The organism is Marinobacter lacisalsi (assembly GCF_042651045.1).
In the GTDB taxonomy this organism is placed as follows: Bacteria; Pseudomonadota; Gammaproteobacteria; order Pseudomonadales; family Oleiphilaceae; genus Marinobacter; species Marinobacter lacisalsi.
Genome location: NZ_JBHSDI010000055.1, coordinates 1 through 53368, shown reverse-complemented (window position 1 = coordinate 53368; position 53368 = coordinate 1). Strand labels below are relative to the sequence as shown.

Here is a 53368-nt window from a genome sequence, read left to right as displayed (position 1 = left end):
GGGTGCTGAGCGAGTTGCCATCAGCGGCGACCGATAAGGATCTGGATGGCCTGTTGCCGTGGAATCAGGATGAGGCTATGCCGGTGTAGTTAGTGGACCGCTTACCTCTATTTCGTGGACTCTATCCTCTATTGCGGCAGCGGCCCGGCGGCTGGTTGCGCACAGTTGAACTCGCCCAATGCCATGATCTCATCTCGCTGGGCAGCGAACTCCCGGTATGGCAGCAAAATCATTGCACATGAGCTTGGCCACACATTTGGACTGAGACACAGAAGGCTGGGTGGCAACCTGATGAACCCACTTCTACTACCCGGGACCGACCTTTTTGCTTTCGAGGGCCAGCAAATGCTCAGGAGCTCGTTGCTGCAGTGGGATAAAAGTGAGTATTTCATGGAGATAAATCCAATAGCGGTGGTAGCAGAGCCAACCCTGGTACCAGAGCCCCGAAGCCTCCTCCTTGGGACGGTGTTGGCAATGGGTTTGCTGGTAAGGAAATTCCGTTTTGCGCGCGGGTCGCGATCCCGCGTTGCCGTCACGGGCAAGGACCCGGCTTTCGGATAGTGCGGTTCGCATTGAGAACGTCACTATCGAAAACCCATAGCCTCCTGGCCACGAAAAGGCTCGCCCCAACGAAGACCAGGACGGGCCGATTCTCGAAACCATTCAGGCCAGACCTATTCCTTTTTGTAGATCACCGTTACTGTGCCTTTCATCTTGTTTTTACCGATTTCATAATCGGGATTAAGTGTTGCTAAATTATGTGCTGCCATACCAATCGCCGAGAACAGCCCTGTTACTTGGGTGACGCCTGTAGGTACAGCCATGCCCGCTATTGCAGCACTCCTATATTCTGTATAGACCCTGCACCGAAGACCTGTCTTTTCTATCGCTCCTTCGATTTTGTTTACTGTGAAGGATATATCTTTAACCGCAACCACCTGGAACGATTTTTTGTTCGATACGAGGTCGGATACCTTGCTTTCAGTTAATTCGTCAGAGGTGAATTTATAAATATCTATATCGGTCATCATTTTCTCCATGCACTGTTGTGCCTTATATTTATAGGCGCGACTAAAAGGCCTAATAGCGTATTAAACCGTATGCTGGACTTACCCCTCCAGCATACTGAGCCCTCTAGCTGTTGCCCTTCGTTAAGAATCAACGTAGGTTAACCAGATACCTCTCTACCGATTTGAAAACCGGAACTGACGAATTTTTCAGTTTGGATTCTGGTATTCCAAAAATAAATCTGCTCAGATTTTCATCCCTGCTTATAAATCCCTGACAAATGAAAGGTCATCCTGCGTCCCATCGTGAAGTGTCATAAACAGCGTGAAGTACCCTTCGTCATCAAACAGTTGACGTAGAGCCCAGGAAACCCGCTCTCCATTATTCAACTTCACACCAAGTGTAACGATATCATTATCCAGATCGACGGACTGCACAGTAACCGGTATTCGCGTTCCGTTAATGCTCAATGTTTTTGGTTGTCCGATCAAATCAACCGTAATCATTGCTCCATCCGAATCACCACGCCAAACACCGCTAACGTCAGAAAGCGTCTGACGCTCTGTTTCCTCGATATAGGCAGGACTCAAGGTTGATATACCTACCAATAAAATAAATGCGACTAATGGGAACCCGATCGCGCCCGCCGGCTTTGCAAGAAAGCCAGGCAAGCCGCTCCATATCTTTTCATCATGCATGACTTTACGAAAATAGTCATAGTTCGCCAGCTGTCCACAAATTACTGCTGATGGTATCCAATAGAGAACGGCGGGAAGTGCTACCCCGATAACGGCTTCGACGAGTGTCAGAAAAGCAGCCAGAACCCACATCGCCCCAAGGATTATCGCGCCTTTCACCCACATTGCTTTGAAGAAGTAGTAAAATGAACCGAACAGGAATCCCCAGATATTAAAAGAAACCTTGCTCTTTTCCTTGAAGCCAAGCGCCTTGTACTCTTCAGATCCCATGGCCTTGTAGATAAACTCTTCGTCCGCACCGATCCTGCGGAGAATATCAAACTTCTGCTTCCAGGCTTCGCTTACATTTTTCGTGATTTTTTCATCGATAGAACCAGTTTCAGTCATTCGGGTGCTCCATTTATTTATACTCGTCAGATTTCTTTTATTGGCACGGGATAGGCGCTCCTGACACTGGCACCAAGGCTCGCACTCATTCCCTTGACGCCATTGCTAGCTCGCTGGAATTGAAGACAATAGATTATCTTTTTCTGATCTGAATTCAGTGGAACTCAATAGTTTTTCTTTCGAATCATTAAACTCCTGGTCTGACAAAGCTCCTAAAGCACGCAGCTTTTCGAGCCTTTCAAGCAAATCCAGCAATGGCGTTTGTGAAGGTGCCGGCGATGATGTCTGCGAGGCACTCTTCTCGCCCAACTCCTTAATCCACCTATTTGCCAGACTTGCCATAACCTTGACAGTTGACTTATGGCAGTTGTCAATGACGAGCATCCTGCTTCCCAAATCAACAGATATTTTACCGAACATGAAACCTTGTGATCCCGATACAGCCTGCACTCGGTCATGCCGAATACTTTGGCTGTCAACCGAGCTTGTCAGCATTGCAGCGTCAAGAAACAAAAATCTGTCACTGGTAAGTACGACGAGCCATGTATTGGTACCAAAATCGAACGAATTCGAGGTATCGGTCTGGTCCATCATTCCAGATGTTAACGCAAACACCACTTCATTTGGCTCCAGATATTCAGGCAAGGCTTTAAGCTCTTTTTTGGTTCCAAATGAGTCAAGCTCAATTTCGTTTAGCTTGCATATGGATTTCCAATCTCTTTCTCGGGTGTATTCAGCGTAGCTTTCGTAATTGTCCATTGTTTCCTCGCTATCTATGAAGAATAACGCCAAGCTTGCGAAAATTTTGGATCCGCGAAGCGCGTTGAGAAAATTGCCCGGCGAGAGCGCTCAAGCACTTTGCCGATCAGGTGATAGGGTTTGCGATCAGGAACGAGGCGGGGCGACACGTTAGCAATATCCTCGGGTACCCGGCCTTTGGGCCGTGCTGACTGGGTCGCGGCGACGAAGAGAAAGGGGGGAGCAAGGTTCCAAAGCTTTTCCCGTGGCGACTGCAGGGTGACGGCGAAGCCCATTTTGCTGTCCAAGTTAGCTTTATTACTATTAGTTCACTTCACTCTAGAGCATGTCGTTAGAACTTTCTGAAAAACATTGTAAAACGGCAATCGATTTAAAGCTTTAGCACCACAAAAAAACCCGCCCCAGCAAAGCCAGGACGGGCCAAAACCTCTAAACCGGTTTTCCCAGGCGATCAACCCACCATCAGGTAACCCCCCACGGCAGCCAGGCCAGCCCCAACCCCGCGCGCCACACGGTTGTCGGCCTTCATCAGCAGCGCCCCCAACCCACGCCCGGCAAACGTAATCCCCAGCGTCGCAATGGAGAACCCGGCCAGGTAGGCCGCCAGCATGGCGCCCGAAGGCATTTCCGTACCATGGGCATAGCCATGGAACACCATGAACGCCACAACCAGCGTACCACCCACAGCAGTAGGCAGCTTGGCCATGGCAGCGATAAGGATGCCGGCGACCATGACGGACAGGACAATACCCGTCTCAACGCCCGGCAGGGCAATTCCGGCGAAGGCAATACCAGCGCCCAGGATCATGCCGCCCACAACAAACAGCGGGGTGGCCTTTTTCATCAAGTCGCCCTGGCGGACACTCCAGAAGCCGATGGCGGCCATGGCCAGCAGGTGGTCCAGGCCGAGCATGGGGTGCAACAGGCCGCTGGTGAAGCCGCCGGTGCCGTGGCCGGTGTGGGCGGCGGCTGTGGAGGCTGTCAGCAGCAGTGCGGCGAAGGTGAGCAGTTTGGTGGTCAGTTTCATGTCGTCACTCCTGATCAGTTTGAATTCGTTGTCTTGCCTGGTATCAGGCGGAAGCGCTTAGCTTTTCCGGGCGCCGTTCGGGCAGCATGCCCTTCTCCAGGATGAAGCTGATGATGGTTTCCAGCCCTACCCCGTCGTACAGGTTGGTGAAGACGAAGGGGCGTTCACCGCGCATTTTTTTGCTGTCCCGGTCCATGACGTCGAGGGAGGCGTGCACCTGCTCCGCGATGTCGATCTTGTTGATGATGAGCATGTCGGATTTGGTGATGCCGGGGCCGCCCTTGCGGGGGATTTTGTCGCCGGCGGAGACGTCGATGACGTACAGGGTCAGGTCGCTGAGTTCGGGGCTGAAGGTGGCGCTGAGGTTGTCGCCGCCGGATTCGACCAGGACGAGTTCGAGGTCCGGGTGGCGGCTCTGGAGGTCGTCGATGGCCGCCAGGTTCATGGAGGCGTCCTCGCGGATGGCGGTGTGGGGGCAGCCGCCGGTTTCGACGCCCAGGATGCGGTCTGCGGCAAGCGCCTCGTGTTTGAGGAGGAAGTCGGCGTCTTCCCTTGTGTAGATGTCGTTGGTGACTACGGCGATGTTGTAGTGGTCCCGCAGGGCCAGGCACAGCTGGCGCAGCAGTGCGGTTTTGCCGGAGCCTACTGGGCCCCCTACTCCTACTCTCAGGCAGTGTTTCATTTTGATGCTCCTAATGCGGTGTTCTTGTCTGGGTTTCGGAGGCTGCTTTTCGGGTTCCGGGGTGGGCTGCGGGCCGAGATCCCTTTCCGGGACACGCCGTTAATACGTCCATGTAGGCTCGGAAAAAACATCCCTGTTTTTTACGGTCCCGGAAAGGGATCTCGGCCCACTGCCTTCGGACTTTGGTGCAGCTCTCCTCTTTTCTTAACTCCGGAATAATCGGGAGTACTGTGTTTCATGTAAGGCACTGGCCAGCGCCAGGCCCGGCAATATCGGTCCGAGTTCTTCGTCGGTTCTTGCCAATGCCTCGTCTACCGCCACTACCAGTTGTGGTCGTAGCTGTTCGGTCAGTCGCTGGGCAGCCGTATGGCCCAGGGGTAGTGCTTTGCAGGCGACCGCCAGCTGGTTTTCCAGCCAGGACCAGGCGAAGCCGAGCATTGTCTGGCGTACCGGGACGTGCCGTTTGTGCGCCGCCCAGGCGAACAGGGTGACGTAGCCGGGGGTGGCCGGCAGCAGGTTGCTGCTCGGGGCCAGGTCCAGGCTTTTGAGCAGCGTCAGCAGTGCCGCGCCCAGGCGGGTGTCTTCGTCCACCAGTTCGGCGGTTTCCCGGGTGGCGTGGAGCCACTGGTTCCAGTGGGCGACCGCTTGCGCATCGCCTTCTGCCCAGGCGGTCTGCAGGCGGTTCAGCAGCGGCAGTTCGCAGCGGCTGAGGCCGTCTTCCAGTACGCCTTCAATCCATTCGCCCAGTTCCTGTTCGTTGTTGACCCAGCCCAGTTCGAAGGCGCTTTCCAGGCCCTGGGACCAGGCGAAGGCGCCGATGGGCAACGCCGGGCTGACCAGTTGCATCAGGCCCAGCAGGGCCAGGTCGGCCTGTGGGTCGGTGTCAGTGCGCATGGCTATGGCCGTGTTCATGGCTGTGGTCGTGGTTATGGCCGTGACTGTGACCATGGCTTTGGCCGTCGCGGCCGGCTTTGTCGTAGGCGCCGGGTTCGGGGTCGAAGGGTGCCTGGTGGTGTTCCAGTGTCGCGCCCAGGCGTTCGGCCAGTTCTTCGAGCACGTGGTCTGGCGGAAAGCGGACCCAGCCGGCGCCGTCGCTTTCGACGCCGATGGCCAGTTGCACGTGGCGGTTGCCCAGGTGGTAGCAGAGCCTGGCCAGGGGCAGGCCTGCGTCGATGTGAGCGGTTACTACCGGCTCGTCCGCTGCTTTTATGCGGATGATCTCGCCGGTGTTGGCCTGCAGGCAGTCGCCGCTGCGAAGGACCGGGCCCCGGTCGAGGAACAGGCCGACGTCGTGGCCGGTGTCGGTGGTGGCCCGCAGGCGGCCGCGGATGCGCAGTTCCAGCGGCAGGGTCAGGGTGTCGTGGATTTCCGCCTGCTCCATGGGTTCGATGCGTTGTGTCAGTTCCAGCATGTGGTCAGTCCTCAGAACAGGTGGTAGCGCTGGGCCAGGGGCAGTTCGGTGGCCGGTTCGCAGGTGAGCAGTTCGCCGTCGGCATGCACTTCGTAGGTTTGCGGGTCTACGGTCAGGTGCGGGCAGGCGTCGTTGAGTTTGAGGTCGCCCTTGCGCACGTTGCGGACGTTTTTGCAGGCGGAGAGCGTGCTGCGCAGGCCCAGTTCCTTGCCGATGCCGGCGTCAAAAGCGGCCTGGCTGACGAAGCTGAGCCGGGTCTGGCTGGCGGCACGGCCGAAGGCGCCGAACATGGGGCGGTAGTGGACTGGCTGCGGCGTGGGAATCGACGCGTTCGGGTCGCCCATGGGTGCGGCCGCAATCATGCCACCCTTGATGATGGTGGACGGTTTGGTGCCGAAGAACGCTGGCTTCCACAGCACCAGGTCCGCCAGTTTGCCCACTTCGATGGAGCCCACGTCGTGGCCGATGCCGTGGGTGATGGCCGGGTTGATGGTGTACTTGGCGATGTAGCGTTTGGCGCGGAAGTTGTCGGTGCCCCGCTCTTCGTCTTCCGGCAGCAGGCCGCGCTGGACTTTCATTTTGTGGGCGGTCTGCCAGGTGCGGCATACCACTTCGCCTACCCGACCCATGGCCTGGGAGTCGGAGGCGATCATGGAGATCACGCCCATGTCCTGGAGGATGTCTTCTGCGGCGATGGTCTCACGGCGTATGCGGCTGTCGGCGAAGGCCACGTCTTCCGGGATGTTGGGGTCCAGGTGGTGGCAGACCATGAGCATGTCCAGGTGCTCGTCGATGGTGTTGACGGTGTAGGGCCGTGTGGGGTTGGTGGACGACGGCAGTACGTAGTCTTTGGAGCACGCGGTGATGATGTCTGGCGCGTGGCCACCGCCGGCCCCTTCGGTGTGGTAAGTGTGGATGCAGCGTTCCTTGAAGGCGGCCAGGGTGTCTTCCACAAAGCCGGACTCGTTGAGGGTGTCGGTGTGGATGGCGATCTGGACGTCGTACTTGTCGGCCACGGTCAGGCAGTTGTCGATGGACGCGGGGGTGGTGCCCCAGTCTTCGTGGAGTTTGAGGCCCATGGCGCCGTACTTGAGTTGCAGCTCCAGGGACTCGGGCAGGCTGGCGTTGCCTTTGCCGAGGAAGCCGATGTTCATGGGCATGTCGTCGACGGCCTGGAGCATTTTGCCGATGTGCCAGGGGCCGGGGGTGCAGGTGGTGGCGTTGGTGCCGGTAGCCGGGCCGGTGCCGCCGCCGAGCATGGTGGTGATGCCGCTCATCAGCGCTTCGTCGATCTGCTGGGGGCAGATAAAGTGGATGTGGGCGTCGATGCCGCCGGCGGTGAGGATTTTGCCTTCACCGGCGATGATTTCGGTGCCCGGGCCGATGACGATCTGTACGTCCGGCTGGGTGTCGGGGTTGCCGGCTTTGCCGATGGCGGCGATTCGGCCCTGCTGGATGCCGACGTCGGCTTTGACGATGCCCCACCAATCGAGTATCAGGGCGTTGGTGATGACGGTGTCCATGACGGTGTGGTCGGCCCGCTGGCTCTGGCCCATGCCATCACGGATGACTTTACCGCCGCCGAATTTCACTTCGTCGCCGTAGTGGGTGGCGTCGCTTTCCACTTCGATCCACAGTTCGGTGTCGCCCAGGCGGACGCGGTCCCCGGTGGTGGGGCCGTACATGTCGGCGTAGGCCTGTCTACTGATTTTCATGTTGTTGCCTCGCTTTCTGGATTCCGGGGGGAGGAGCCGATCGGGTAAGGCTTTCCGGGACACGCCGTAGATACGTCCCTGTAGGCTCTTCGAAAACGTCCCTGTTTTCGAAGGTCCCGGAAAGCCTTACCCGACCGTCTGCCCTGAATTTGGTTGCAGGCCTCAAAGCTTTCCCATGACTTCTGCTCGAAAGCCGTAGATCTCTCGTCCACCCGAATACGGGATCAGCGTAACTTCGCGGGTCTGGCCGGGTTCGAATCGGATCGCCGTACCAGCCGCCACGTCGAGGCGATAGCCTTTAGCCTTGGCTCGATCAAACCGGAGCGCCGGGTTGGTTTCGGCGAAGTGGTAGTGGGAGCCGACCTGGATCGGGCGGTCGCCGGTGTTGGCCACTTCGACGGTGATGCGCTCGCGGCCGGCGCAGAGTTCGATGTCGCCGTCCTGGATGTGGTATTCGCCGGGAATCATCTGCATCTCCTTAAACGATCGGGTTGTGGACCGTTACGAGTTTTGTTCCGTCCGGGAACGTTGCCTCTACCTGCACTTCGTCCACCATTTCCGCCACACCTTCCATGACGTCTTCACGGGTGAGCACTTCGCGGCCGGCGCTCATCATGTCGGCGACGCTGCGGCCTTCACGGGCGCCTTCCATGATTTCGGCGCTGATCAGGGCGACGGCTTCCGGGTAGTTGAGTTTCAGGCCCTTGGCCTTGCGCCGTTCCGCCAGCAGGGCGGCGGTGAACAGCAGTAGCTTGTCTTTGTCTCTGGGTGTCAGTTCCATCGTTTTGCTCCGATGTGTCCGGCGTTCGTTGTTTACCCCCTCTCCCCTGGAGGGAGAGGGTTGGGGAGAGGGGGGAGAGCCCCACTCCGGAGTTGGCTACCTTGGGCGCCTTTGGCGCCTCCCCCTCTCCCCGGCCCTCTCCCTCGTTGGGGAGAGGGAGTGTTTGCTCGTCCCTCTGCTTCGTCTCGTCTTGATCCCAGGCTGGCGGCCTCTTTGCTCCCTCTCCCTTGAGGGGAGAGGGCTGGGGTGAGGGTGGAGTCGGCAACTCTGTAGTCCGATCTCGGCGCCCTGCGGGCGCTCCCCCTCACCCTGGCCCATTATTCACACCTTCGGTGCTCACCCTTCGGGCCAGCCTTCGGCTGTTCTGCGCTTCGCTTGTCCCGCGTTGGGGAGAGGGGACGGTATTTCAGGCTCTCTGCTAGCCGGCTCGCTCTGCTGCAGGCTCGCGACTTTTTGCTCCCTCTCCCTTGAGGGGAGAGGGGATGATGTTTCAGACTCTCTACCTCGACCGCTAGCTGCTACGTCAGCCAGATCCTCGGTATATGGGCCGGCTGGCCGGTCAGTCTTGGTCTCAGTATTTCCCAGGCCTGTTGGCAGATGGCCCAGGCTTCGTTGCGTTCATTGCCCAGGTAGCGCAGCAGAAGGACACCTCCACGGCGGGTTACCGCCCAGCGGGGGTTGTCCGGCAGCTTGGCTCGCAGCTGCTCGATGGCGGCGGCTTCATCTTCCAGGCCCACGGTCCACAGGGTGGCCTGTACGGTGTGGCCGCCCTGCCCCCATTTGCCTTTGAAGCGGCGGTGTTTGGGGTCCAGGGTCTGGCGTTCCTGCCATACGGGTACGCCGCCACGGGTGAGCTGGAAGCGTTGCTCCAGCTGGCCGGTGGCGAAGGGCAGTTCGCTGGCCGGGCGACCCAGGGCGAGCACTTCCCAGCCGATGCACTGGCTGCGGCTGCCCATGTCAATGGTGGTGGTCTGGGTGCCCCGGGAGCCGTCGAAGGCGAGGGTTTCCTGGGGCAGGTATTCCAGGGTGCCGCCGTCTTCCACAGTCAGGTGCACGTGTTGCGCCCAGGCAACGCCGTGGCTGTCGGCCTTGTAGAGTTTGGCGGCGGCCGGGGTGGTCAGCAGGGCGTGGGCACCGGTGCCAACCGTGGCGTTGATCTGCAACGCGTCGCCGCTGACCAGTCCGCCTGGCGGGTGCAGCAGGTAGACGTGGCAGCAGCCATGGCGGCCTTCCGGGTAGAAGGGTCGCTGCACCCGCAATGGTCCTTGGTGCCGGGCCGTGGCCATGCGGGTGACCGGGCGGCCGTTCTGTTGCCGGCCTTCGAAGCCCAGGGTCAGGCTGGCGGCCCAGTGGCGGCCCTGGTCGAAGCGGTGGCCGGAGTTGGCGACCTCCGGTAGCGGCTGGTAGATGGTCATACCGTCAGGTATTGCTTGATGAGTGCATCGGACAGCTCGGCAATCTCGCCCCCGGCCATGCGGCGGCCCCGGTCGATGATGGCGAAGCGGTCGGCGAATTTGCGGGCGAAGGGGAGCTTCTGCTCCACCAGCAGCACGGTCAGGCCGTCTTCGGCGATCAGCCGGCGAATGACTTCGCCGATCTGGGTGACGATGTTGGGCTGGATGCCCTCCCCCGGTTCGTCCAGGATCAGCAGCCGGGGCTCAAGGACCAGGGCGCGGCCGATGGCCAGTTGTTGTTGCTGGCCGCCGGAGAGGTCGCCGCCGCGGCGGTTTTTCATTTCCTTGAGTACCGGGAACAGTTCGTAGACGCGCTCGGGGATGGCTTTCTGGCCATCACCCCGGGCTGCCAGGCCGGTGCGCAGGTTCTCTTCCACGGTAAGCAGCGGGAAGATCTGGCGCCCCTGGGGCACGTAGCCGATGCCCAGGCGGGCGCGCTGCTCCAGCGGCTGTTTGGTGAGTTCCACGTCGTCGGCAAAGCGGATACTGCCGTCAGCCACGGTTTCCTCGCCCATGACGCATTTCATCAGGGTGGTCTTGCCCACGCCGTTGCGGCCCATGACGCAGGTGCATTGCCCCTGCGGCACATCCAGATTCAGGTCCCAGAGGGTGTGGCTTTCGCCGTAAAACTGGTTCAGTTTCTCAATCTGCAACATCAGGCTTCCTCCCCCAGGTACACCTTGATCACTTCCGGGTCATTGGAGACCTGGTCCATGGTGCCTTCCGCCAGCACACTGCCCTGGTGCAGCACGGTGACCTTGCGGGCGATGGAGCGAACAAAGCCCATGTCGTGTTCCACTACCACCACGGACTGCTTGCCCGCCAGGCTGGTGAGCAGCTCGGCGGTGCGCTCCATTTCCTGTTCGGTCATGCCGGCCACGGGTTCGTCCACCAGCAGCAGCCGGGGCTTCTGGGCCAGCAGCATGCCGATTTCCAGCCACTGCTTCTGGCCATGGGAGAGGATGCCGGCGGGGCGGTCCCGCAGATCCTGCAGATGGATGGTTTCCAGCACTTCGTCGATACGCTCGCGATGCTCCGGCTTCAGGGTGGCGGTCAGTGTGGGGAACACCCGCTTGTCAGCCGCCATGGCCAGTTCCAGGTTCTCGAACACGGTCAGGGCTTCGAACACCGTGGGCTTCTGGAACTTGCGGCCGATGCCCAGGCTGGCGATTTCCGGCTCGCTCATGGTGAGCAGGTTATGGCGGCTGCCGAACCAGACGGAACCCGTATCAGGCGTGGTCTTGCCGGTAATGATATCCATCATGGTGGTCTTGCCGGCGCCGTTCGGGCCGATGATGCAGCGCAGCTCGCCGTCGTCGATGGTGAGGTTGAGGTTGTTGATGGCCCTGAAGCCGTCAAAGCTGACGTTGACGTCTTCCAGGTACAGGATCGGGCCGTGGCGGACGTCCACCGGGGAATCGGTGGGCGTCAGGAAGTTGAAGACCCGGTCCCGGGCGGCCAGTTCGGTCATGATGCTCATGCGGTGGCCTCCGCGGTGGTAGTGGATTCAGTCGGGCCGTCGCCGCCATCCCTGGACTTGCGGCGCTTTTTCAGCAGGCCGGCGATGCCCTGGGGCAGGAACACGGTGACCAGCACGAACAGGGCACCCAGGGCGAACAGCCAGGCGTCCGGCATTACGCCGGTGAATACGGTCTTGGCGTAGTTCACCAGGATGGCGCCGATCACCGCACCGTAGAGGGTGGCGCGGCCGCCCAGGGCTACCCACACCACGATCTCGATGGAGAAGATGGGGGAGAATTCGCTGGGGTTGATGATGCCCACCTGGGGCACGTAGAGCGCGCCGGCGACGCCCGCCAGCATGGCGGACACCACGAACACGAACAGCTGCACCCGCTCGACCCGGTAACCGAGGAATCGTGTGCGGGCCTCGGCGTCACGACAGGCCACGCTGACCCGCCCCAGCTTGCTGGTGACGATGCCCCGGCACACCACATAGCCGATGGCCAGGGCGATGCCGGTGGCAATGAACAGCCCCAGTCGGGTGGCGTCGGTGCGCAGGTTGAAGCCGAGGATGTCCTTGAAGTCGGTCAGGCCGTTGTTGCCGCCAAAGCCCATCTCGTTGCGGAAGAAGGCCAGCATCAGGGCGAATGTCAGCGCCTGGGTGATGATGGACAGGTAGACGCCGGTCACCCGGGAGCGGAAGGCCAGCCAGCCGAACACCAGCGCCAGGGCACCGGGCGCCAGCAGCACCATGGCAAAGGCGAACCAGGCCATGTCGAAGCCGTGCCAGTACCAGGGCAGCTCCTGCCAGTTCAGGAACACCATGAAGTCCGGCAGGATGGGGTCACCGTAGGTGCCCCGGTCGCCGATCTGGCGCATCAGGTACATGCCCATGGCGTAACCGCCGAGGGCGAAGAAGGCACCATGGCCCAGGCTGAGAATACCCAGGTAGCCCCACACCAGGTCCACGGCCACCGCCAGCAGCGCATAACACAGGTACTTGCCCAACAGGGTGACGGTATAGGCCGAGACGTGCAGTGGGTTGCCTTCCGGCAGCGCCAGGTGCAGTACGGTTACCACAATCAGGGCAAGGAACAGGATGCCCAGGAACAATTGCGTCGAGCGTTCCTGCAAGGGTCTAGTAAGCCACATAACGTATCCCTTCAATCGTTTGTTCTGGTCCACTGCGGGTGACGGTATTGTTGATACAGGACACGTCTAACCCTCCGCGGCCCGGCCTTTCTGGGGGAACAGTCCCCGCGGCCGCTTCTGGATGAACAGGATGATGAACACCAGCACGATGATCTTGGCCAGCACGGCACCCGCCCAGGGTTCCAGCAGCTGGTTGATGGTGCCCAGGGTCAGGCCGGCCACCAGGGTGCCCCAGAGATTGCCGACACCGCCGAAGACCACCACCATGAAGGAATCGATGATGTAGTTCTGGCCCAGGTTGGGGCCCACGTTGGTGAGCTGTGACAGGGCCACGCCCGCCAGCCCGGCCACACCGGAGCCCAGGGCGAAGGTCATGATGTCGACACGGGTGGCCTTGATGCCCATGGAACGGGCCATGGCCCGGTTCTGGGTGACGGCGCGCACTTCCAGCCCCAGGCGGGTGCGGCGCATGATCAGCATCAGGGCGGCAAACACCACCAGGGCGAAACCCAGCACGTACAGGCGGTTGAGGGTCAGCGACAGGGCGTCGTTGATGACCAGCGAGCCGCTCATCCACTCCGGCGTGACCACGGTGCGGTTCAGGGGCGAGATCACGGTACGCACCAGTTGCTGCAGGATCAGGCTGACCCCGAAGGTGGCCAGCAGGGTTTCCAGGGGCCGCCCCTTGAGGAACTGGATAACGCTGCGCTCGATGGCAATGCCTGCCAGCGCCGCCACCAGGAAGCCGGCGGGAATGGACAGGATCAGCGCCAGGCCCGGCTGGCCCGGCAGCAGTTGCTGCATGCCCCAGGTGGTGTAGGCACCCAGCATGATCAGCTCGCCATGGGCCATGTTGATCACGCCCATAACGCCAAAGGTGATGGCCAAGCCGATGGCGGCGAGCACCAGCACGGAGCCCAGGGACAGGCCGAAGTAGAGCGTCTCGGCGGCCCGGTTCAGTTTCAGTTTCTGTTCGATGGAGGCCAGCGCCTTTTCAGCCGCTGCCCGGAAGGCGGGGTCGTCCGAGGCGACAGCACTGTTGAGTGCGGCCCGGGCCCGCGGGTGCAGGCTGCCGGAGAGTACCTCGACGGCTTCCACACTGCCCTGCTCTTCCACCTGATAGATGGCGACGGCCTGCTCCAGGCGGCTGCGGACCGCAGCGTTGGGCTCTTCTTCAATGCGGGCAGTGACATCGTCGATCACCGCGTCGTCCACCTTGCCCATCAGATCCAGGGCGGCGGTTTCACGAACGTCGACGTTGTCGGAATACAGGTCGAGCATGGCCAGTACACCGGCCAACTGACGACGTACCGCGTTGTTGATGGCAATCCGGTCCAGGTCCCGACGGGACATTTCCCCCAGGTCTTCTCCGGTCAGGGCGTCGGCCACTTCCCAGTCGCGACCGCGGTTGTTCAGCACAATCACGATCTGGCCGGTGTCTTTTACCTGACTCAAGCGATTGTTGCCGTAGGCTTCCAACCAGGCGCGGGCGCGTTCATGGCCGCTGGTGGCGATGGCCTTGATGGCCGCTTCGGTATCCCGGGGCGAGGCGTCGGACAGCTGCTCCAGCAGTGCCTCTGGGGTCTGGTCCTGCTGGGCCGAGGCGATGCCCACGGGCGTGATCAGCAAGACCATAAGGAAGAAGGTGAGCCCTCGGAGGATGCTCATGGTGTCGTCCTGTCTGGTGTCTGGATGGATTGAGATCAGGGGGTCATACCGGGGCGGCTGCACCGCCCCGGCGGGTCACTTATTCGGCAGCCGCGGCCTGCTCACCGGCAGACGCGCCACACTTGCCTTCCTTGACGTTGAAGTTGCCGCAGCGCATCGGGGCGCGCCAGTCGGCAATCAGGTCACGGGAACCCGGCAGGAAGTCTGACCAGGCATCACCAGCCACCGTGGCCGGGGTTTTCCAGACCACAGAGAACTGGCCGTTGTCCTGGATCTCACCAATCAGTACCGGTTTGGTGATGTGGTGGTTGGGCATCATGGTGGCGTAGCCACCGGTCAGGTTGGGAACGGTGACACCGATGATGGCGTCCTTGACCGCGTCCACGTCGGTGGTTTCAGCCTTCTTGACCGCCTGCACCCACATGTTGAAGCCGATGTAGTGGGCTTCCATCGGGTCGTTGGTGACCGCTTCCTCGTCACCGGTGTACTCGATCCACTGGTCGATGAAGTCGTAGTTGGCGTCGGAATCCACGCTCATGAAGTAGTTCCAGGCGGCCAGGTGACCCACCAGCGGTCCGGTGTCGATACCGGACAGTTCCTGCTCACCCACGGAGAAGGCGACAACCGGAATATCGGTGGACGAGATGCCCTGGTTGCCCAGCTCACGGTAGAAGGGCACATTGGCATCACCGTTGATGGTGGAAACCACGGCGGTTTTCTTGCCGGCGGAACCGAAGGTCTTGATGTCAGACACAATGTTCTGCCAGTCGGAGTGGCCGAACGGAGTGTAGTTGATCATGATGTCTTCTTTCGCCACACCCTGATCCATCAGGTAGGTTTCCAGGATCTTGTTGGTGGTGCGCGGGTAGACGTAGTCGGTGCCCGCCAGTACCCAGCGCTCGACACCGATTTCGTTCATCAGGTAATCCACCGCCGGGATGGCCTGCTGGTTGGGCGCGGCGCCGGTGTAGAAGACGTTCTCGGAAGACTCTTCACCTTCGTACTGGACCGGGTAGAACAGCAGGCCGTTCAGCTCTTCAACCACCGGCAGTACCGACTTACGGGACACAGAGGTCCAGTTGCCGAAGATGACGTCCACTTTTTCCTGAGCCAGCAGCTCACGGGCCTTTTCCGCAAACAGGGGCCAGTTGGAGGCGGGGTCAACCACCACGGCTTCCAGCTCACGGCCCAGCAGGCCGCCTTCGGCATTCTGCTTCTCGATCAGCATTTCCACGGTGTCTTTCAGGGCGGTCTCGCTGATCGCCATGGTGCCGGACAGGGAGTGGAGCACACCTACCTTGATGGGATCTTCCTCGGCATGGACGACAGTCGCGCCGGCACCCAGTACCGCAGCCGCTACAACGCTGGCCAGTTGTTTCTTGAATGTTGTCACGTGCATATCCTCGCAGTTTCAGTTGTTTGTGCGCTTCTTTGGCGCGGGGCGGATTTCATCCATCCGCCTTGTGCACTGAGATTTGCAAGTGATATGCCAGCAATGACAATTATTACTTTTTCTCTCTAAAACAATGGCCTGTAAATCAGGTGGGCCATCTGGGCGTTTTTCCTGGCACGATTATAGTGCGCCACCTCCAGGCCATCGCACCAGATTCGTTCGGTCATCCGGCCCAATGTTCTTATTTGGTGCGCCCGGGTGGCCAGCTCCTCATTACCGTGCCCACTTTTAAGTCGCTGGCCGGTTCGCCGGCCGGACGGCCCCAAAAACCCGGGCACACCGCCCTTTTTTGCGTGTTAACCGGAACTAGTGATCCATTCACTCTGTCATTCTGTAAATGACTAAAATTGACAACTAAAAGCCGAGGTTGCCAGAGCGTCATGCTGTTAGCGGTCTTGTCGGGGTTCCTGCTTGCGGTTCTGACACCACTTCTTCATCGCCTGTCCGGGCACGCGCTGGGGTGGGTGCTGGCGCTTTTGCCCGCCAGCCTGGCGATCTACTTTGGCTCTCTTGTTCCCCTGGTCAGCGACGGCGGCTCGTTGGTTGTGGAATACCCCTGGCTGCCGGGACTAGACATCACCCTGGATTTCCTGGTGGATGGTCTGTCACTGGTCTTTGCCCTGCTGATCAGTGTCATCGGTACTTTTGTGCTGATCTATGCCGGCGCCTATCTGCGGGGCCACCCCTACCTGGGGCGTTTCTTCGTCATCATTCTGGCCTTCATGGCCTCCATGCTTGGCCTGGTGCTGTCAGACAACCTGCTGACCCTGTTCGTGTTCTGGGAACTGACCAGTATTACCTCCTATTTGCTGATTGGCTTTGACCACGACCGCGCCGATGCCCGCAAGAGCGCCCTGCAGGGCCTTTTCGTTACCACGGCCGGCAGCCTGGCGCTGATGGCGGGGCTGATCCTGCTGGCCATGATGACCGGCAGTTACTCCCTCAGCGACATACTGGCCTCCAGCGACCCGCTCCATGAGCATGCGCTTTACGCGGGTATGGTGGTCTGCATCCTGGCCGGGGCACTGACCAAGTCAGCCCAGGTGCCGTTCCATTTCTGGCTTCCCAATGCGATGGCGGCGCCGACCCCGGTTTCCGCCTACCTGCACTCGGCCACCATGGTGAAGGCCGGCATCTACCTGATGGCCCGTCTCAATCCGGCCCTGGGGGAAGGGGCGCTGTGGGGCACGCTGCTGATGGGCTTTGGCGCCGCCACCATGATCGTGGGCGCCTGGTTCGCCTTCACCAGCACCGGCATCAAGAAGGTGCTGGCCTATTCCACGGTGATGACCCTGGGTACCCTGACCATGCTGATCGGAGTGGGTACGGAACTGGCGCTAACGGCCTTCATCGGGGTGCTGGTGGCCCACTCCCTGTACAAGGGCGCGCTGTTCATGGTTGCCGGCATAGTGGACCACGCCACTGGCACCAAGGACCTGCGGGAGCTGGGCGGGCTGCGCAGGCGGATGCCGGCGACCACGGCGTTCGCCCTGCTCGCCGCCATGTCCATGGCCGGGTTGCCACCGCTGTTCGGGTTTATTGCCAAGGAGCTGACGCTGGAGGCGGTGCTGACGACGCCTTTGTGGTCGGCGTTTCTGACCCTGGCGGTTGTGCTTGCCTTTATGCTGGTGGTCGGCGTCGCCGCCCTGGTGTCGGTAAAGCCCTTCTTCGGTGCGGTGACGGCGACCCCCAGGACACCCCATGAGGCCCCCATCGCCATGCTGGCGGGGCCGGTGGCGCTGTCGTTGGCAGCGCTGGCTTTTGGCCTGGCGCCCCACCTGCCGGAAACCGCCATCCTGCAGGCCGCGATGGGTGCTGTTGCCGGCGCGCCTGTGGATTCCTACCTGGCCCTCTGGCACGGCATCAATGTGCCCCTGGTGCTATCGGTGGTGAGCCTGGTGACCGGTGTTGTGCTTTACCGCCTGTGGCCGCGAATCCAGCCTGACCTGAACGCGATCAATACCGCGGCGGCCCGCTATGGCCCCGAGGCGACCTATTTCCGGTTCATGGAGGGCATCAGTGCGCTTGCCAGCTGGCAGACCCGGCGCCTGCAGAACGGCGTGCTGGGGCATTACCTGCTGGTGCTGGTTGCCGTCACCTTTGGGCTGACGGGGCTGACCCTGGTGCTGCGGCATGAGATTTCCCTTGGTTTCAACCTGTCCGGCAGTCGTTTCTACGAGTGGGGCATCGCGGCGTTGCTGGTGGCGTCCGCCGTCTTCGCCAGCCGTACCCGTTCGCGCCTTGGCTCCGTGGCTTCCCTGGGGGTGCTGGGGTTTTCGGTCGCCCTGGTGTTCATTCTTTTCAGCGCTCCGGACCTGGGTATTACCCAGCTGCTGGTGGAGACCCTGACCGTGGTCCTGCTGGTACTTGTGCTGTTCAGACTGCCGGAATTCGTCAGCCTTTCCTCGCGCTTTGAGCGGTTCCGGGACCTGACCATAGCCATCCTGGCCGGGGTGGTGGTAACCCTGCTGATGCTGGCCGGACTGGAGACCCGCTACTTCGAGTCGATTTCCGCCTACTACAGCGAGAATGCGGCACCGTTGGCCCAGGGTCGCAATATCGTCAACGTGATACTGGTGGACTTCCGCGCCCTGGATACCCTGGGTGAGATCTTTGTACTCGCCCTGGCAGCGATCGGCATCCACAGCATGCTCAAGCTCAAGGCGGAGGACCAGCACCGGCCATGAAGTCCAACACCCTGATCCTGCATACCGCCGCCCTGTTCATCATGCCCCTACAGCTGATGTTCTCGGTATTCCTGCTGTTACGGGGGCACGACGAGCCAGGAGGCGGCTTTATCGGTGGCCTGGTGGCGGCCAGTGCCTTTGTGATCCACGCCTTTGCCTTTGGCCAGGACGCCACCCGCAAGATCATGCGGGTCTGGCCCGGTGATTTCCTGGCGGCGGGCCTGTTGCTGGCCCTGGCGTCCACCCTGCCGGCCCTGCTTGCCGGCCAGCCCATCCTGACGGCGCACTGGTGGCCTATTCCGTTGCCGGGGGAGGGCTATTTCAAGCTGTCGTCGGTACTGATTTTTGATGTCGGAGTCTACCTGGCGGTGCTGGGCACCATAACCATATTCGTGATCGGACTGATGGAGGCAGAGCAATGAAGCCACGGGAACGGTTCCGGCCAGAGGTCCGGCACGTCGTTGGGCCGCCCCGGGGGAGGTCGCCATGGAAAGCCTGATGGCCTACGTGGTGGGCATCCTGTTTGCGGCCGCCATCTACATGATGTTGCGCCGCTCCATTGTGAAGCTGGTGATTGGCCTGATCCTGCTGAGCAATGCCGCCAACCTGCTTATCTTCGTGATGGCGGGCATGACCCGGGGGTCGCCCCCGCTGATCCCGGAAGGCGCGCTGGCGCCGGCGGCCACCGTGGCCGACCCGTTGCCCCAGGCGCTGATTCTGACCGCTATCGTGATTGCCTTTGGTGTGCTGGCGTTCTCGGTGGTGCTGATTCGCCGGGCGTACGAAGTGGTCGGAACGGATGACCTGGACCAGATGAAGGATACCGACACTTGATTCCGGAACTTGCGCTTCCCATCCTGATCCCCCTGTTTGCCGGCGCCCTGTCGCTGGCCCTGTGGCGCTCGGTACGCAGCCAGCGGGTGCTGGCGGTGCTGTCGACGCTGGCCATGCTGGCGAGCGGTATCGGGTTGCTCCGCAGCACCCTGGAGCAGGGCTTCATGGTGATGGAGGTGGGCAGCTGGCCAGCCCCGTTCAGTATTGTGCTGGTGGCCGACGTGTTTGCCGCCATCATGGTGGTGCTCAATGGCATCATCGGGCTGGCCATTGCGGTCTATTCTCTCGCCTCAACACCCCGGGGCCATGAGAAGTTCGGCTACTATCCCCTGATGCACCTGCTGCTGGCCGGTGTGGGCGGCGCCTTCCTGACCGGCGATATCTTCAACCTGTTCGTGTGGTTCGAGGTGATGCTGCTGGCCTCGTTCGCCCTGCTCACCCTGGGCGGCGAAAAGGCGCAGATGGAGGGGGCCATCAAGTATGTGACCCTGAACCTTTTCTCGTCTGCCATCTTCCTGTCCGCCGTGGGCCTGCTCTACGGCACGCTTGGCACACTCAACATGGCGGACATCGCGCAGAAAGTGGCCACGCTGGAGGACGCCGGCATGGTTACCGTGATCTCCATGATGTTCATGGTGTCGTTCGGCATCAAGGCCGCAGCCTTCCCGCTGTTTTTCTGGCTGCCAGCGTCCTACCACACCCCCCCAGGTGGCGGTGTCGGCACTGTTCGCCGGGCTGCTCACCAAGGTGGGGGTGTACGCCCTGTTCCGGGTGTTTACGCTGATGTTTACCCAGGATGTCGGCTATACCCACAGCATCCTGCTCTGGGCCGCCGCGCTGACCATGGTCACCGGCGTGCTGGGAGCCGCCGCCCAGTTCGAGTTCCGCCGCATTCTGTCGTTCCACATCGTCAGCCAGATCGGCTACATGATCCTGGGGCTGGCGCTTTACACGCCGCTGGCGATCATTGGCGGCATTTTCTACGTCATGCACCACATTATTGTGAAGACCAACCTGTTCCTGGTCAGTGGCATCGTCTACCGCATGCTGGGCAGTTACGAACTGAAGGACCTGGGTGGGGTCTATCGCTACAGGCCGCTGCTGGCGGTGCTGTTCCTGATTCCCGCCCTGTCGCTGGCGGGTGTGCCGCCGCTGTCCGGGTTCTTCGGCAAGGTGATCCTGATCCGCGCCGGTCTTGAGGCCGGGGCATGGGTGATTGCGGGCATCACCCTGGTGGTGGGCCTGCTGACGCTCTACTCCATGGTCAAGATCTGGGCGGAGGTCTTCTGGAAGCCGGTTCCGGCGCACGTCACCGACACCGGCAGACTGGAGGGCACCGAAAAGCTGGCGCAGCATTCCTGGGCCTACTACCTGCCGGTGGTCAGCCTGGCGACCTGCACAGTGCTCATCGGGCTGTGGGGGCAGCCGCTGTTTGAACTGGCGGAAACCGCCGCCGGCCAGCTGCTCAACCCACAGGGTTATATCGATGCGGTATTGGGTGAAAGAACCGGAGGGGTAACGCGGCCATGATCGGCTTCTTCTGCAATGTCATGCTGGCCCTGGCCTGGGTGGCCCTGAGCGGTTCCTTCACGGCGCTCAATTTCTTCGTGGGTTTCGCGTTCGGCTTCCTGGCACTGATGACGCTACAGGGCCAGGTCGCCGTCCTGGACGGCTACGCAAAGCGTGTGGCCCGCTGTGTCGCTTTCGTCGGCTACTTCGTGGTCGCCCTGTTCAAGGCCAATTTCCGGGTCGCCTACGACGTCGCCACACCGGTGTGGTACATGAAACCCGGCGTTATCGGGCTGCCGCTGGAGGCACGCACAGACACCGAAATCATGTTTCTTTCGAGCCTGATATCCCTGACCCCGGGCACCCTGAGCCTGGATGTGTCAGACGATCGCAGGGTGCTGTTTATTCATGCCATGTTCCTGCAGGACGAAGAGGCTCTGCGCGCCGAGCTGAAAGACCTTGAACACCGACTGCTGAACATCATGCGCTAGGGAGGCAGACTTGCTGATCATTGCTATCAAGATTGTCTATGTGATGCTGTCACTGTCGTTGCTGATGGCTTTTATCCGGCTCAGCAGGGGCCCCTCGCTGCCGGACCGGGTCGTCTCCCTCGAGCTGATCGCCTCGATCGTGGTGGCCTTTGTGGGTGTTCACGCCATTGATTCCGGCGTCTCCAGCCTGCTGGATGTTGCCATAGTGCTTGCCCTGACCTCTTTCCTGGCGGCGGTGGGCTTTGCGAGATTCCTGGAACGGGGAGGCCCGAGATGATGGAGTGGCTGGTCGCGATCTTTCTGCTTGCCGGCAGTACATTCGTGCTGCTGGCGGCTGTGGGTATTGTCCGCCTGCCGGACCTGGCCACCCGGATGCACGCCTCCACCAAGGCCGGCGCCCTGGGCGCCATGATGATCATGGCCGCCGTGGCTGTGCACTATCTGGATCAGCCGGCCGTGGTCACCCGGGCAATCGCCATTGTGATCTTCATCCTGATTACCGCCCCGATTGCCGCCCATGTCATTGGCCGCGCCGGATACTTCATCGGCATCCCGCTGTGGGAGGGCACCATCAAGGACGAACTGCGGGACCGCTATGACCCGGAAACCCACGCGCTGGGGAGCGGACTTGCGCCCCGACAGGACGATGGCAACGGCCCTGCACCGCACAGGCCCGATGATCCGCCGCGAGACCACTGATCGTACCTGCCCCTCTGTTACACCGCCCAAAAGCCGCGGTTCCGGATAGCGGCGCCTGACGTTTCCCTGCTTCTCCCGCCTGATCGCGCCAGACAACTCTGGCCTTTGGTTAGCGGAAAACTTGACCTGCGTCAGTCGCCACGTATGATCTGGACCGTGCACCAACAAGGAGTCGCAATGATTCTTCAGCCCCGTTCTGCCCCTTACCGGCCAATGCCAGGCATGAACCCGGCCCTGTCGCACGTGCCCGCCGTACACCTGAGCGGCCGCCTGCCCTATTTTCCGGACCCGCCCGCTGGCCGGTAGCGGGCCGTTGGTGCCGGGGCACCAAGGCTGCTTTACTGATCGAATGACCCGACGGGGACGCCGGGGCGCAGCAAGGTCGCTGCCCGCCACAAATCAGAAGAAACGGAAAACGAGGTTGCGATGACACTGTCGCTGGTGGTGCTACTACCATTTCTGGGGGCCATTGCCGCGCCCCTGTTCGCCCAGGCCGGGCGAACAGCCATTGCCATAGCCTCTTCAGTGCCCGCACTGCTGGCACTGGCCACCCTGTTCCCCATGTGGAGCACCCTGGCGGAGGGCGGAACCATCGTCCAGACGCTGGAATGGCTACCCCAGCTTGGCATCAACGTCAGTTTCCGGCTGGATGGCCTGTCGCTGATGTTCGCGCTGCTGATCCTGGTGATCGGCTTGCTGATCATCCTTTACGCCCGCTACTACCTGAAGGCCAGCGAGAACGTCGGCAAGTTCTACGCCATGCTGCTGTGCTTCATGGGCTCCATGCTAGGCATTGTGCTGTCCAGCAACCTGTTGCTGATGATGGTGTTCTGGGAGCTCACCAGCCTGACTTCATTCCTGCTGATCAGTTTCTGGAACCACAAGCAGGATGCCCGCCGTGGTGCCCGGATGGCCCTGGCCATTACCGGTGGCGGCGGCCTGGCGCTGCTGGCCGGCATCCTGCTGATCGGGCGCATTGTTGGCTCCTTCGAGCTGGATGCGGTGCTGGCCGCCGGCGACCAGATCAAGGCCCACGCCCTCTACCCCTACGCCCTGACGCTGGTGCTGCTGGGTGCCTTTACCAAATCCGCCCAGTTCCCGTTCCATTTCTGGCTACCCCACGCCATGCAGGCGCCCACGCCGGTATCCGCGTACCTGCACTCCGCCACCATGGTGAAGGCGGGTATCTTCCTGATGGCGCGGCTGTATCCGGCACTGGCGGGCACCGAACAGTGGTTCTTCATGGTCAGCTTCACCGGCATGGCCACCCTGCTGATCGGCGCCTACATTGCGTTGTTCAAACATGACCTCAAGGGCCTGCTGGCATATTCCACGGTCAGTCATCTGGGCCTGATCACCCTGCTGCTGGGCATGGGCACGCAACTGGCGGCGGTGGCCGCGCTGTTCCATATCATCAACCATGCGATCTTCAAGGCGTCGCTGTTTATGGCCGCCGGTATCATCGACCACGAGACCGGCACCCGGGATATGCGGCAGATCAACGGGCTCTGGAAGTACATGCCCCACACCGCCACCCTGGCCATGGTGGCGGCGGCCTCCATGGCCGGGGTACCCCTGCTGAACGGCTTCCTGTCCAAGGAGATGTTCTTCGCCGAGGCCCTGAGCCTGAACCTGCCCGGCATCTGGGCCTGGATTCCGCCCATTGTGGCCACCCTGGCGGGCGTGTTTGCGGTGGCCTATTCGGCGCGCTTTATCCACGATGTGTTCTTCAACGGCGCCCCTCGAAACCTTCCTGTGTTCCCGCCCCATGAGCCGCCCCGGTACATGAAGATTCCGGTGGAGATCCTGGTGGTGGCCTGCATTCTGGTGGGGCTGTTCCCGGCCTTTTCCGTGGGCCCGCTGCTTCATGCCGCAGCCGCGGCCACCCTGGGTGGCCAGGTTCCGGATTACGGCCTGGCGGTGTGGCATGGTTTCAACCTGCCATTGATGATGAGCTTTGCGGCCTTCCTCGGCGGCCTGATCATGTATCACTACCGGCAGGCGTTCTTCGATTTCCATGACCGGTTCAAGGAGATCGACGAGAAAGCGGTCTTCGAGGCCGCGGTGACCTGGCTGGTGAACCGCGCCCGCCGCCTGACCGCCCTGCTGGAGAATGGCTCTCTGCAGCGCTACGCCATGCTGCTGGTGCTCAGCGCCGTGGTGGTCGCCCTGGCCCCACTCTGGGGCATGGGCCTGATTGGCAGTAACGGACTGACGCCCATCGACTGGCCCAGTGCCATTGGTGCCGCCATCCTGATCTTCTGCACGCTGGCCACGGTCTATATCCGGCGGGAGCGACTGACCGCGCTGATCATGCTGAGCGTGGTGGGACTGTTCGTGTCCCTGACCTTTGCCCGCCTGTCCGCCCCGGACCTGGCCATGACCCAGATCTCGGTGGAGGTAGTCACCATTGTGCTGCTGATGCTGGCACTGTTCTACCTGCCGTCGTGGACACCGTCAGAGGGTTCGAAGGCACGCCACACCCGTGACCTGATCATCGCCGGCGTGGCGGGTGCAGGCATGGCGGCGGTCACGCTGGCCATGCTGACCAGCCCGTTCAGCTCCATCTCCGACTACTTCATCGAGAACAGCAAACCCGGCGGTGGTGGCACCAACGTGGTCAATGTGATCCTGGTGGACTTTCGGGGCTTTGATACCCTGGGCGAGATCACCGTGCTGGCCATTGCCGCCCTGGGCATCTACGCCATGCTGCGTAACCGTGAGCTGCAGGCTCCGCCCACCGACGGCCAGGGCCACCCCTGGGCGTTTGACGCGCACCCCACCATGCTCAAGCAGATGTCACGGCCGCTGCTGCCACTGGCGCTGATGGTGTCGGCGTACATCTTCCTGCGTGGGCACAACCTGCCCGGTGGTGGCTTTATCGCCGGGCTGGTTACTGCCATCGCGCTGCTGATCCAGTACATTGCCAGCGGCGACAACTGGACCCAGGCCCGGGTCAATGTGCGTTATCACAACGTGCTCGCCCTCGGGCTGTTCTTCGCGACGGTGGCAGGCGCCGGCAGCCTGGTGTTCGACTATCCGTTCCTGACCTCCACCTTCACGTACCTGAAGTGGCCCGTCGTGGGCAAGTTCGAGGTGGCATCGGCGCTGGTCTTCGACCTCGGCGTGTACCTGACGGTGGTAGGCGCCACCCTGCTGGCACTGGTCAGCCTGGGCAGGCTGACACCCAGCGGTCGGCCCATGAGCCGAACCGAAGCACGGGAGGAGTCATAACCCATGGAAATCACCTACGCACTGATTATCGGGTCACTTACCTTTGCCGGGGTGTACATGGTGCTCCGCGCCCGTACCTTCCCGGTGGTGGTGGGGCTGACCCTGCTGTCCTATGGGGTGAACCTGTTCCTGTTCTCCACCGGTCGCCTGATGAGTGGTGGCCAGCCGATTATCGGCAGCACCGAGGTCTATTCCGACCCCCTGCCCCAGGCACTGGTGCTGACCGCGATTGTGATCGGCTTTGCCATGACCGCCTTCGCGGTGGTGCTGGCCCTGCGCGCCAAGGCCGACACGGGTAATGACCACGTCGACGGCACCCGCCGCTTTGACCTGCCGGACGAGCCCACGACCGACGACCAGCCCAGGGAGGAGACCGGCCAATGAACCACTGGCTTATCGCGCCGATCCTGATCCCGCTGATTGGCGGCTTCCTGCAGATCTTCCTGGGCTATGCGCCCCTTAGGCTTCGCCGTACGCTGGGACTGATCACCACGGGGCTGTTGCTGGTCAGCACCATCTTCCTGTTGGTACTGGCCACTGACGGCAGCTACCGCGTCTACGCCTTTGGCAACTGGGCCCCGCCCTTCGGCATCGTGATGGTGCTGGACAGGCTGTCGGCGCTGATGCTGTTTGTCACGGCATTGCTGGGGTTGTTCAGCCACCTCTATTCCATGGGCCGCACCGATGTGGACAGCCGCCAGTTCCACGCCCTGTTCCTGTTCCAGCTCATGGGCCTGAATATCGCCTTCCTGACCGGCGACCTGTTTAACCTGTTCGTGGCGTTCGAGGTGCTGCTGATTGCCTCCTACGGTCTGCTGCTCCACGGCGAGGGCAAGGCGCGCACCATCCCGGGGCTGCACTACGTGGTGCTCAACCTGGTGGGCTCCGCCATGTTCCTGATTGCCGTGGGCATGATCTACAGCGTGACCGGCACCCTCAACATGGCGGACCTGGCCGTGACTATCCCAACCCTGGCAGCCGACAAGCTGCCACTGGTGGAAGCCGGCGGCATGATCCTGCTGGTGGTTTTCGCCCTGAAGGCCGCCCTGCTGCCGCTGACTTTCTGGCTGCCGAAGGCCTACGCCGCCGCCACCGCCCCGGTGGCCGCCCTGTTCGCGGTGATGACCAAGGTGGGTGTGTACGCCATTATCCGCGTTTATACACTGATCTTCGGTGAAAATGCCGGTGCCCTGGCGAACCTGGGTATGGACTGGGTGTTCCCGCTGGCATTGCTGACCATCGTCATGGGCATGATCGGCATGATCGGCTCCGCCGGCCTGCGAACGCTGGTGGCGTGGCAGGTGGTGGTGTCCGTGGGCACGATTCTGGCAGCATTTTCACTGCTCAGTGAGGCCGGCCTGTCGTCTGCCCTGTTCTATATGGTGCACACCACCTGGGTAGCCGCCGGACTGTTCCTGGTGGTGGACATGATCGCCGCCCAGCGGGGGTCTGCCACCGACCAGATCGTAACCGCCCCGCGCATGCCCAACCGCACCTTTATCAGCGTAATGTTCATGCTGGGTGCCGTGGCCGCTGCCGGCCTGCCGCCGCTGAGCGGTTTCTTCTCGAAACTGCTGATCATGAACGCCGCCACCCCTGGTGTGGCGATGGCGGCACTGTGGGCGGTGATCCTGCTGTCCGGTTTCATTTCGCTGGTGGCCTACAGCCGCGCCGGCAGCATCGTGTTCTGGCGCAACGTTGAGGGTTATATCGAGAACCCGGAAAAGCTGACCTTCCCTCACACCGTGGGCGCCGGGGCACTGATTGCCATGAGTATCGCCATTGTGGTGGTTGCCGGCCCGCTGAGTGACTACACCGACGCCACCGCCGAGCAACTGCGGGACCCATCCGCCTATACCAGCATACTGGACGCCAGAATGGTCGGGGAGGACGAATCATGACTGCTGAACGTCTGGGTTTTCCTCAGCCCTGGCTGAGCCTTACCCTGTTTGTGGTGTGGCAATTCCTGGCGGACGGAGTCTCCGGCGCCAGCGTGGTGATGGGCCTGATCCTGGCGACCATCATCCCGCAGATCACGTACCGGTTCTGGCCCGACAGCCCACGCCTGCACAAGCCGTGGGTTCTGGTGAAATACCTGCTGGTGGTGTTCTACGACATTGTGGTTGCCAGCGTCTCGGTAGCAATTCTGATCCTCAACCCCCGCCGCCCGCGCCCGGCGTTTGTGTCTTACCCGCTGACCCTGGACCACCCCATGGCCATTACCATACTGGCCAGCACCATCTCACTCACGCCCGGTACGGTCAGCAGTGATGTCAGCGATGATGGCCAGCTCCTGCTGATTCATGCGCTGGACGTGGATGACGACGCCGAGCTGATCCGCAGCATTCATGAGCGTTACGAGAAGCCGCTTATGGAGGTATTCCAATGATGACCCTCGCTCTCTATGCCACCATTGCCATGGTCTCTGTGGCGGCCCTGCTGAACGTGTACCGCCTGGTGCAGGGCCCGGACGCGCCTGATCGTGTGCTGGCTCTGGATACGCTTTACATCAACGGTATTGCCCTGGTCATCCTGCTCGACCTGACGCTGGGTAGCCGGCTCTACCTGGAAACCGCCCTGCTGATGGCCATCATGGGGTTTGTGGGCACGGTGGCGCTGGCCAAATACCTCAAACGCGGCAGCGTTATCGAATAAGGAGCGATGCCATGGTTACCATTCATCCTGTCGCCGACGTGGTCATCAGTCTGCTGTTGCTGACAGGCGGCTTTTTCACCCTGGTGGGCGCCCTCGGTCTGGTGCGCCTGCCGGACTTCTATTCCAGGCTGCACGGGCCCACCAAGGCCACGACCCTGGGGGTGGGCAGTGTGGTCGTCGCCTCAATGCTCTACTTCAAACTGAAAACCGGCGATATTGCCATTACCGAGCTTCTGGTCACGGTATTTCTGTTCCTGACGGCTCCGGTAAGTGCCAACTTTATCGCCAAGGCCGCCATGCACCTGAAGGTGGAGCGATCGGAGGAGACTCGGGGGCAGCCCTGGGACCAATGACTGCTGGCTAGTTTTGTTTTCTTGGGGTATCTGACGTTAGGTGCCTGGCTGGGGGACCGGGGGGAGCTTTTCTTCGCCGCAATTCACGGTCCATCCCTGGACCGACCTTGCTCCGCGACATCCTGTCGCTGCTACGAAAAGCTCCCCCCGGTCCCCCATCCGTCAGACTTTGTGCTGGCCGCCTTCCAAATACCCACTCCCTGAAAGAACTCTTTCAGCATTTCCCAGGAACTTCCGTATAGCGCAAAAACTTACCTGCGAAAAAACCGCTTTTAGCGTGTATATCCAATGTTCCGGCTACCCAAGAGTTCGGCAAGGTGTGGGGTATAGGGGATGTTTTTGGAGTAGCGCCATGGATGGCGCGGAGCAAGGCGGGCGCCAGGGATGGCCCCTGAATTGCGGCGGAAAAAACATCCCCTATACACCACGCCCAGGCACCAAACCATCAGGCTACAGATGAAAACCTCAAAGCCCGGTAAAATCGAAATCCAGTTCAGGAGTCCGGCCCGAAACCACGTCGGCCAGGGCAGCCGCAGACCCGCAGGAATGCGTCCAGCCAAGCGTGCCATGCCCGGTATTCAGATACAGATTCTTAAGGGGGCTCTTGCCAATATAAGGCACATTGGAAGGTGTGGCGGGCCGTAAGCCAGCCCAGAACTCGCACTGATCCCAGTAAGCCCCTTCAGGCATGATCTCCGCGGCACGGCGGACAATCGCCCGGCAACGCACCAGACTCAGGTCTCGGTCATAACCACCCAGTTCGGCGGTGCCGGCAATGCGCAGCCGATCTCCGAGGCGGGAATAGACCAGCTTGTACTCGTCGTCTGTCAGGCTGACCTGGAACGCCGCTTCCTCGTTTTTTACGGGAGCGGTAATGGAGTACCCCTTGGCGGGATAGATGTTCAGGAAGAACCCCAGCTTGCGGGCAAAGTGGGCGCTGTAGCTGCCCATGCTCAGCACATAGCTGTCCATACGCAGGGTGCGATGGCAGCCGTCCGGGCCGATCACGCCCACGCCGTCAATGCGGTCGCGGGTGTTCTCGAAACCTACCACCTCGGTGTCGTAGAGGAATTCCACCCCCGCTTCCTCGGCTTTTCTGGCCAGCTCCTGGGTGAACTTGCGGGCATCGCCGGATTCGTCTTCCCGGGTGAACGTGGCGCCGGCAATGCGGTTGGCAATGGGCTTGAGCGCAGGCTCCAGCTCCAGGGCCCTGTCAGCACCGATAATCTGCCGGTCGCAGCCAAGGTCCTGCATGATGCGGGTCGGTTCCCGGGCGGCATCAAACTCCTTCTCGCTGGTGTAGAAGTGCAGGATGCCCTTTTCCAGGTGGTCATAATCCAGCTTCTGATCCCTCCGCAGGACCTGTAGCTGAGATCGGCTGTAGGTACCCAGGTTGACCATCTGGCGGATATTCCAGGCAGCGCGTTTCGAGGTGCACTGGGTCAGGAACTTCAGGCCCCAGAGCCACTGGGCAGGATCCAGCTTCAGCTTGAACAGCAGCGGCGCGTCCGGCTGGCTCAGCCACTTGAGTACCTTCAGGGGCGCGGAGGGATTGGCCCAGGGTTCGGCGTGGGAGACGGAAATCTGACCGCCATTGGCGTAACTGGTCTCGATACCCGCGCGGGGCTGGCGGTCCACCACGGTTACATCATGGCCCGCCTGCTTCAGATACCATGCCGTGGTTACACCAACAACACCGGCGCCCATCACCAGTACGTGCATATCCGATCCCCTGTCTGTTCTGGAAGTTCGGGCCCGGCAAACCTTTCCGGTTGCGGGGTCCCAAGAGAGAAGTCTTTACAAGCAGCCGCTGAATCAGGCCCGCATCGCCTGGCGTTATCCGCCAGCCCGTTTCACGGTCCAGCCCTGGTCCTGCAGGATCGGGACCAGAATGTCCCGCTGGTCGCCCTGGATTTCAACGACGTTGTCCTTCACGGTGCCGCCGGTGCCGCATTTGGCCTTGAGCTTCTTGGCAAAGTCCTTGAGCTCCTTGCCCGCCAGCGGGATACCCGTCACCAGGGTAACGCCCTTGCCCTTGCGGCCCTTGGTCTCACGGCTGACACGTACGACACCGTCGCCGGCCGGTGCAGTCTGCGCCTTGCAGGTGCATTGCTCCACCGGATTCTGGCATCCCGGGCACATACGGCCCTGCTCGGTGGAATAGACCAGGCCGCCGCTTCCGCTTTTTTTCACATCATCTCCTGTTGTCTGTAGGGTGCCACGGGTTCACTCGCCCGGAGGATAGCGACTGAACATGTCGGCGACCACCTCGTTGATCAGCTTATGACGGGTTTCCGGGGACTGGTTCTGGTTCAGGTAGCGCTTGCTGGTGCCGCGCCACACCACCTTGTCGGTGCTGGCGTCCACCAGGTCGACAATCAGCTGGCCTTCCCGCACTTCCCGCACCGGGGGCGCCGTGGAGAGGCCCCAGCCGAAGCTACCGCGCCCGAAACCAATACCATAGGAAAACCCCGAGGTGTCCAGCCGGTCCACATCATCAATATGATAGCTAACCAGGAGGTCCGCCGACTCCGGCTCCGTCCGGGTCAGTGCCTTGGCCTCAAGGGCGCGGCTGACGGCGTCCTCCACCCGGGAACCGTCCAGGGAGGTGTAACGATTGTCCTCGCTGGGGCCGAAAGCCCAGGTCTCGTAGCTGTCGTAGGCAATACTGGTGTCATAGTCGGTGACGACGTTGGCCGCGCAGCCTGTCATCAGTACGGCGACAAGCAGCAGGGCCGGGCCTGCCATTAACCGGTTCATAAGAGACCTCCCGCTCGCAAAAGCATCCGTTATTGCTGTTTTACGACCACCGTCCCGGGCCGGTTTGAATTACCCGGTCACCGTGTCGTAATGATAATCCAGTTGATTGGCCTCACAAAACGAGACCAGGGACGCCACCGCCGGTTCCGGCAGGTGCACGGTCATGATGACCCCTTCACCGTACACGGTTTCCGCCGGGGTCGCTTCATGCTGTTCGCACCAGTGCCGCAGGGGCTGCTCCAGGGCAAAGGGCAGGGAGACCACCACCTGCTCCATGGGCTGGTTGACCTGCCGCCCGACGGCGGACAGTACCGATTCCGCGGCGCCCGCATAGGCCCGCACCAACCCGCCGGCACCCAGCTTGATGCCGCCGAAGTAGCGGATCACGATCACCGCCACATCGCCCATGTCCTTGTGCTGGATCACGTTGAGGATTGGCTTGCCTGCCGTGCCCGAAGGCTCGCCATCGTCGTTCATGGCCGCCTCCGCTGCCGAACCCGGCGTGCCAATCTGGTAGGCCCAGCAGACATGGCGGGCATCGGGGTGGTCCTGCCAGGCCTGCTGCACCAGGGCTTTCACCTGCTCGCGATCCTGCACCGGGGCGACGCGGGCAATGAAACGGCTCTTGCGGATCTCGGTTTCCTTTTCCAGAAACCCCGCCGGTATCGGGTAGCCCTGGCTCATGACCGGCGCCCGGACAGTCTTTCACCGAGCCCCGGATCATCGGGCCCGGTAAATACCGGCAGCCAGATCCTTACCTGCAGACCGCCCTCGGCCACGTTACGGGCTTCAATACGGCCATCGTGTGAGGCAATGATGTTGCTCGCAATGGCCAGCCCAAGCCCCCAGCCCTTGCCGCTGCGGGCCCGGTCGGCCCGGTAGAAGGGTTCGAAGAGGTGATTGAGTACCTCATCCGGCGCACCGGGGCCCTGATCCGTGATGGTGCAGACCAACTGGTCCCCTTCCCGGGTCAGCCTGACCATGACGGTTTTGCCCGGCGGGGTGTAGTCGAGGGCGTTCTGGAGGATGTTATCGAGGCCCCGGCGTAACAGCTCACCGCTGGCCAGTACCGTCACCTGATGGCAGTCCGGGGCGGCCTCGAAATGGCAGTCCACCCGTCGGTGCTCGGCGTAGTCAGCGGCATCCCGGAGCACATCGTTGATGGCGTGCACCATCTGCACCGGCTCACGCTCAAGCCCATCACCGCCGCTGGAGACCCGGTACAGGGTGAGGATCTGGCCGGTCATTTCCTCCAGACGTTCATTCTGGCGCTGGATGCTAGCCAGCAGCTCCGGCTCCGCGCCGCTGTCTGCCAACAGCTCGATGGCCACCCGCTGGCGGGCCAGGGGCGTACGCAGGTCGTGGGAGATATCCCGCATCAGCTGCTGTTGCCGGTCCAGCAGGTCGCACAGGCGCTCAGTCATGGCGTTGAAGGCCCGCGCGGTCAGGCCGATCTCGTCCCTGCGGCGGGCAATGCGTTCGTTCACCCTGAGGCTGAAATCGCCGCCTGCAATGGCCTGCGCCGTGTTCTCCATGTGGCGTAGCGGTCGTGACACCAGGCGGGCAATCCACCAGCAGGCGAAGGTCAGCAGGATTACCCCAAGGGACAGCTCCAGCGCCCGGGCCAGCCCGGGGGAGATCCGCCCTTCCCGGTCGGACCGGGGCCAGGCCACCAGTCGCTGGCTGTCGTTGACCTCCACCACCGCGGGTTTGCGGTGGTACCAGGCACGCATGCGTTCGCGCACCGAGTCTGGCAATTGCTCCCGGGCCTCATCCACATCCACCAGCATCAGGTGCAGGTCCAGCTCCTCACCCTTGGCCCGCAAGTAACGCCAGAAGGCGCCCCGGTCCTCCCCCTGCTTCAGGCGGACCGCCTCGATGGCCACATCGCGCAGACTCTCCAGGTCCTCAATGGCTTCCCGCTCCCGGTCCAGCAGCTCACGGGTCACCAGGTTGCTGAGTACCACCGCCGACGCCAGGGCCAGCCAGATCAGCAGGAAGATCCGCCAGAACAGCGGGAACATGAAGGGGCGCTTGCCATTGGTGTTCAAGAAAACTCCTGAAGGTCAGTCGGTTGTTGCCGTGGTATCCGGGTCGGTGACCCGGTAGCTGTAACCCAGCCCGCGCACGGTTTCAATGCGGGAGGGCTCTTCCGGGCCCAGCTTGCGGCGCAGGTTACTGATGTGCATATCCAGGGTGCGGTCGTAGGCTGCCAGGCGACGACCCAGGGCCCACTGCATCAGGTCGGTCTTGCGCACCACACTGCCGGCATGGGCCAGCAGCACCTGCAGCACCTCGTATTCGGTGGCGGTCAGGTCGACGGGATCGCCCCGAAGGAAAACACGTCGCTGTTCCGGCTCCACCCGCAGGTCGCCGAACATCCGGTCGGCCTGTACATCGGCCTGGTGATCCCAGGCGACCCGACGCAGCACCGCCTGTAGGCGGGCCACCAGTTCCCGTGGGTTGCAGGGCTTGGGAATATAGTCGTCGGCACCCACCTCGAAACCCACGATGCGGTCGGTCTCGTCGCCCCGGGCTGTCAGCAGCAGCACCGGCAGATGGTTACGGGCCCGCAGTTCCCGCAACACATCCAGCCCTGACATGTCCGGTAGCATGATATCCAGCACCACAATGTCGGTCAGCCCTTCGGCGGCCAGGGCCAGGCCGTCGCCACCATTTTCGGCTTCACGCACCTCGAACCCCTGCCCGGTCAGGTAACGGGCCAGCAGGGACCGCAGCTCTTCATCGTCTTCTACCAGTAAAACCCGGTTCTGCATCCGGCACTCCCCTGTGTGTCCTCTCGCAAGCCACCCTGTATGTCCTCCAGCAAACCATATCACCCTGCCCCACCGCAGCGCAGTACCCGCCAGCCATTTACAGATTATTTACCACCACCTGACAGGAGCTTACACCAGCTTTCATATCATGCTTGTCCGAATAGCGCGGCGATGGTCCGCGCCCTGACGATGATAGACAAGGAGCACCTCCATGAAAGCACTGAAAACCACAGGCCTGCTGACCTCCGCCCTGCTGTCCGCAGCCCTGATCACCAGTCCGCTGGCCATGGCCGGCCAGCACGGCGACCGCGACGGGCACCAGGGCAAACGATCCCACGGCGACATCTGCGAAAAGATGAACAGCGGCGGCTGGGAACAGAAGCGCGAGCAAATGCGCGAAAAGTACAGGGAGCGCCACGAAGCAATGGCTGAACGGCTGCAACTGACCGATGACCAGCGGGAAACCTGGGACGAGATCCGTGATGAACGCCGCGAGAAGTATCAGGAGCGCTTCGAAAAAATGAAACAACGTTGCGAAAAAAACGACGAGGCGTGATCGCGCCACCGCTTCTGTCGTAGAGTACTGTCAACCACTTCTGAAGGTCACCTGGTGTCCCGTGCGGTTAATACACTGACCTGCTGAGGCACTGGGCGGCCGATTTTCGCGGACAGCCTATGACAGAGCAACCTGCCTCTTCCGGACTCCACATCCAGACGGTGGACGCCATTTCCTCCATCGGTCGCGACACCTGGGACCGGTTTGCCGGCACCGCCAACCCGCTGGTCTGTTATGACTTCCTGGAAGCCCTGGAGGCGAGCGGTTCGGTATCCGCACAAACCGGCTGGCAACCCTGTCATCTGACCTTCCACCTCGACGGTCGCCGGGTCGGAGTGGCCCCGGCCTACCTCAAGACCCACTCCATGGGTGAGTACGTCTTTGACTGGGCCTGGGCCGACGCCTGGCAACGTAACGGGCTGCCCTATTACCCGAAGCTGGTGATCGCGGTGCCGTTCACGCCCTGCCAGGGGCCGCGGCTGCTGATCGAAGACCCGGCGCGGGCGGACCTTGCCCCCATCCAGATCCACCAGGCCCTGGACAGGCTGATGGAACAACAGGCGGTGCATTCCTGGCACCTGCTGTTTCCCGACGCCAGCGACCAGACGCTGCTTGCCCAGCCAGGCACGCTGCACCGCCAGGGGTGCCAGTTCCACTGGTTCAACCGGGATTTCCGTACCTTTGATGACTTCCTGGCGCAGCTGACCTCCCGCAAGCGCAAGTCCATCAAACGGGAGCGCCGTCAGGTGGACGAACAGGGCATTACCTTTGAGCACTGGTCCGGCGACAACCTGCCCGACGTGGTGCTGGATGACTTTTTCCTGTTCTACAACGCCACCTATCTCAAACGGGGCATGCGGCCCTATCTGAGCCGGGATTTCTTTGCCCTGCTGGCCCACAGGCTGGGGGAAAAGCTGCGGATCATTACCGCTGTGCGGGAAGATCAGCGGATTGCTGCGGCGCTGTTCATAAAGGGAGAGAAAACACTTTTCGGGCGCTACTGGGGATGCCTGGACGACTACAATCACCTGCACTTCGAAACCTGCTACTACCAGGGCATTGAACTGGCCATCCACGAGGGCCTGTCACGGTTTGATGCCGGTGCCCAGGGGGAGCACAAGCTAGTACGGGGCTTCGAGCCGGTGACTACCCACTCCTGGCACAATGTGGCCCATCCCGGCTTCCGGGATGCGGTGGCCCACTTCTGCCAGGAGGAAGCCGAGGACGTGGCGGCCTATCATGAAGCCGCCCTGGGTGCCCTGCCCTTCCGTCAGTCCTGACCCCGGTAGTTCCATTCCTGCAGGTGGGCGATGCGCTCAAGGGTCTGAGCCTGCTTTTGCTCCAGGGACTTGCTGAAGTTGACGGGGTAGGCCTGCGCAGCCGGCGCCAGCTGTTTCTGCTGATCCGGCAGTGCCGCTACTGCATCACGGGCGTAATCGACCTGATCCTCCAGTGGTGCAATAGCGCCCTCCACCAGGTGTCCGTCCCTCATCACCGGCTGAAGTAAAGGCGTGCCTTCCCCCTCTTCACTGGCTTCCGCGATCAGGTCCCGCTGCATGCGGCCGCTGCCGTCGAACTGGCGGAACACCTGTTTCGGGCAGGGCCAGGAGCGCTTGCCGGTGGACTTCTTCATGCGCGGCTCGCCCTGATAGGCGGTGAGCTTGTAGGCCAGCTCGATGGCAGGCGCGTCATTGGCGACGCCGATGGCGGTGCCCACCCCGAAGCCGTCAATAGGCGCGCCGGCAGCAACCAGGGAGTCGATCTGGTATTCGTCCAGGCCGCCGCTGGCCATGATGCGGATATGGTCCAGGCCCGCTTCATCCAGTATCTGGCGGCAGTCCCGGGCTTCTTCGCCCAGGTCGCCGGAATCCAGCCGGATACCGCCGATGTCCACGTCCGGATTTTCCCGCAGCCAGCGGGCAATGTTCCTGACCGCACCCCGGGTATCGTAGGTGTCCACCAGCAGGGTGGTGCCCGGGTAAAGCTCCGCGTACATGCGGAAGGCCGCCATTTCGTCCTCGCAGGCCTGCACAAAACTGTGCGCCATGGTGCCCTTGACCGGCAGGCCGAAGTCGGTGCCCGCCTGGATATTGCTGGTACCCGCCAGGCCGGCCACGCGGTAGGCGCGAACGCCACGCCAGGCGGAGTCCAGCCCGTGCATCCGGCGCATGCCGAAGTCCACCACCGGGCGACCGTTTGCCGCCAGCACATGGCGCACGGCCTTGGAGGCCAGGGTCGACTCCAGGTGCACGTAGTTCATCACCAGGCTTTCCAGGATCTGCGCCTGGGCCACCGGTGCGGTGATCTCCAGCAGCGGTTCCTGGGGAAATACCGGCGTACCCTCCGGTAGCGCCCTTATGGAGCCGGTAAAGCGCCACTGCCTGAGCCAGTCCAGAAACCCTGGTTCGAAACGGTCCAGCGCTTCCAGCCGGCGGATGTTTTCATCCGTGAAACGCAGCGACTCAATCACCCTTGCCACCTGCTGCTGGCCACAGGCCAGGATGAAATTCCGGTGCTCCGGCAGCTTGCGGAAGAACAGGCTGAACACCGCCTCGCCATCCATGCCGGAACGCCAGTAGGCCTGGGCCATGGCCAGTTCATACAGGTCGACCAGCAGGGGTAAATCCTGCTCCTTGAGCATCAGTGATGGCTCTGCCATTAACTCGCTCCTCAGGGGAATGAATCGGGGTGCACCAGATAGTCGTGGCTACCGGTTTTCAGAATGGCCGGCCCGGAGTCAGTTCCGGACCAGGTTGACACCCTCGTTCGCGAGCGATTCCAGCACTTTGCTGCCTTCATCACCGTCAACGGCTCGGGTGCCATTGACCAGCAGGTCTACCTCGAAACCCAGCTTGCGGGCATCGCGGACCGTGGCCTGTACGCACACATCCAGCGCCAGGCCCGCCACTATCAGCTTGCGGATAGTGTGGCGGCCGAAGTACTGGTCCAGCTCGGTGCCATCAAAAGCCGAGTAGGCATCGGTTTCAAAGGCGGTACCCTTACTTACCCGGACGGTATCCGGTGGCAACTGCATACGCGGGTGGAAGTCGGCGCCGTGGGTATCCTGAACACAGTGCTCGGGCCACGGACCACCACGGGCCTCGAAGCTGCAGTGTTCCAGTGGATGCCAGTCCCGGCTGGCGACGACGGGCCAGCCACGCTCCCTCGCCAGGGTGATCCAGTGATTCACGGTACTGAAGATGGATTCACTGCCCGGAACCGCCAGACTGCCACCCTCGCAGAAGTCATTCTGGATATCGACCAGTAACAGGGCTGTCTGTTGGTCATTCATGGCAACCTCCTTTCACCGAACCATAGCGGGATAAAGGATAAGGCTTTACTCATTACCTTGGGGGCCAATGGCAGAAGGCTCAACCCCTCTCCGGATTCTTACCCGGGAACCACGCATAAATCGTTTCGGCAGGCCGTTTCTGTCATAACGTGACGCAGTTCACGCACGTTCGGCGGACCAAAAATTAAATGCCAAGATATTGATTTTACAGAATTAATAGTAACGCAGCCGGCAATAAACCCGACCCTCACAGGCCTTCCGGCCCCATGCTTACAGGTTTGTAAGCTTTCTCCTACACGCCATAACAGTGATGTCTGGTTTTCCGGAATTCGCCATTCCGTAGAATGGCTCCTGTACACGGAAGTCACCAAGGGAATGCAACGGAACTGACTGAGCGTAGGGAAAGCGTAGTCAAGGAGTGAGGGCTACTGCAGGGAGTGTAGCAGCGGATTGAGCAGGGAGTCGCTTACCGCCGGCCAGGATGGCCAGCGAAGCAAGGATGCTCAAGGGATTGACAACAGGGAATGTTGCCCAGGGATTTGGGCAGTGCCGAAGGAACCGGCATCGGGTCTCGTCGCGGACAAGGGTCACAGGGAAGTGGCCCCAGCCGTGGACCCGTCTTTTTCCTTCCCCTTTTCCGCCCGTAGTTCATGCGCAATTGCACGATCTTCCCGTCAGGGGCCTGGCCGTGACCAGACAGGCGACTCTGATTCGTTGTACATGGTTGGCAACCTTTATGTGGTGGTTTGTCGCGGTTCCGTGATGATGCATAGCCCGGGAACGCTATCCGGTGGTTACGGTCGGTTTCTCCGGCATTCAGAACCAAACCATCACAGAGCGATACAACGCGAGCCATGAAACAGACGAAACAACTTTTTACAGCACTGGTACTGATTTTCAGCCTGTTCGCCATGCAGGCACCGGCCTGGGCCCAGGAGCCCGCCGAACCACAGGCCCAGGTGGTCAACATCAATACCGCCACGGCGGTGGAGCTGACCCAGCTGGAGGGCATTGGCGAAACCAAGGCACTGGCCATTGTCGCTGACCGCGATACCAATGGCCCATTCGAATCCGAGGGCGATCTCACCCGGGTGCGAGGCATTGGTGATGTCACGGTGGAGAAGAACGCCGGTCGCATTACCACCCGCTGAGCTTTCAGCCCCGCCATCTGGCGGGGCTTTTTTTTGCCTGCCTGAAATCCACCACCACCTGCCTGTAATCAACCTGAGCCAAAAGTCGCCTGGACAGAGCCCAAGGCTGCCCCTATCGTTGTGTTCAACGATTCACCGCCCAGATTGCAGACATGGCCGACACCCTGAAGCTGTACCCAACGAAACCCGACAAGGTGTATTTCTACGGCACCTGCCTGGTGGACCTGTTCTACCCGGAAGCCGGCATGGCGGGTATCCGCCTGCTGGAGCGGGAAGGCATCGAGGTCATTTTCCCCCAGGAGCAAACCTGCTGCGGACAGCCCGCGTACACCTCCGGCTACCACGACGAAGCCCGGGCGGTGGCAAGACGGCAACTGTCGCTGTTCCCGGAGGACTACCCCATCGTGGTGCCCTCCGGCTCCTGTGGCGGCATGATGCGGCAACACTACCCGCAGCTGTTCCGGGACACCGACGACCAGGCGCAGGCCAATGCCGTCGCCGGTCGGGTCTGGGAGCTGACAGATTTCCTGCTCAATGTCTGCCATATCCGCCTTCAGGATCTGGGCGAGCCGGTGACCGTCGCCATGCATACCTCCTGCTCGGCCCGTCGCGAACTGGGGCTTGGCGGCACCGGCCCCGAACTGCTGTCGCAACTGGACAGGGTCACTGTTGTGGAACAGGCCCGGGCCGAGGAATGCTGCGGCTTTGGCGGCACCTTTGCGGTGCGGCACCCGGAAATCTCCGGCGCCATGGTGTCCGAGAAGGTGGCCACGCTCACCGACACCGGTGCGCGGGAATTTGTCACCACCGACTGCGGCTGCCTGATGAACATCGCCGGTTATGCGGAAAAACAGGGCACCCCGCTGGCGGGCCAGCATATCCTCAGCTTCCTGTGGCACCGTACCCACCGTGACCAGGGGGATGGGCAATGAGCGATCAGAACGCCACCGATACCGTGGACGTGCGGGAGTTTCATCCCCGCGCCCGTGCCGCCATTGCCGACCCCCAGATCCGCCAGAACTTCCGCCGGGCCATGGATGGCCTGATGGACAAGCGCAGGGCCGCCTTTGAGGGCTGGGACCTGGAAGCGCTGCGCACACTGGGGGCCAGTGTGCGCCAGAATGCCCTGGCCCAGTTGCCAGACCTGCTGGAGCAACTGGAGGAGAATCTCACTGCCAATGGCATTCGCGTGCACTGGGCGCTGGACGGCGACGAGGCCTGCCGCATCATCACTGACATCTGCCGCTCGAGGGATGCCCGCAGCGTGATCAAGGGCAAGTCCATGGTGAGCGAGGAAATGCACCTCAACCACCATCTGGAGCAACAGGGCATCGAGGCCCTGGAATCCGACCTGGGTGAGTACATCGTGCAACTGGCCGGCGAGACGCCGTCCCATATCATCATGCCGGCGATTCACAAGAATACCGGCGAGATTTCCGACCTGATGCACGACCGCACGGGCACCGAGCGCTCCACCGATGTGGAGTACCTCACCGCCAGCGCCCGCCAGCAGCTGCGGGAGAAGTTCATGAACGCGGATGTGGGCATTTCCGGCGTCAACTTTGCGGTAGCGGAAACCGGCACCCTGTGCCTGGTGGAAAACGAGGGCAACGGCCGCATGACCACCACGGTACCGCCCTGTCATATCGCGGTGACCGGTATCGAAAAGGTAGTGCCCTCGCTGGACGACATGTCTGCCCTGCTGGCGCTGCTGACCCGTTCCGCCACCGGCCAGCACATTACCACCTATTTCAACATGATTTCCGGTCCACGCCGGGGCGAGGAACTGGATGGCCCCCGGGAGGTGCACGTGGTGCTGGTGGACAACGGCCGCTCCGGTATCTACCAGGACGACGAACTGGTGGACACCCTGCGCTGCATTCGCTGCGGCGCCTGCATGAACCATTGCCCGGTCTATACCCGTGTCGGCGGGCATGCCTACGGCACTACCTATCCCGGGCCCATTGGCAAGATTCTGATGCCCCACCTGATCGGCCTGGACGAGGGCCGCCACCTGCCCAGCGCCTCCAGCCTTTGTGGCGCCTGCGGCGAGGTCTGCCCGGTGAAGATCCCGATACCGGACCTGCTGGTGCGGTTGCGCCGGGAATCGGTGGATGGCGACCGGGTGCACCCGTCGGTGGTACGGGGTCATGGTGCCAAACGCAGCACCGCTGAAGCCCTGGCCTGGAAAACCTGGCAATGGGTGCATGCCCATCCGGCGGCCTATCGCCTGGGCACCGCTGCGGCCAGCCATCTGCCCGCCCTGCAGCCAACCCGCCTGGGCGCCTGGACCCAATACCGCAGCGCCCCGAAACTGGCAGCCCGCACCCTGCACCAGCAAGTGAGGGACCGCCGTTCATGAGTGCCCGGGACCAAATACTCCAGCGCCTGCGCAACCGGACCGGCGACCGTCTGCCAACACCAGAGCGCGATTTCACCGCCATGGCACGCCCCGAGTGGAGCACCGAAGACAAGCTGGCCCGATTCCGCAGCGCCATGGCGCCGGTCCACGGCGAAATCCACGACTGTCGTGGTGATAACTGGGTGACCGTACTGGCCGGGTTGCTGGCTGATCGACAGGTAGCCCGTATGCTGGTGGGCAGCGGCGCAGAGCCTCTCACCACCCTGCGCTCTTCCAAGCAGGAGCTGCCGGACATCCTGGTCTATGACGAGCCGGTGGAAAGCTGGCAGGAACATCTGTTCCATAATGTCGACGCAGGCCTGACCACCACCCGGGGCGGCATCGCCGAAACCGGGTCACTGATCCTATGGCCCACGGCGGAAGAACCCCGGCTTACCAGCCTGGTGCCGCCCATCCATGTCGCCCTGCTGAAAGCTTCGGAACTTTTCGGCACCCTGCGCGAGGCCATGGCCGTGCAGCACTGGCACCAGGGCATGCCGACCAACGCCCTGCTGGTATCCAGCCCCTCGAAAACCGCGGATATCGAGCAGACACTCGCTTACGGCGTCCACGGGCCCCGGGAACTGATTGTACTGGTCACAGAATGATTCGTGGTGCCCTGCTTATCGCCTTTGCCGCCTTGCTGTGGGCAACCACCAGCATCGTCGCCAAATTCCTGTTTGCCGCCACCGATCTGCAGCCCCTGACCCTGGGCCTGTTGCGGCTGGTGGTGGCGCTGCCGTTCTTCTGGCTACTGATGAAACGGGAGCTGGACCAGGCCGCCGCATCCACCAACGGGCCGAGACGCCTGTGGCCCGCCCTCGCCCCCAGGGGCTTGCTGGTGCTGGCGGCTCTGGGCCTGTTCCAGGCTTTCTACCAGGGCAGCTACCTGATCGCGGTGGATATGATCGGCGCCGGTATTGCCACGCTGATTTCCCTGTGCCTGCCACCGGTGCTGGTGGCATTACTGTCCGCGCCGTTGCTGGGTGAAAAGCCCAGACCGGTCACCCTGATCGCCCTGGTCGCCGCCATCGCCGGCACCGCCATGCTCGTGGCCAGCGATATCGAAACCGCGGGCGCCCTCAGGCTGGCAGGCATCCTGATGGCGCTGCTGGCGGCCATCGTCTACACCGGGTTCAACATGACCAGCCGTTACAACTCCACCGGCACACCGGTGTTCACCACCGCCTTTGTCTGCTTCCTGGTGGCAGCGCTACTGCTGCTGCCCGTGGTGTGGCTGAGCGGCGGATTTGCGGGCCTGGCCAGCCTGGGGCTGAAAGACTGGCTGATGGTGGCCTATATTGGAGTAGTACCCACCTGTGTGGGGTATGTGTGCTTCTTTACCGGGATGAAAACCACGCCAGCCACGCTGTCGAGCATTATTGTCACCCTGGAGCCACTGTTCGTGGCCCTGCTGGCGTGGCTGATCCTGGGGGAAATACTCGGCGTTACCGGCATTGCCGGCGCCATTATCCTGACACTGGCAGTAATCGTAGCGTCCGCCAGCAGTCGCAATGCGTCAACGGGTAAGGAGTAAACCACCGGACCATGCAGACAAAACCAACGCAGGAAGAACAGCTAGAAGGCATTGCCTTCCCAAGGGATGAGGCCAGCGGCCATCGCAGTACCTCGGAGGCATCCCGCACCATTCTTGCCGCCGCGGCCAGCGGGGTTTCCAGTAAGGCAGCCGATGCCATCCGCCAGACCCGAAACTGGCGCAAGGGCTATGTGGATCACTTCCATCGTCTGGTGGAACTGGGGCTGGGCAGCCCCGAAGCCGCCGTGGCCATCGCCCGGGCGGGCCTCAGTGCCACCCGCGGAAGCTTCGTGTTTCATGGGGACGACGGCGACCTGGCCATTGATGATGCCATGGCACAGCCACAGGATGAGCTGAAAACCCTGACCATCGACGGGCGCAGCACGGAAGGCCCGGCTCCCTGGACGGTGCCCCTCAATGGCGAACAACTTTCCGGCGACCGGTTGCGGGTACAGCTGGAACGCTGGGTCTTCCGGGGGGTGATGGAGCCTTCCGCCGCCGACGCCCTGCACCGCTGCCTGGACAACCCCGACTGGTTTGACCTGTCCGATCGTACCTTTACCCTGCTCGGGGCAGCCTCTGAGGCCGGCCCCCTGGGCTGGCTGGCCCGTTGGCGCGCGCGCCTGGTGGCTGTCGACGTGCCAGCCGCCGGCCCCTGGAACCGGATTCTGCAGGCTGTCCGTGAAGGTAATGGTGTGCTGTACGCACCCATTGCGGGCGGTTCGTCGCTGTCTGGCGGGGACCTGCTCAATGGATGGAAGGAGGGTCTTGGCGCCAACCTGCTGACCCAGACACCCGCCATTGCCCGCTGGCTTGCCAGCTTTGAAACGTCCCTTGATATTGGCTGCCTGGCCTACCTGCATGGTGAAAAACACACCCGGGTGTCGGTGGCCATGGACACCATTGCCGATGCACTCCAGCAGGCTGACCCGAACACCAGCATCGCCTATATGGCCACCCCCACCGACAGCTTTGCGGTGCCGGAAGCGGTTGCAAAACGGGTGATGACGGCCTGGCGGGAACGCTCTCTGTTGGCCAAGGCCACTCAGTGGCCAATGGGCAGTCACGCCTTCGCACCGGGCATCACCCGGCTTTACGAGTGCAGCAATGGCAAGCGCTATGGCATTGTCGACAGCACCATTACCCAGCAGGGCCCGAACTATGCCCTGGCGAAGCGGCTGCAGCAGTGGCGGGCAACGGTGGCCCGGGCCGATGGTCGCAACGCAGTGATGAATATTGCCCCGTCCACCACCACACGGTCAGTGGTCAGCAACCCGGCCCTGGAAGCAGGGTTCGCCGGCGCGGACCTGTTCAACGTGGAAGTGTTCGCGCCGGAAACCACCAATGCCCTGATGGCAGCGCTGCGGGTCCATGAACTGAGGAATGAGACATCGGCTTCCCGGGCCGGTAATACCCTGGACCACCCCTACGAACTGTTCATGGACAATGCCATCCATGGCGGCCTGTGGTCGGTGCCCTATCTGCCGCGGACCGTGCTGCCCTTTGCCGCAGCGGCGGGCTTTGTGCGTCAGCGCCTTCCGCGCCGGAAGAAATAGCGCGTGCCGTGAGACCGGTACGCCTGTTCAGGGGCGGCGGTTGAAGGCCCTCAGCCGTCCTTGCGCTGCCGCTCCATCATGTCCGGCTGCAGGATTTCGATCCAGTAGCCATCGGGGTCGCGGATAAACGCCAGGCCCTTCATCTTGCCATCATCGGGGCGCTTCACGAAGTCGACACCCAGCTTTTCGAAGCGATCGCAGGCGGCGTACACATCCGGTACGGCCACGCCGATATGGCCAAAGCCCTGGGGTTCCTCATTGCCATCGTGGTAGCGGAAGCTGTCATCGTCTTCGGTGCCCCAGTTGTGGGTCAGCTCCAGCATGGCTTCGCGGCCGAAAATGAAGGTGGTGCGGTGGCCATCGTCTCCCGGCACCATCTGGGCCTGGCGGTCATCCAGGTAGGCCAGGAAGTACAGGGTGAACTTCATCTCCGGGAAGTCCAGCTTGCGCACCAGACGCATCCCCAGCACCCGGGTGTAAAAGTCCATGGACTGTGCAGGATCCTTGATGCGCAGCATGGTCTGGTTGAACACGTAACCTTCGGTTTCCGGGACAACGGCATCGTGCAGACCAGGGGCCTGCTCAAAATGTCGGGGCATGGGTTGGCTCCAGTGTGGGCTTGAATGTCAGGTAACAGTTGTATCTGCAAGCCCAATGCTGACATTTCAAGGGGCTGGCCACCACCCCGGGGCCGACGCTACACTGTGCGCTGTTTTTCCGGAGCGGCAGTACAGTCGTGGTGACCTTCCGCCAGGACCCGGTCAGTGGCTCCCCCATGGATGCGGAACCATGTCAAACCCTCAGCGACCTTCCACCTCGGGCCGGCGTCTGCTTGTCTTTGCCCTGCTGTTCCTGGCGCTGACCGGTGCCGGGTTGTGGGTGGTATACCAGCAGTTCGCCGATCGCAGCCTGAGTTTCGACTGGCGTCTGCTTTCACCCTGGACCCTGGCGACGGTGGGTGGCCTGCTACTGGTGTATTTCGCCAGTGACGGACTTCGTCTGTACTTTACCCTCAGGGCCCTGGGCTACCGGGTTCGCCTGACCGCGATCGCCCGCCTGGTGTTCATCAATATCTTCTTTTCCAACGTCACGCCCATGGCCACCGGGGGCGGCTTTGCCCAGATCTGGTACCTGCAGCGGGAGGGCGTCCCCCTGGGATTCGCCACGGCGGCCACCACTATCCGTACCGTGCTGGCGGTGGTGTTTATCTTCTCCCTGGCGCCGGTCTTTCTGATGACTCTGCCAGCCCTGCAGAACCAGCCCCTGCTGGGCCAGGTGAGCTGGGTGTTGTCAGTGCTGATTGTCCTTTACCTGGCCTTCTTTGCCGTGGTGCTGTTCCGCACCCGCTGGCTGATAGGCCCCCTGAGCGGGATACTGACACTGCTCGACCGCTGGCACCTGATCAGCCCGGCGCGCCACCGGCGCTGGCAATTCAAGGCACGGCGGGAAATGATGCGGTTTTCCCGCAGTTTCGGCTTCTACCTGCGAGGCGATCGTCGCTGGGTTTTGCTATCGGTACTGTTTACTGCCGTCTTTCTGCTGAGCCTGTTCAGCTTCCCCTGGCTCATCATCACCGGGCTGGAATACGATGTGTCCTGGCTGAATACCCTGGGACTGCTGGTGGTTACCACGTTTATCATGTATTTCTCGCCCACACCGGGGGCGTCCGGTATTTCCGAAGGGGTATTCGGCACGTTTTTCCGGGACATCCTGGGGGGCAACCACCTGGTACTGGTTACCGTCGCCTGGCGGGTGGTCACCATTTACCTGGGAATGCTGATCGGGCTGGTACTTCTGCAACGGGACCTGGCAAGGAACCACAGGAAATGATCCGCAATCCGCTGAAGTGGCTGTTTTACGTCAACGTGGCCCTGGTGGTCCTGTTGCTGGTCTACAAGGCCTACCTGAACTATTTCCTGCCCGAATTCGAGGGGGTGCATACCCAGCAGGTGGAAGCCATCCACCAGGCGGTGGATGGACAGGACCGTTTCCGGTTCGTGGTGGCGGGTAACATCAACAACTCGGTGGGCATGTTCGAGAACCGCATCATACCCGACATCAATAACAGCGATGCGCAGTTCCTGATATCGGCCGGCAATGCGGTCAGCAACGGTGGCGAGGACAAGTACCAGGCGGTATACGGCACCCTCGGCAAGCTGGATATTCCCTACCTGCTGACCTTTGGAGAAAACGAACACAGCACCTTTGGCAGCTACCGGTTCTACGAACACTTCGGCCCCCACTATTTCAGTATCCGGGTGGCGGACACCCGCCTCATATTCCTCGACAGCACCGGCAAAACGCCCTGGCGCTGGCAGATTCGCTGGCTGAACGACCTGCTTGAGGAGGACAGCTCCAGACACCGCATCGTGTTCGTGGGCCACCCCCTGTTCGAGGAGGAGGATAACCTGCTGTTCGACGACGAGGACGACTACCTGCAACCGGCGTCGTTCCGGGAGGCGCTACTGGAGCTCTTCCGCCAGCATCAGGTGGACCTGGTGTTTTCCGCCAACATTGCCACCTGGTCGGAACGGAAGGTGGACGGCACCCGGTTCATTACCACCGGCGGTGCTGGCGGCCTGGTACTGAATACCGACGAAAGCTTCTACCACTACGTGATGGTGACGGTATCGGAAGACGGCATCCAGACCGAGCTGGAGAAGATCGAAACCCGCCAGCACCCGCTACTGAAACATCTGGAAGGGCTGTGGTTTTTTATCTACTCACTGTTCTACACCGGCTTCCTGAATTTCGTTTTGATGGTGAGCGTGCTGACCATACTCGCGATCAAACTCTATACCGTGGTGTTCCGTGGACGGGACTACTACCCCAACTATGACCTGGATCCGACACCCTTCCTGGACCAGCCCCTGAAAGTCACCATGTTCACCAACAACTACCTGCCCTTCATTGGCGGAGTCCCCCTCTCCATCGAGCGCCTGCGCAAGGGGTTGCGGAAACTTGGCGACGAGGTTCAGGTAGTGGCCCCCGTCTACCCGGACCAGCCCGAACAGGAGGAGCAGGTGCTGCGAGTACCGTCGCTGTTGTCCATGGGTGCCCACAGTGAATTTCGCATGGCCAACATCTTCCTCGGGCGTATCCGCCGGGGCGTGCGGGAGTTCCGGCCGGACGTCATCCACCTGCATCACCCTTTCTGGCTGGGCTCCCTGGGCCTGTTCATGGCACGGGTGCTCAACGTACCGGCGGTGTATACCTATCACACCCGCCTTGAGCATTACGCCCATTTTGTGCCACTGCCGGGCCTGCTGTTCCGCAACCTGATCTCCCATGCCCTGATCAAGCGCTTCGCTGGTTTCTGCGACGGTGTCATCGTGCCCACCTACTCCACCGAGGAGTACCTGCGCATGATCGGAGTGAAAACGCCCACCTACGTTCAACCCACTGGCATCGACTACCAGCGTTTCCGCGAGGTCAGTGACGAGGAAGTCAGTACCCTGCGCCAGCGGTTGAAGTTGCCGCAGGACACACGGATTTTCATCAGCGTGGCAAGGCTGTCCAACGAAAAGAACATCGACTTCATGATTGAGGCGCTGACCACGCTGCGACAGCAGTCCGACACTCCGTTCCATTTCCTGATGATTGGTGACGGGCACCAACGCGCGCGCCTGCAGGAGCGGGTTACCGAGCTGGGGATGGACGACTGCATTACCCTGGTGGGTGCCGTACCGCCCGATGACATGGCCACCTGGTACCGGCTGGGGGACGCCTTCCTGTTCGCCTCCAAATCGGAAACCCAGGGTATGGTGATCCTGGAGGCCATGGCGGCAGGCCTGCCGGTGGTGGCGGTACGCTCCAGCGGTATCGACGACGTGATCCAGCAGGACGTCAACGGCTACAAGACGCCGGAACGCCAGGACCTCTGGAGTGAGCGGGTAAGGCAACTGCTGGAGAACGATGACCTCAGGCAGCGGCTGTCAGGGAACGCGCTCGCCTTTGCCCGCGACTATTCAGTGGAAAATTTTGCCGCCAACGTCCGGGAAATCTACGCTACCCTTCTGGCAACACGACGCGAGCAGGGGCGGCAGCGCCGTTTTGGGCGCTCCTCCGACAGCTGACCATCCGGGGCGCCTGGCCAACGGTAATCGACCTGCAGCCAGCTGTCGTATATGTTGGTGGTTAGCCATCCCTCGGTACGAAAGAGTCTGAACAGTCATGAGCAAAATTCCCGTTGGCATCAGCACCTGCCTGCTTGGCAAGGAGGTCCGCCATGATGGCGGCCACAAGCATTCCCGCTATTGCACGGAGGTGTTGTCCCGCTACTTCGACTTCCGTTCCATCTGCCCGGAACTTGAAGCCGGCCTGGGCGTACCGCGGCCGGCCATCCATTTGCGCGAGTACGATAACGAGCTTCACCTGGTGGAAGTTAAAGGTGGAGATGATCACACCGATGCCATGCAGGGATTCATTGATCAGGTCATGCCCACGCTGGCAGACCTGCGCGGCTATATCCTGATGGCCAAGTCACCCTCCTGCGGCATGGAGCGCATCAAGGTGCATAACAGCGATGGCAATGTGACCCGCCGTGATGGCAGGGGCATGTTCGCCGAGGCACTGATTCGACTCTATCCCCTGATGCCGGTGGAGGAAGAAGGCCGGCTCAACGATGACCAGCTGCGGGAAAACTTCATTGAGCGGGTATTTGCCTATGATGACTGGATGCAGAATGTGGCCGGCGACCGGCTCACCCCGCAGGCTCTGATCGACTTTCATACCCGTCACAAGTTCCAGCTGCTGGCCCATTCCGAGAAGATCTACCGCCAGCTTGGCCCCATGCTGGGGGACCTGAAATCGGAACCGCTTGCCACCATCGCCGACCGCTACATCCGGCAGTTCATGGAAGCCATGACCCGCCGGGTCAGCCGAGGCTCCCATGTGAATGCCATGCAGCACCTGATGGGGTACCTGAGGGACAACCTCGGGGACGAGGAGCGCAAGGTACTTATTGAGCAGGTAGACGCGTACCACCGGGGTGAAGTGCCCCTGATTGTACCCATGACCCTGCTACGCATGGCTCAGCGACGTGAACCTATCGACTACCTGAGCAGTCAGCACTATCTGTCGCCTTACCCGGATGATCTTGGTCTGAGAAACCGGATATAGGCGTTTTCGCTTGGTATCCGTGTCACTTCGGCTATAGTCCATAGGTCGGCACCCGATATATCGGGCGCTCGGTAGCTTCAAATCCGTTACAAGGTTCCGGTTTACACCATGCGCCACTGTATCCTTGCCCTCACGCTGCTGATGGGGGCTCAAATCGCAGTCAGTGACGAGGCCCCCGGGCAGGACAAGGCCCAGGGGGTACTGAAATTCAATATCAGCAGCGGCGGCTACCCTCCCTTTACCATCCTTTCCGCCGATGGCAATGTATCCGGCATCTTCTGGGATACGCTCTCAGTCATCGCTCAAAGGCTGGATCTGACGCTGGAACCGGTGCAGATACCACCCAAGCGCAGCGACAGCCTGCTGCACCAGGGATACTCTGATGTCACCATGAGAGCCATTGAATGGACGAGTAACCCTGATGAGTTCGCGTTCTCGGACCCGGTACTCATGACCCGTGACGCCATCTTCGTGCACCAGGACAACCCCCGCGACATCCGGACAGTAGAAGATCTTCAGGGGGGAACCCTGCTGACGCGGCTCGGATTCAGCTATCCCTGGCTGAAGGAACATATCGATAGCAACAAGGTATCCATCATCCCGGTGCAGAGACAGCAGCCCATGTTCAAGCGCCTTTATCATGGCGGCGCCCGTTTTACCGGCGCCGTCAGCAACCTGCATGCAGGCTACTGGGTGCTCAGCACCAACCCTGACTGGGACAACGCCATTGATGAGGCCCCCATACGCCTGGAGGAGGTGGGCCTTCGCCTGATGTTCCCGCCCCGGCATGCCGGACTGGTACCTGAGATCAACCGGGAACTGGCTCGCCTGCGGCAATCCGGCGAGCTTGACCGGATTGTCAATGATTATCGCTGAGGGTCAGAAGCCATAGAGGACAGACACCGATGTTTCCGTATCTGTTTTTTCCGACTCCGGCGGTGCGTCTGACACGTGGGTGACCCGATAGGCCAGCTTCATCGACAGGTCTCCTACCACGCTGGCCTGCAGTGAGGTTTCCGATTCGGTGATCGTGTTGTTGTCCTGGAGACCGATTTCGGTACTGAGCTTCTGCCGGAACAGGGCGTTTTCCGAGAGGGCAAAGTCGAAATGACCGGCGAGACGGCCAATGACTTCGTCCTCATACTGCCCGTAGTCTTCATCCGGCTCTTCAAAACGGTTGTAGCGATAACCGACACCCGCAGACAGATCCAGGAAAGACTTCTCTCCCATCTCCCAGACTCGATGACCATAACCGGTGGTAGCCGACGACCGGAAATCGTAGCCCGAGAAGCGGTCATCCTCATAGGAACCACGCAGGAAGAGGTACTGGTGCCCGGAAAACTTGAGGTTGGTTTCAGCCTGGCCCCGGTAACGCTCGGCGGTGGTTTCGTCTTCTGCCTCGGTATAGGCGGAACGGGCCTCAAGCAGATTCCGCCACCGTTCTGTCTCGTGGAGCAGGGCTAACCGCCCTTTGAGGTTGGTTTCCTCGGAATTACCGGTGGTTATCAGCACGCCGAGCTCTGCTTCACCCTCCCAGTCCGAGTCCTGGCCACTGGCCACCAGCGGAAAGGATGCGACGGACAGGATGATTACCGCTCTGGTCAGCTTCATGAAATCTCCGTTTCAGGATGGTTTGGTCGCGACCTCCCCCTGCATGCTGCGGGCGGCCTGACGTTCGCGCTCAGCCTTTTTGCGGGCCTTGCGCTCGGCGATCAGTCGGGCGGCTTCACCTCCAACATGGCTTTCCCCACGCTCCCGGGCCAGGCGAATCTGTCGCTCACGCTCGGCAAAGCGGGCACGCTGCTCATCCGTCACAGTGTCGATGCAGCGGTGGCAACTAACGCCCTGCTCGTATTCCGGTCGCTGCTTGTCCTGCTCGGTAATGGGGCGCCGGCAGGCGTGACACTGGTCGTAGTCGCCCCGCTCCAGCTGATGGTTGACGGTGACCCGGTCATCAAAAACAAAGCACTCGCCATGCCAGAGGCTGTTCTCTGCGGGCACGTCTTCCAGATACTTCAGGATGCCACCCTTGAGGTGATACACCTCCTCAAAGCCCTGCTCTTTCAGGAAGGCCGTGGATTTTTCACAGCGAATGCCACCGGTGCAGAACATGGCCACCTTGCGGTGCCGGGCCGGATCCAGATTCTGCTTCACATACTCGGGAAACTCCCGAAACGTATCCGTGGCCGGATTGACCGCGTTCCGGAAGGTGCCGATTTCCACCTCGTATTGATTGCGGGTATCAATCAGCAGCACCTCCGGATCGGAGATCAGGTCATTCCATGCTTCGGGCTCCACATAGGTGCCCACCGTGCGTTTCGGATCAATCCCCTCGACACCCATGGTGACAATCTCTTTCTTGAGCTTCACCTTGGTGCGCTTGAACGGCTGGATATCCACGAAGGACTCCTTGTAGTCGATACCGTTAAAGCGGGCGTCCTGTTCCAGCCAGCCCTTGACGGCATCTATGCCCTCCCGGCTACCGGCGATGGTGCCGTTAATGCCCTCACGGGCGAGCAACAACGTGCCATGGACGTCTTTTTCCAGCATCAGGTCCAGCAGGGGCTGGCGGAGCTGACGGTAATCATTCAGTACGGCGAACTTGTACAGTGCGCAGACAACAACAGTCTGGGTCATGGTTTCTCCTTGCGGGCCGGAACGTAAATCCGGAGCAATAAAGGGGACGACACCGGGTTGTGACCCGGTGTCGTCAAAGGCGGGCAGATTCTAACCAATCGCGAGGGGAAGGCCAACGGTCATGGCGCAACCGTAACTCACGGTTCCTCCTTCAGCTCCCGCTCGACCACTGCGGACAGTTGGCCCCAGTGGGGGCTGTTGAGGGGAATGTTGTTCACCAGCACCGTTGGTGTGCTGGCAATCTTCAGCTGTATGGCCACCTGGCGGCTGTCTTCAATGGCCTCAAGGTGCAATTCCGACGCCATGCAACGGTCAAAACGCCGGGTATCCAGGCCCAACTCGTCGGCGTAACCGGAAAAGTGTTCCCCGGGGTTATCGCTGCCGCCCCAACGGGTCTGTTCAGCAAACAGGCGATCATGCATGGCCCAGTACTGGTCCTGATCCCCGGCACAGCGCGCCGCCATGGCAGCCGGCACCGCGTGGGTATGCTGGCGCAGCGGCAGGTCAAAGAACACAAACCGGACCTTGCCCGGCTCTACGTACTGCGACTTCAGTTTCTGGCTGGCCTCGGCAAAACTGGCGCAGGCGGGGCACTGATAATCGGCAAACTCCCTGACCACGACCTCGGCGTTCTCCGGACCCACGGAAATGCCGTAGCGGTCCAGCTGGGCGGGAAACGCTGGCGTGTCTTCCGATACCTCGGGCAGGCTGTCAGAGTCCGGGGTCGGGGGCAGCGTCAGGTAGTACAGCGCGCCAACCACGGCCGCAGCCACGATCACCAGCCCAGCGAAGATAACAGGCTTGCTGGAACGTTTGCGGGGCGCTGGGCCCCCTTCCTGTTGGCGTCGCTTGGCTTCACCCATATAGACTCTCCTGGCAGGTGGATTCTGGAACCTATGAACCTATCGAAGTGCATTATTGTGATGCCTCCGGACAGCAGGAACAACTTCCGGTGATCCGGAAAGGGCATCCAGCCCTCTCGACCCGAAGGGTCAACTGATGTGAACCCGGAACGTTCCTCATCGTAAAACACTGAACACATCACCAATCGGATGGAATTATGTTGGGATTTCTGAAAGGCAACCCGAAGAAGAAACTGCAGAAGGCGTACGAGGACAAGCTCGCCAGGGCATTGCACGCCCAGCGCAATGGCGATTTGCGGACTCACTCGACGCTGATGGAGGAGGCAGAGGAGCTTTACAGCCAGATACAGGCCCTGGAAAACAAAAACTGATTTGCCACGAAATCCACGAAATGACAGGCCCGAAGCTTTCTGTAAAACTTTGACTCGCTGATTTTATTTCGTGGGTTTAGTGGATTTCGTGGCCCATATAGTCTTTGTCGTTTTGTTTTTCCAAGATGGGATGGTCTCCTCCCCACTCCAAATCGGCGTCGTAATGCGCCAGGATAGATGTTGCAGACACTATCCAACGAGCTAAGGAGGAGACCATGCACGAGAATA

Annotated in this window: 55 protein-coding genes and 1 pseudogene; 28 read left to right on the top strand and 28 right to left on the bottom strand. The window is 61.4% G+C overall.

The features are described from left to right. The first annotated feature begins 114 nt into the window (after positions 1–114). Complete coding sequence (locus tag ACFOZ5_RS15215) at positions 115–561, top strand: reprolysin-like metallopeptidase (RefSeq protein ID WP_379888817.1); 447 nt, start codon at positions 115–117, stop codon at positions 559–561. Positions 562–674: 113 nt separating this feature from the next. On the opposite strand, the gene ACFOZ5_RS15210 is transcribed toward ACFOZ5_RS15215, so the two are convergent. The 16 genes from ACFOZ5_RS15210 to urtA all read right to left on the bottom strand — a co-directional run bounded on the left by ACFOZ5_RS15210 (position 675) and on the right by urtA (position 15575). Beyond that, positions 675–1028 (bottom strand): hypothetical protein, encoded by a 354-nt coding sequence (locus ACFOZ5_RS15210; protein ID WP_379888815.1) that lies wholly within the window; start codon positions 1026–1028, stop codon positions 675–677. Between the two features lie 243 nt (positions 1029–1271). Beyond that, entirely contained in the window at positions 1272–2093 is an 822-nt protein-coding gene (locus tag ACFOZ5_RS15205; RefSeq protein WP_379888813.1) for a DUF2628 domain-containing protein, read from the bottom strand. A gap of 105 nt (positions 2094–2198) precedes the next feature. Further along, on the bottom strand, positions 2199–2852 hold the full coding sequence (locus ACFOZ5_RS15200) for a PH domain-containing protein (RefSeq protein ID WP_379888811.1): 654 nt from the start codon (positions 2850–2852) through the stop codon (positions 2199–2201). A 451-nt stretch (positions 2853–3303) separates the two neighbouring features. Further along, complete coding sequence (locus ACFOZ5_RS15195; RefSeq protein ID WP_379888809.1) at positions 3304–3879, bottom strand: HupE/UreJ family protein; 576 nt, start codon at positions 3877–3879, stop codon at positions 3304–3306. A gap of 43 nt (positions 3880–3922) precedes the next feature. Beyond that, positions 3923–4561 (bottom strand): urease accessory protein UreG, encoded by a 639-nt coding sequence (gene ureG / locus ACFOZ5_RS15190; RefSeq protein ID WP_379888807.1) that lies wholly within the window; start codon positions 4559–4561, stop codon positions 3923–3925. A 204-nt stretch (positions 4562–4765) separates the two neighbouring features. Next, positions 4766–5473 (bottom strand): urease accessory protein UreF, encoded by a 708-nt coding sequence (locus ACFOZ5_RS15185; protein ID WP_379888805.1) that lies wholly within the window; start codon positions 5471–5473, stop codon positions 4766–4768. Further along, positions 5445–5972 (bottom strand): urease accessory protein UreE, encoded by a 528-nt coding sequence (gene ureE, locus ACFOZ5_RS15180; RefSeq protein WP_379888803.1) that lies wholly within the window; start codon positions 5970–5972, stop codon positions 5445–5447. Before ureE ends, ACFOZ5_RS15185 begins: the two co-directional genes overlap by 29 nt. An 11-nt stretch (positions 5973–5983) precedes the next feature. Beyond that, positions 5984–7687 carry an urease subunit alpha gene (gene ureC, locus ACFOZ5_RS15175; RefSeq protein WP_379888801.1) on the bottom strand — a complete coding sequence of 568 codons (1704 nt, stop codon included), beginning with the start codon at positions 7685–7687 and terminating at the stop codon, positions 5984–5986. A gap of 162 nt (positions 7688–7849) precedes the next feature. Continuing rightward, positions 7850–8155, bottom strand: a complete 306-nt coding sequence (locus tag ACFOZ5_RS15170) for an urease subunit beta (RefSeq protein ID WP_379888799.1) — start codon at positions 8153–8155, stop codon at positions 7850–7852. 10 nt (positions 8156–8165) lie between these two features. Continuing rightward, positions 8166–8468, bottom strand: a complete 303-nt coding sequence (ureA, locus tag ACFOZ5_RS15165) for an urease subunit gamma (protein ID WP_379888797.1) — start codon at positions 8466–8468, stop codon at positions 8166–8168. A 518-nt stretch (positions 8469–8986) separates the two neighbouring features. Next, complete coding sequence (locus ACFOZ5_RS15160; protein WP_379888795.1) at positions 8987–9883, bottom strand: urease accessory protein UreD; 897 nt, start codon at positions 9881–9883, stop codon at positions 8987–8989. Next, a complete protein-coding gene (gene urtE / locus ACFOZ5_RS15155) occupies positions 9880–10578 on the bottom strand; it encodes an urea ABC transporter ATP-binding subunit UrtE (RefSeq protein WP_379888793.1) in 699 nt (232 codons plus the stop codon). The genes ACFOZ5_RS15160 and urtE overlap by 4 nt, the downstream gene beginning before the upstream one ends. Beyond that, on the bottom strand, positions 10578–11402 hold the full coding sequence (gene urtD, locus ACFOZ5_RS15150; protein WP_379888791.1) for an urea ABC transporter ATP-binding protein UrtD: 825 nt from the start codon (positions 11400–11402) through the stop codon (positions 10578–10580). The genes urtE and urtD overlap by 1 nt, the downstream gene beginning before the upstream one ends. Then, the gene (urtC, locus tag ACFOZ5_RS15145; RefSeq protein WP_379888789.1) at positions 11399–12535 is read right to left on the bottom strand and encodes an urea ABC transporter permease subunit UrtC; all 1137 of its coding nucleotides are present in this window, start codon (positions 12533–12535) and stop codon (positions 11399–11401) included. The genes urtD and urtC overlap by 4 nt, the downstream gene beginning before the upstream one ends. Before the next feature lie 66 nt (positions 12536–12601). Then, a complete protein-coding gene (gene urtB / locus ACFOZ5_RS15140) occupies positions 12602–14203 on the bottom strand; it encodes an urea ABC transporter permease subunit UrtB (RefSeq protein WP_379888787.1) in 1602 nt (533 codons plus the stop codon). A 79-nt stretch (positions 14204–14282) separates the two neighbouring features. Next, positions 14283–15575 (bottom strand): urea ABC transporter substrate-binding protein, encoded by a 1293-nt coding sequence (urtA, locus tag ACFOZ5_RS15135; protein WP_379888819.1) that lies wholly within the window; start codon positions 15573–15575, stop codon positions 14283–14285. A gap of 461 nt (positions 15576–16036) precedes the next feature. Between urtA and ACFOZ5_RS15130 the strand changes: the two genes are divergently transcribed. The 14 genes and pseudogenes from ACFOZ5_RS15130 (at position 16037) to ACFOZ5_RS15065 (ending at position 28118) form a co-directional block, all read left to right on the top strand. After that, on the top strand, positions 16037–18343 hold the full coding sequence (locus ACFOZ5_RS15130) for a putative monovalent cation/H+ antiporter subunit A (protein WP_379888786.1): 2307 nt from the start codon (positions 16037–16039) through the stop codon (positions 18341–18343). Continuing rightward, entirely contained in the window at positions 18340–18765 is a 426-nt protein-coding gene (locus ACFOZ5_RS15125) for a Na+/H+ antiporter subunit B (RefSeq protein ID WP_379888784.1), read from the top strand. The genes ACFOZ5_RS15130 and ACFOZ5_RS15125 overlap by 4 nt, the downstream gene beginning before the upstream one ends. A gap of 64 nt (positions 18766–18829) precedes the next feature. Beyond that, complete coding sequence (locus ACFOZ5_RS15120; RefSeq protein WP_379888782.1) at positions 18830–19177, top strand: Na+/H+ antiporter subunit C; 348 nt, start codon at positions 18830–18832, stop codon at positions 19175–19177. Continuing rightward, positions 19174–20707: pseudogene (locus ACFOZ5_RS15115) on the top strand (Na+/H+ antiporter subunit D). The gene ACFOZ5_RS15120 and the pseudogene ACFOZ5_RS15115 overlap by 4 nt, the downstream one beginning before the upstream one ends. Then, positions 20704–21177 (top strand): Na+/H+ antiporter subunit E, encoded by a 474-nt coding sequence (locus tag ACFOZ5_RS15110; protein WP_379888780.1) that lies wholly within the window; start codon positions 20704–20706, stop codon positions 21175–21177. Before ACFOZ5_RS15115 ends, ACFOZ5_RS15110 begins: the two are co-directional and overlap by 4 nt. A 10-nt stretch (positions 21178–21187) precedes the next feature. Beyond that, entirely contained in the window at positions 21188–21454 is a 267-nt protein-coding gene (locus tag ACFOZ5_RS15105) for a monovalent cation/H+ antiporter complex subunit F (protein ID WP_379888778.1), read from the top strand. Further along, on the top strand, positions 21451–21876 hold the full coding sequence (mnhG, locus tag ACFOZ5_RS15100; RefSeq protein WP_379888776.1) for a monovalent cation/H(+) antiporter subunit G: 426 nt from the start codon (positions 21451–21453) through the stop codon (positions 21874–21876). Before ACFOZ5_RS15105 ends, mnhG begins: the two co-directional genes overlap by 4 nt. Positions 21877–22053: 177 nt before the next feature. After that, a complete protein-coding gene (locus tag ACFOZ5_RS15095; RefSeq protein ID WP_379888774.1) occupies positions 22054–22182 on the top strand; it encodes a hypothetical protein in 129 nt (42 codons plus the stop codon). 120 nt (positions 22183–22302) lie between these two features. Continuing rightward, positions 22303–25110, top strand: a complete 2808-nt coding sequence (locus ACFOZ5_RS15090; protein ID WP_379888772.1) for a monovalent cation/H+ antiporter subunit A — start codon at positions 22303–22305, stop codon at positions 25108–25110. A 3-nt stretch (positions 25111–25113) separates the two neighbouring features. Continuing rightward, the gene (locus tag ACFOZ5_RS15085; protein ID WP_379888770.1) at positions 25114–25494 is read left to right on the top strand and encodes a Na+/H+ antiporter subunit C; all 381 of its coding nucleotides are present in this window, start codon (positions 25114–25116) and stop codon (positions 25492–25494) included. Beyond that, complete coding sequence (locus ACFOZ5_RS15080; protein ID WP_379888768.1) at positions 25491–27011, top strand: monovalent cation/H+ antiporter subunit D; 1521 nt, start codon at positions 25491–25493, stop codon at positions 27009–27011. The genes ACFOZ5_RS15085 and ACFOZ5_RS15080 overlap by 4 nt, the downstream gene beginning before the upstream one ends. Then, a complete protein-coding gene (locus tag ACFOZ5_RS15075) occupies positions 27008–27499 on the top strand; it encodes a Na+/H+ antiporter subunit E (protein ID WP_379888766.1) in 492 nt (163 codons plus the stop codon). Before ACFOZ5_RS15080 ends, ACFOZ5_RS15075 begins: the two co-directional genes overlap by 4 nt. Continuing rightward, the gene (locus ACFOZ5_RS15070) at positions 27496–27765 is read left to right on the top strand and encodes a K+/H+ antiporter subunit F (RefSeq protein ID WP_379888764.1); all 270 of its coding nucleotides are present in this window, start codon (positions 27496–27498) and stop codon (positions 27763–27765) included. Before ACFOZ5_RS15075 ends, ACFOZ5_RS15070 begins: the two co-directional genes overlap by 4 nt. 11 nt (positions 27766–27776) lie before the next feature. Beyond that, positions 27777–28118: a Na+/H+ antiporter subunit G gene (locus ACFOZ5_RS15065; RefSeq protein WP_379888762.1), complete on the top strand. Its 342-nt coding sequence runs from the start codon at positions 27777–27779 to the stop codon at positions 28116–28118. 465 nt (positions 28119–28583) lie between these two features. Here ACFOZ5_RS15065 and ACFOZ5_RS15060 read toward each other — a convergent pair whose 3' ends face one another. The 6 genes from ACFOZ5_RS15060 to ACFOZ5_RS15035 all read right to left on the bottom strand — a co-directional run bounded on the left by ACFOZ5_RS15060 (position 28584) and on the right by ACFOZ5_RS15035 (position 33655). Beyond that, positions 28584–29840 (bottom strand): D-amino acid dehydrogenase, encoded by a 1257-nt coding sequence (locus ACFOZ5_RS15060; protein ID WP_379888760.1) that lies wholly within the window; start codon positions 29838–29840, stop codon positions 28584–28586. Positions 29841–29954: 114 nt separating this feature from the next. Continuing rightward, on the bottom strand, positions 29955–30311 hold the full coding sequence (locus ACFOZ5_RS15055) for a translation initiation factor Sui1 (RefSeq protein ID WP_379888758.1): 357 nt from the start codon (positions 30309–30311) through the stop codon (positions 29955–29957). A 33-nt stretch (positions 30312–30344) separates the two neighbouring features. Continuing rightward, entirely contained in the window at positions 30345–30878 is a 534-nt protein-coding gene (locus ACFOZ5_RS15050; protein WP_379888756.1) for a DUF4136 domain-containing protein, read from the bottom strand. Positions 30879–30947: 69 nt separating this feature from the next. Next, entirely contained in the window at positions 30948–31562 is a 615-nt protein-coding gene (locus ACFOZ5_RS15045) for an IMPACT family protein (RefSeq protein WP_379888754.1), read from the bottom strand. Then, complete coding sequence (locus ACFOZ5_RS15040) at positions 31559–32929, bottom strand: sensor histidine kinase (RefSeq protein ID WP_379888752.1); 1371 nt, start codon at positions 32927–32929, stop codon at positions 31559–31561. Before ACFOZ5_RS15040 ends, ACFOZ5_RS15045 begins: the two co-directional genes overlap by 4 nt. Before the next feature lie 15 nt (positions 32930–32944). Continuing rightward, positions 32945–33655 carry a response regulator transcription factor gene (locus ACFOZ5_RS15035; RefSeq protein ID WP_379888750.1) on the bottom strand — a complete coding sequence of 237 codons (711 nt, stop codon included), beginning with the start codon at positions 33653–33655 and terminating at the stop codon, positions 32945–32947. Positions 33656–33866: 211 nt separating this feature from the next. Here ACFOZ5_RS15035 and ACFOZ5_RS15030 point away from each other — a divergent pair, with 211 nt between their 5' ends. Continuing rightward, on the top strand, positions 33867–34211 hold the full coding sequence (locus tag ACFOZ5_RS15030; protein ID WP_379888748.1) for a hypothetical protein: 345 nt from the start codon (positions 33867–33869) through the stop codon (positions 34209–34211). Between the two features lie 119 nt (positions 34212–34330). Continuing rightward, complete coding sequence (locus ACFOZ5_RS15025; RefSeq protein ID WP_379888746.1) at positions 34331–35491, top strand: GNAT family N-acetyltransferase; 1161 nt, start codon at positions 34331–34333, stop codon at positions 35489–35491. Here ACFOZ5_RS15025 and ACFOZ5_RS15020 read toward each other — a convergent pair. Together ACFOZ5_RS15020 and ACFOZ5_RS15015 are read right to left on the bottom strand one after the other, a co-directional pair. Further along, the gene (locus ACFOZ5_RS15020; protein WP_379888744.1) at positions 35482–36870 is read right to left on the bottom strand and encodes a nicotinate phosphoribosyltransferase; all 1389 of its coding nucleotides are present in this window, start codon (positions 36868–36870) and stop codon (positions 35482–35484) included. The genes ACFOZ5_RS15025 and ACFOZ5_RS15020 overlap by 10 nt on opposite strands. Before the next feature lie 78 nt (positions 36871–36948). Continuing rightward, positions 36949–37503, bottom strand: coding sequence for an isochorismatase family protein (locus tag ACFOZ5_RS15015; RefSeq protein ID WP_379888742.1), 555 nt, complete (start codon positions 37501–37503; stop codon positions 36949–36951). Between the two features lie 854 nt (positions 37504–38357). Here ACFOZ5_RS15015 and ACFOZ5_RS15010 point away from each other — a divergent pair. From ACFOZ5_RS15010 to ACFOZ5_RS14985, 6 genes are all read left to right on the top strand, one after another. Beyond that, complete coding sequence (locus tag ACFOZ5_RS15010) at positions 38358–38654, top strand: ComEA family DNA-binding protein (RefSeq protein WP_379888740.1); 297 nt, start codon at positions 38358–38360, stop codon at positions 38652–38654. A gap of 152 nt (positions 38655–38806) precedes the next feature. After that, positions 38807–39586 carry a (Fe-S)-binding protein gene (locus tag ACFOZ5_RS15005; protein ID WP_379888738.1) on the top strand — a complete coding sequence of 260 codons (780 nt, stop codon included), beginning with the start codon at positions 38807–38809 and terminating at the stop codon, positions 39584–39586. After that, positions 39583–41016 carry a LutB/LldF family L-lactate oxidation iron-sulfur protein gene (locus tag ACFOZ5_RS15000; RefSeq protein WP_379888736.1) on the top strand — a complete coding sequence of 478 codons (1434 nt, stop codon included), beginning with the start codon at positions 39583–39585 and terminating at the stop codon, positions 41014–41016. The genes ACFOZ5_RS15005 and ACFOZ5_RS15000 overlap by 4 nt, the downstream gene beginning before the upstream one ends. Continuing rightward, on the top strand, positions 41013–41663 hold the full coding sequence (locus tag ACFOZ5_RS14995; RefSeq protein ID WP_379888734.1) for a LutC/YkgG family protein: 651 nt from the start codon (positions 41013–41015) through the stop codon (positions 41661–41663). Before ACFOZ5_RS15000 ends, ACFOZ5_RS14995 begins: the two co-directional genes overlap by 4 nt. Next, positions 41660–42592 (top strand): DMT family transporter, encoded by a 933-nt coding sequence (locus tag ACFOZ5_RS14990; protein ID WP_379888732.1) that lies wholly within the window; start codon positions 41660–41662, stop codon positions 42590–42592. Before ACFOZ5_RS14995 ends, ACFOZ5_RS14990 begins: the two co-directional genes overlap by 4 nt. A gap of 11 nt (positions 42593–42603) precedes the next feature. Continuing rightward, positions 42604–44148 carry a hypothetical protein gene (locus ACFOZ5_RS14985; protein WP_379888730.1) on the top strand — a complete coding sequence of 515 codons (1545 nt, stop codon included), beginning with the start codon at positions 42604–42606 and terminating at the stop codon, positions 44146–44148. A gap of 50 nt (positions 44149–44198) precedes the next feature. Here ACFOZ5_RS14985 and gloA read toward each other — a convergent pair whose 3' ends face one another. Then, a complete protein-coding gene (gene gloA, locus ACFOZ5_RS14980) occupies positions 44199–44747 on the bottom strand; it encodes a lactoylglutathione lyase (RefSeq protein WP_379888728.1) in 549 nt (182 codons plus the stop codon). 190 nt (positions 44748–44937) lie between these two features. Between gloA and ACFOZ5_RS14975 the strand changes: the two genes are divergently transcribed. The 4 genes from ACFOZ5_RS14975 (at position 44938) to ACFOZ5_RS14960 (ending at position 50145) form a co-directional block, all read left to right on the top strand. Then, on the top strand, positions 44938–45978 hold the full coding sequence (locus ACFOZ5_RS14975) for a lysylphosphatidylglycerol synthase transmembrane domain-containing protein (RefSeq protein WP_379888726.1): 1041 nt from the start codon (positions 44938–44940) through the stop codon (positions 45976–45978). Next, positions 45975–48224: a glycosyltransferase gene (locus tag ACFOZ5_RS14970; RefSeq protein WP_379888724.1), complete on the top strand. Its 2250-nt coding sequence runs from the start codon at positions 45975–45977 to the stop codon at positions 48222–48224. Before ACFOZ5_RS14975 ends, ACFOZ5_RS14970 begins: the two co-directional genes overlap by 4 nt. A 97-nt stretch (positions 48225–48321) precedes the next feature. After that, complete coding sequence (locus tag ACFOZ5_RS14965) at positions 48322–49269, top strand: YbgA family protein (protein WP_379888722.1); 948 nt, start codon at positions 48322–48324, stop codon at positions 49267–49269. A gap of 108 nt (positions 49270–49377) precedes the next feature. Next, a complete protein-coding gene (locus ACFOZ5_RS14960; protein WP_379888720.1) occupies positions 49378–50145 on the top strand; it encodes a substrate-binding periplasmic protein in 768 nt (255 codons plus the stop codon). A 3-nt stretch (positions 50146–50148) separates the two neighbouring features. On the opposite strand, the gene ACFOZ5_RS14955 is transcribed toward ACFOZ5_RS14960, so the two are convergent. From ACFOZ5_RS14955 to ACFOZ5_RS14945, 3 genes are all read right to left on the bottom strand, one after another. After that, positions 50149–50880: a DUF481 domain-containing protein gene (locus ACFOZ5_RS14955; RefSeq protein WP_379888718.1), complete on the bottom strand. Its 732-nt coding sequence runs from the start codon at positions 50878–50880 to the stop codon at positions 50149–50151. A 12-nt stretch (positions 50881–50892) separates the two neighbouring features. Further along, positions 50893–51906, bottom strand: coding sequence for an oxygen-dependent tRNA uridine(34) hydroxylase TrhO (gene trhO, locus ACFOZ5_RS14950; RefSeq protein ID WP_379888716.1), 1014 nt, complete (start codon positions 51904–51906; stop codon positions 50893–50895). 137 nt (positions 51907–52043) lie between these two features. Next, positions 52044–52769, bottom strand: a complete 726-nt coding sequence (locus ACFOZ5_RS14945; protein WP_379888715.1) for a DsbA family protein — start codon at positions 52767–52769, stop codon at positions 52044–52046. Between the two features lie 197 nt (positions 52770–52966). On the opposite strand from ACFOZ5_RS14945, the gene ACFOZ5_RS14940 reads away from it, so the two are divergent. Continuing rightward, positions 52967–53140 (top strand): DUF6435 family protein, encoded by a 174-nt coding sequence (locus ACFOZ5_RS14940; protein ID WP_379888713.1) that lies wholly within the window; start codon positions 52967–52969, stop codon positions 53138–53140. Positions 53141–53368: the final 228 nt, after the last annotated feature.

Bases quoted from the DNA above. Each gene is read 5' to 3' on its own strand.
- urtB (WP_379888787.1), bottom strand. From the start codon at position 14,203: ATGAGCATCCTCCGAGGGCTCACCTTCTTCCTTATGGTCTTGCTGATC.
- ACFOZ5_RS14965 (WP_379888722.1), top strand. From the start codon at position 48,322: ATGAGCAAAATTCCCGTTGGCATCAGCACCTGCCTGCTTGGCAAGGAG.
- ACFOZ5_RS15010 (WP_379888740.1), top strand. From the start codon at position 38,358: ATGAAACAGACGAAACAACTTTTTACAGCACTGGTACTGATTTTCAGC.
- ACFOZ5_RS15210 (WP_379888815.1), bottom strand. From the start codon at position 1,028: ATGACCGATATAGATATTTATAAATTCACCTCTGACGAATTAACTGAA.
- ACFOZ5_RS14975 (WP_379888726.1), top strand. From the start codon at position 44,938: ATGTCAAACCCTCAGCGACCTTCCACCTCGGGCCGGCGTCTGCTTGTC.
- urtE (WP_379888793.1), bottom strand. From the start codon at position 10,578: ATGTTGCAGATTGAGAAACTGAACCAGTTTTACGGCGAAAGCCACACC.
- ureA (WP_379888797.1), bottom strand. From the start codon at position 8,468: ATGGAACTGACACCCAGAGACAAAGACAAGCTACTGCTGTTCACCGCC.
- ureE (WP_379888803.1), bottom strand. From the start codon at position 5,972: ATGCTGGAACTGACACAACGCATCGAACCCATGGAGCAGGCGGAAATC.
- ACFOZ5_RS14985 (WP_379888730.1), top strand. From the start codon at position 42,604: ATGCAGACAAAACCAACGCAGGAAGAACAGCTAGAAGGCATTGCCTTC.
- ACFOZ5_RS15070 (WP_379888764.1), top strand. From the start codon at position 27,496: ATGATGACCCTCGCTCTCTATGCCACCATTGCCATGGTCTCTGTGGCG.
- ACFOZ5_RS15035 (WP_379888750.1), bottom strand. From the start codon at position 33,655: ATGCAGAACCGGGTTTTACTGGTAGAAGACGATGAAGAGCTGCGGTCC.
- ureC (WP_379888801.1), bottom strand. From the start codon at position 7,687: ATGAAAATCAGTAGACAGGCCTACGCCGACATGTACGGCCCCACCACC.
- ACFOZ5_RS15050 (WP_379888756.1), bottom strand. From the start codon at position 30,878: ATGAACCGGTTAATGGCAGGCCCGGCCCTGCTGCTTGTCGCCGTACTG.
- ACFOZ5_RS14995 (WP_379888734.1), top strand. From the start codon at position 41,013: ATGAGTGCCCGGGACCAAATACTCCAGCGCCTGCGCAACCGGACCGGC.
- ACFOZ5_RS15015 (WP_379888742.1), bottom strand. From the start codon at position 37,503: ATGAATGACCAACAGACAGCCCTGTTACTGGTCGATATCCAGAATGAC.
- ACFOZ5_RS15160 (WP_379888795.1), bottom strand. From the start codon at position 9,883: ATGACCATCTACCAGCCGCTACCGGAGGTCGCCAACTCCGGCCACCGC.
- ACFOZ5_RS15125 (WP_379888784.1), top strand. From the start codon at position 18,340: ATGAAGTCCAACACCCTGATCCTGCATACCGCCGCCCTGTTCATCATG.
- ACFOZ5_RS15195 (WP_379888809.1), bottom strand. From the start codon at position 3,879: ATGAAACTGACCACCAAACTGCTCACCTTCGCCGCACTGCTGCTGACA.
- ACFOZ5_RS15200 (WP_379888811.1), bottom strand. From the start codon at position 2,852: ATGGACAATTACGAAAGCTACGCTGAATACACCCGAGAAAGAGATTGG.
- ACFOZ5_RS15110 (WP_379888780.1), top strand. From the start codon at position 20,704: ATGATCGGCTTCTTCTGCAATGTCATGCTGGCCCTGGCCTGGGTGGCC.
- ACFOZ5_RS15120 (WP_379888782.1), top strand. From the start codon at position 18,830: ATGGAAAGCCTGATGGCCTACGTGGTGGGCATCCTGTTTGCGGCCGCC.
- ACFOZ5_RS15095 (WP_379888774.1), top strand. From the start codon at position 22,054: ATGATTCTTCAGCCCCGTTCTGCCCCTTACCGGCCAATGCCAGGCATG.
- ACFOZ5_RS15005 (WP_379888738.1), top strand. From the start codon at position 38,807: ATGGCCGACACCCTGAAGCTGTACCCAACGAAACCCGACAAGGTGTAT.
- ACFOZ5_RS15085 (WP_379888770.1), top strand. From the start codon at position 25,114: ATGGAAATCACCTACGCACTGATTATCGGGTCACTTACCTTTGCCGGG.
- ACFOZ5_RS15065 (WP_379888762.1), top strand. From the start codon at position 27,777: ATGGTTACCATTCATCCTGTCGCCGACGTGGTCATCAGTCTGCTGTTG.
- ACFOZ5_RS15170 (WP_379888799.1), bottom strand. From the start codon at position 8,155: ATGATTCCCGGCGAATACCACATCCAGGACGGCGACATCGAACTCTGC.
- ACFOZ5_RS15020 (WP_379888744.1), bottom strand. From the start codon at position 36,870: ATGGCAGAGCCATCACTGATGCTCAAGGAGCAGGATTTACCCCTGCTG.
- ACFOZ5_RS15060 (WP_379888760.1), bottom strand. From the start codon at position 29,840: ATGCACGTACTGGTGATGGGCGCCGGTGTTGTTGGTGTAACCACGGCA.
- ACFOZ5_RS15030 (WP_379888748.1), top strand. From the start codon at position 33,867: ATGAAAGCACTGAAAACCACAGGCCTGCTGACCTCCGCCCTGCTGTCC.
- ACFOZ5_RS14945 (WP_379888715.1), bottom strand. From the start codon at position 52,769: ATGGGTGAAGCCAAGCGACGCCAACAGGAAGGGGGCCCAGCGCCCCGC.
- ACFOZ5_RS15080 (WP_379888768.1), top strand. From the start codon at position 25,491: ATGAACCACTGGCTTATCGCGCCGATCCTGATCCCGCTGATTGGCGGC.
- ACFOZ5_RS15000 (WP_379888736.1), top strand. From the start codon at position 39,583: ATGAGCGATCAGAACGCCACCGATACCGTGGACGTGCGGGAGTTTCAT.
- trhO (WP_379888716.1), bottom strand. From the start codon at position 51,906: ATGACCCAGACTGTTGTTGTCTGCGCACTGTACAAGTTCGCCGTACTG.
- urtD (WP_379888791.1), bottom strand. From the start codon at position 11,402: ATGAGCATCATGACCGAACTGGCCGCCCGGGACCGGGTCTTCAACTTC.
- mnhG (WP_379888776.1), top strand. From the start codon at position 21,451: ATGATGGAGTGGCTGGTCGCGATCTTTCTGCTTGCCGGCAGTACATTC.
- ACFOZ5_RS15130 (WP_379888786.1), top strand. From the start codon at position 16,037: ATGCTGTTAGCGGTCTTGTCGGGGTTCCTGCTTGCGGTTCTGACACCA.
- ACFOZ5_RS15025 (WP_379888746.1), top strand. From the start codon at position 34,331: ATGACAGAGCAACCTGCCTCTTCCGGACTCCACATCCAGACGGTGGAC.
- ACFOZ5_RS15045 (WP_379888754.1), bottom strand. From the start codon at position 31,562: ATGAGCCAGGGCTACCCGATACCGGCGGGGTTTCTGGAAAAGGAAACC.
- ACFOZ5_RS15075 (WP_379888766.1), top strand. From the start codon at position 27,008: ATGACTGCTGAACGTCTGGGTTTTCCTCAGCCCTGGCTGAGCCTTACC.
- ACFOZ5_RS15185 (WP_379888805.1), bottom strand. From the start codon at position 5,473: ATGAACACGGCCATAGCCATGCGCACTGACACCGACCCACAGGCCGAC.
- ACFOZ5_RS14960 (WP_379888720.1), top strand. From the start codon at position 49,378: ATGCGCCACTGTATCCTTGCCCTCACGCTGCTGATGGGGGCTCAAATC.
- ACFOZ5_RS15090 (WP_379888772.1), top strand. From the start codon at position 22,303: ATGACACTGTCGCTGGTGGTGCTACTACCATTTCTGGGGGCCATTGCC.
- urtC (WP_379888789.1), bottom strand. From the start codon at position 12,535: ATGTGGCTTACTAGACCCTTGCAGGAACGCTCGACGCAATTGTTCCTG.
- ACFOZ5_RS15205 (WP_379888813.1), bottom strand. From the start codon at position 2,093: ATGACTGAAACTGGTTCTATCGATGAAAAAATCACGAAAAATGTAAGC.
- ACFOZ5_RS14990 (WP_379888732.1), top strand. From the start codon at position 41,660: ATGATTCGTGGTGCCCTGCTTATCGCCTTTGCCGCCTTGCTGTGGGCA.
- ACFOZ5_RS14955 (WP_379888718.1), bottom strand. From the start codon at position 50,880: ATGAAGCTGACCAGAGCGGTAATCATCCTGTCCGTCGCATCCTTTCCG.
- gloA (WP_379888728.1), bottom strand. From the start codon at position 44,747: ATGCCCCGACATTTTGAGCAGGCCCCTGGTCTGCACGATGCCGTTGTC.
- ACFOZ5_RS14940 (WP_379888713.1), top strand. From the start codon at position 52,967: ATGTTGGGATTTCTGAAAGGCAACCCGAAGAAGAAACTGCAGAAGGCG.
- ureG (WP_379888807.1), bottom strand. From the start codon at position 4,561: ATGAAACACTGCCTGAGAGTAGGAGTAGGGGGCCCAGTAGGCTCCGGC.
- ACFOZ5_RS14970 (WP_379888724.1), top strand. From the start codon at position 45,975: ATGATCCGCAATCCGCTGAAGTGGCTGTTTTACGTCAACGTGGCCCTG.